Below are 57671 nucleotides of genomic sequence, written 5' to 3'. Positions count from 1 at the left end.
GCGGCCGATCCAGCGCGTCGAGCTCGATCCCGAGCATGACCGCCACGCGCGCGCGGCGCTGGAAGCGTACGCGGATTCGAGCGCGGCCGAGATGCCGTGGCTCGCCGAATGGATGCGCGAAGCGCTCGGCGGTCCGCAGCCGGACCTGACACGCTGCGCGGCGACCGTCGAGCGCGTGTTCGACCTCGCGCAAGCGTGGGCAGCCGGTCAGCCGGACTACGCGGGCGCCGCCTGGGAGCACGTGCGGGCGAGTCTGCATGACGCATTGCAACACGTGCCGCGCGCGGTCGCACGTGACGCTCTCGAGACCGATCCGGTCTGACGGGCGTTTTCACCACCGCGCCCGCCGGGCACAAAGCCGGCGGCGCGGCGTGCGATCCGGTCGCCGTTGACATAATTACGCGGCGATACGCACATTTCTCCGGCCGTTTTCATACTACCATCATGAAAACGCCGATCAGGCGTGCCCCGTTTTTGAGATATGGGGCCATCGATCACATAGAATACCGGTACGCGCAGGCGCGCCGGACAACCTTCACCATTCGGCCGATAATGGCGAGTGATGCGAATCGGGGGCTCGTGCAGGCCTGCCCATCGCCGCCCGGCAGGCGTGGGAGCCCGAATGGATTTCGTTTTGCGGGGTGCTATGAGAATTGCTGTACTGGATGACGATCAGGCCCAGACGGATTTTGTCAGTCAGACGCTGACGGCCGCAGGCCATACGTGCTATGCGTTCAAGGAAGGCAAGGCGCTGAAGAAGCGGCTGCAGCGCGAGACGTTCGATTTGCTGGTGCTCGACTGGAACGTGCCGGACATGTCCGGCGAGGAAGTATTGAAGTGGGTGCGGGCGAACCAGGTCGAGCATCGCCTGCCGATCATCTTCATGACGAGCCGCGACGACGAGGCGGGCATCACGCAGATCCTGAACGCGGGCGCCGACGACTACGTCGTGAAGCCCGTGTCCGGTCCGATCCTGCGCGCGCGGATCGGTTCGCTGCTGCGCCGCGCGTATCCCGTCAACGCCGAGTCGTCGATCCGCGAGTTCGACAACTACAAGTTCGACGCGAACCTGAAGCAGGCATACGTCGGCGACAAGCCGGTGAGCCTCACGCAGAAGGAGTTCGAGCTCGCGCTGCTGTTGTTCCAGCACCTCGACCGGCCGCTGTCGCGCGCGCACATTCTCGATCTCGTATGGAAGCAGGCCACCGACATTCCGTCGCGCACGATGGACACGCACATCTCGATGCTGCGCACGAAGCTCGGTCTGCGCCCGGAGAACGGCTATCGCCTCGCGCCGATCTACGGCTACGGCTATCGCCTCGAGCGCGTGATGCAGGGGGATGCCGAGTGAGTGCCAGCGGGATCGTGACGAAGTACGTGCTGACGGCGTGCTGCGCCGCGGCAGCGGCTCTCGCGGCGCAGCACGCCGCCGCGCAGCCGTCGAAGACGAAGAATCCGTCCGGGCAGACCGTCGACTACACGACGCGCAACGGCGACACGCTGTACGACGTCGCGGCCCGCTATCTGCAGGGCTCGGACGACTGGCCGCTCGTCGCGCAACTGAACGACGTGCCGGTGCCGAAGCACCTGCAACCGGGCATCGCGTTGAAGCTGCCCGCAGCGCGGCTGCGCAAGGAGCGGCTGTCGGCGCGCGTGATCGCCGCGCACGGGCCGGTCGAGAGCGCGGGGCGCGGCTCGACGCAGTTCTCGCCCGTCGCCGTCGACACGACGCTGACGGAAGGCGATCGCCTGCGCACGGGCGCGAACGCATTCGTCACGCTCGAGCTCACGGACGGCACCCACCTGAGCCTGCCGCCCGACAGCCAGATCGACCTCGCGACGCTGCGCCGCACGGTGCTGACGGGCACGCTCGAGCGCGTGATCGATCTGCGCCGCGGCTCGGTCGACAGCGAAGTCACCCATCTGAAGAAGAAGGACGACCGCTTCCAGATCCGCTCGCCGTCGGTCGTCGCCGGCGTGCGCGGCACCCGCTTTCGCGTGAATTACGACAAGGACGGCCGCGCGTCGACGACGGTCGAAGTGCTCGACGGCACGGTCGGCGTCGCGCCGAGCGCGAAGCGCGCGACCGACACGCTCGTCCACGCGAACTTCGGCAACGTGACGAGCGCGAGCGGCGTCGTCGGCAGCCCGATCGAGCTGCTCGGCGCGCCGCAGCTCGTCAATCCGGCGAAGGTCCAGGACGACCCGCGGGTGGCGTTCGATCTCGTGCCGCTCGACGGCGCGCAGAACTACCATGTGCAGATCGCGCGCGACGCGGGCCTGTACGATCTCTTCAAGGAAGTGCGCGCGAACACGCCGCACGCCGCTTTCGCGGACGTGCCGGACGGCACCTATTTCGTCCGGATCTCGGCGATCGATTCGCACGGCCTCGAAGGCCAGCCGCGCATCTACGCGTTCGAGCGGCGGCGCTTCGGCGTCGATGCGTCGGCGGCGCCCGCCGACGGCGGCTACGCGTTCCGCTGGTCGACGACGGAAGGCGGCCCGGCCGCCGGCCCGACGCGCTTTCGCTTCGTGCTGTCGGGATCGAAGGACCTGAGCAACCCGATCGTCGACCAGGTCGACGCGCAGGGCGGGCGCATCGTCGTATCGAACCTGAAGCCGGGCGACTACTACTGGACCGTGATCGCGGAGCGCTACGAAGGCGGCCGTTTCTACGAGAAGGCCAGCGCGGTCAACGCGTTCACGATCGCGCGTTGATGGGCGGCGGATGAGATTCGACCGCACGCAACGGCGGCGGCTGCTCGGCCGCCGCTTTCTCGTCGAGTGGATCGCGATCGGCTGCCTCGGGGTCGCGGTGATCCTCGGGGGCGTCGCGGGCCGGATGACGGCGAGCGTCGACCGGATCATCTACGACCGCTTGCTGACGCTGCGCAAGGTGCCGATCGAGTCGAACATCGCGATCGTCGAGATCGACAATCGCAGCCTCGACACGCTCGGCCGCTGGCCGTGGCAGCGCAGCGTGCATGCGGAGTTCCTCGGCGCGCTCGCGAAGATGCATCCCGCGGCCGTCGTCTACGACGTGCTGTTTACCGAGCCTTCCGCCGACGACAAGGCGCTCGCGAAGTCGCTCGACCTCGCGCCGACGTTCCTGCCGGTGCTGCTGAGTTCCGAGGAGAGCGACGGCACGCGCACCGTCAATCTGCCCGTGCCGGTGCTCGCGGAGCACGTCGCGGGCGCGGGCCACATCAATCTCGAAGTCGACCCGGACGGCATCGTGCGCAGCGTCGCGCTGTTCGAGAGCGACGGCCGGCACCGCTGGCCGCAGCTGATGGTGCCCGTGTTCCACGCGCTCGAGAGCGGCCAGCTGAAGCTCGCGCAGCCCGTGTCCGTCGCGCGGCGCGCGCACGACATCGCGCAGGACGACAGCGGCGAGGCGCGCTATTTCATTCCGTTCAGCCGCGCGTCGCAGAACTATCCGGCGATCTCGTTCGTCGACGTGCTCGCGGGCCGCGTGAATCCCGAGCAGTTGCGCGGCAAGATCGTGATCGTCGGCGCGACCGCGTCGGGGCTCTACGACCGCTTCGCGACGCCGATCTCGGGCGAGTTCGGTCCGCTGCCCGGCGTCTACATCCATGCGAACGTGCTCGACACGCTGATGACGGGGCGCGCGATCTCGCCCGTTTCCGGCTGGCTCGTGTTCAGCGCGTCGCTGCTGCCGCTCGTCGTGCTGCTGGCCGGCTTCCTGATGCTGTCGCCGTGGCGCTCGCTGCTGCTCACGCTGAGCCTTGCCGCGCTCGCGGTCGCGTCGAGCGCGGCGCTCCTCTACGAGGCGCGGCTGTGGCTGTCGCCCGCGCCGGCGATCTTCGGGCTGATCGCGGCCTACCCGATCTGGAACTGGCGGCGCCTCGAGATGACGATGTCGTACCTGCGCTACGAACTGCAGCGGCTCGCCGACGAGCCGCACCTGCTGCCCGAGGCGCCGCGCGAGGGCAGCGAATTCGGCGGCGACGTGCTCGAGCGGCAGATGGCGCTGATGGCGCAGGCCGCGCAGCGCGTGCAGGACATGAAGCGCTTCGTCTGGGACAGCCTCGACAGCATGCCGGAGCCCGTCGTCGTCACCGATCTCGCGGGCACGGTGCTGATCGCGAACCACGCGGCGAAGCGCTACTGCGCGCGCCTGAACGCGCCGGCGCCGGAAGGGCGGCCGCTGCGCGCCGCGTTCGGCGAGCTGTCGTTCACGAAGACGGTCGACGGCAACGCCGAGCAGGACGTCGAGCTTCGCGCGCACTGGCCCGCCGCGCTCGATCCGACGCGCGACTACGCGAACGACGTGATGGAGCGCGGCATCGAAGTTCGCGACCTGAGCGGCCTCGATCATCTGTTACGCTACGCGCCGTGCACGAACGCGCAGGGCAGCGTGACGGGCTGGATCGCGAGCCTCGTCGACGTGACCGCGCTGCACGCGGCCGAGCGGCAGCGCGAGGAGGCGCTGCATCTGCTGTCGCACGACATGCGCTCGCCGCAGTCGTCGATCCTCGCGCTCGTCGAGATCGAGCGGCAGCGGGCCGAATCCGAGCACACGCGCGGGCTGCTCGGGCGGATCGAGCGCTACGCGCAGCGCGCGCTGATGCTCGCCGACGAGTTCGTGCAGCTCGCGCGCGCGGAGTCGCAGACGTATCAGCTCGAGGCGGTGAGCTTCGCCGATCTGCTGATCGACGCGAGCGACGAAGTGTGGCCGCAGGCGCAGGCGAAGCGGATTCGCATCGACACGTCGCTTGGCGACGAGCCGTGCTGGATCGGCGCCGACCGCTCGCTGATGACCCGCGCGCTCGTGAATCTGTTGAACAATGCGGTTAAATACAGCCCGACGGACACGGTGATCACGTGTACGCTATCGGTCGAGCCGGGCACGAAGCGCATGCATTGCACGATCCGCGATCAGGGCTACGGCATTTCGCCGGAGGATCAGCGGCATCTGTTCGAGCGCTTCAAGCGGTTTCACACGAACGAGCGGCCGGAAGTCGCCGGGTCCGGGCTCGGGATGGCGTTCGTCAAGACCGTGGTCGTGCGCCATGGCGGCTGCGTCGGCGTGGACAGCACGCTGGGCGTGGGCACGGCGATCACGGTGTCGCTGCCGACGCTCGACGAGCCGTCAGCGTGACGCCGGCAGGATTCGATCGTCCGGCGCGGGTGGGGCCCGCGCACGAGCGAATGGCTAGGACGGGGGCGAACAGCGATATGGGAGAAGCTATGAAAATCTTGTGGGCGGGGGCGGCGCTGGCGGTGGCGTTGTTGTCCGGATGCGCGTCGGTGACGACGGGCGTCAGCGCATCGGGCGCACCCGATGCGCTCGCGGGCGCGCGGACCTACGATTTCGCGCGCACGGCCGCGCAGGCCGACAACGCCGACTACGGGCAAGTGGAGGCGCTCGTGCGCCGCGAGCTCGCGCAGCGCGGCTTCGACGAAGCGGCCGACGCGCAGGCGCGCTACCGCGTGTCGATCGCCTATGCGACGCAGCCGGCGTCCGTCGCGCTGACGATGCCGGGCTGCGGCGGCGCGCAGCAGCCGGCGTGCGTCGCGGTCGACGGGCCCGCGCCGTTCGGGCTGCCGTTCGCGGGCACGGTCTACCGGCACGTGCTGACGCTGCGCTTCGTCGAGCGCAGTAGCGGCCGCGACGCGTATCGCGTGTCGGCGGCCGTGCAGGACCGTCGCCCCGATGCGCTGCAGGCGGCGCCCGTGCTCGTGCGCAGCGCGCTTGCGCGCGTGCCGTTTGCGGACGGAAATGGGTGGCTCGTGGAAACGAAGAAGGCCGACGCGAGCGCGCTTCCCGGCGTCGTATCGGTGAAGCCCGCCCGCTCGAACTGAGCGGCAGCGGGGCGCGCGGCGCGTGAAGCGCGGCGACGGCGCACGTGGCCGCCCGCCGTGCCTGACCGGGGTTACGGCTGCCGGGTTTCGCTGCGCGAGCGCAGATAGGCTTCGAACTCGGTCTTCACCTCGGGGTGACGGAGCGCGAACTCGACCGTCGCCTTCAGATAGCCGAGCTTGCTGCCGCAATCGAAGCGGGTGCCGCGATACTTGTACGCGAGCACCTGTTCGTCCGCGAGAAGCGCCTGGATCGCGTCCGTCAGCTGCAGCTCGCCGCCCGCGCCGGGCTTGAGCGCGCGCAGATGATCGAAGATCCGCGGCTTCAGCACGTAGCGGCCGACGACGCCGAGATTGGACGGCGCGACTTCGGGCGCGGGCTTCTCGACGATCGCCGACATCTTGATGATCGAGTCTTCCCATTCCTTGCCGTCGACGATCCCGTAGGACTTTGTGTCCTCGGGCGGGATCTCCTCGACGCCGATCACCGAGCTGTGATAGTGGTCGAACACGTCGACCATCTGCTTCATCACGGGCGGCTCGCCGTCGAGCAAGTCGTCGGCGAGGATCACCGCGAACGGGTTGTCCGCGACGAGCTTCTCCGCGCACAGCACCGCGTGGCCGAGGCCGAGCGCTTCGGGCTGGCGCACGTAGAAGCAATCGACGTGGCTCGGCTTGATGTTGCGCACGAGGTCGAGCAGCTTTTCCTTGCCGCGCGCCTCGAGCTCCGCTTCGATCTCATACGACTTGTCGAAATGGTCCTCGATTGCGCGCTTGCTGCGGCCCGTCACGAAGATCATCTCGGTGATGCCCGCTGCAATCGCTTCTTCCACCGCGTACTGGATCAACGGTTTGTCGACGACGGGCAGCATTTCCTTCGGGCTCGCCTTGGTAGCGGGCAGGAACCGCGTGCCCAGGCCCGCGACCGGGAAGACCGCCTTGGTGACTTTCAACATGATTGAACCCTTGCTCCTCGTATCGATTCGGTCGAATCGAATGGTGATTGCAGCATTATAGTGAACGCAAGATTCCTTACGGATTGTTACGCCGGCAGCCGGGCGAGCTGCGCGCCGAGTTTCGTCAACGTATTCTGAAACTCCGCGAGCCGCTTTTGCTCCTGTTCGACCACTGCGGGCGGCGCTTTCGCGACGAACGCCTCGTTGCCGAGCTTCGCGTTGCACTTCACGACTTCGCCTTCCAGGCGCGCGATCTCCTTCGACAGGCGCTCGCGTTCCGCCGCGATGTCGATCTCGACCTTCAGCACCAGCTTGTTGTCGCCGACGATCGCGATCGGCGCGCCGTGCGCGTCCGCGTCGAGCGCCGCTTCGCTTGCGAGCACGCGCACTTCGGACAGGCGCGCGAGCGCCTGCACGTACGGTGCGAACGCCTGCAACTGCGCGGCGTCGCCGGCCGCGAGGAGCGGCACTTTGGTGGCCGGAGACAAGTTCATCTCGCCACGCAGATTACGACATGCATCGACCACCGCCTTCAGTTCGGCCGCCCACTGTTCGGCCGCCTCGTCGAGCTTCTTCGGCTCGGCGATCGGATACGCCTGCACCATCAGCGACGCTTCGCCTGGCGCGGTGCCCGCCGGATGGCGGCCGGCGAGCGGCGCGACCTTCTGCCAAAGCGCCTCGGTGATGAACGGGATGATCGGGTGCGCGAGACGCAGCACCGTCTCGAGCACGCGCAAAAGCGTGCGGCGCGTCGCGCGCTGCTGCTCGGGCGTGCCGTTCTGGATCTGCACCTTCGCGAGCTCGAGATACCAGTCGCAGTACTCGTCCCAGACGAACTTGTAGATCGCGTTCGCGATGTTGTCGAAGCGGTAGTCGGCGAAGCCCTTCGCGATGTCCGCCTCGACGCGCTGCAGCAGCGATACGATCCAGCGGTCGGCCGCGGAGAAGTCGAGATAGCCGCCCGGGCCGCAGTCGCCCGCGCCGCAGGTTTGCGGCTTGTCGAAGCCGCAGTCGTGGCCTTCGCAGTTCATCAGCACGAAGCGCGTCGCGTTCCATAGCTTGTTGCAGAAGTTGCGATAGCCTTCGCAGCGCGCGAGATCGAAGTTCACGTTGCGCCCGAGCGTCGCCATCGACGCCATCGTGAAGCGCAGCGCGTCGGCGCCGAACGCGGGGATGCCTTCCGGGAATTCCTTGCGCGTCTTTTTCTCGATCGTGGCGGCCTGCTTCGGATTCATCAGGCCCGTCGTGCGTTTCGCGACGAGCGCGTCGAGCGCGATGCCGTCGACGATGTCGATCGGGTCGAGCGTGTTGCCCTTGCTCTTCGACATCTTCTGGCCCTCGGCGTCGCGCACGAGGCCGTGCACGTACACCGTGTCGAACGGCACCTTGCCGGTGAAGTGCGTCGTCATCATCACCATCCGGGCGACCCAGAAGAAGATGATGTCGAAGCCCGTCACGAGCACCGACGACGGCAGGAAGTGCTGCAGTTCCGGCGTGTCGTTCGGCCAGCCGAGCGACGAGAACGGCACGAGCGCCGACGAGAACCACGTGTCGAGCACGTCGGCGTCGCGCTCGAGCGCGCCCGTGTAGCCCTTCGCGGCGGCCTGCGCGCGCGCGTCGTCCTCGCTGCGCGCGACGAAGATCTCGCCGTTCTCGCCGTACCACGCGGGAATCTGATGGCCCCACCACAGCTGGCGCGAGATGCACCAGTCCTGGATGTTCTCGAGCCACTGGTAGTAGGTGCTCGTCCAGTTCTCCGGCACGAACTTGATCTGGCCGCCGCGCACGACGTCGAGCGACACCTCGGTGATCGACTTGCCCGGATGGAACGTGCCTTCCGGCGCGGGCTTGGTCATCGCGACGAACCACTGATCGGTGAGCATCGGCTCGATCACGACGCCCGTGCGGTCGCCGCGCGGCACCATCAGCTTGTGCGGCTTCACCGATTCGAGCAGGCCTTGCGCGTCGAGCTCGTCGACGATCGCGCGGCGCGCGTCGAAGCGGTCGAGGCCGCGGTAGGGCGCGGGCGCGTTGTCGTTGATCTTCGCGTCGAGCGTGAGGATCTCGATCGGCTCGAGCTTGTGGCGCAGGCCGACCTGGTAGTCGTTGAAGTCGTGCGCGGGCGTGACTTTCACGACGCCCGTGCCGAATTCGCGGTCGACGTAGTCGTCGGCGATGATCGGAATCTCGCGCCCGCAAAGCGGCAGCTTCACGTGCTGGCCGATCAGGTGCCGGTAGCGCTCGTCTTCCGGATGGACCATCACCGCGACGTCGCCGAGCATCGTCTCGGGGCGCGTCGTCGCGACGGTCAGGTGGCCCGAGCCGTGCGCGAGCGGGTACCGGATGTGCCACAGATGGCCGTTTTCCTCTTCGCTCGCGACTTCGAGATCGGACACGGCGGTGAGCAGCACGGGGTCCCAGTTGACGAGGCGCTTGCCGCGATAGATGAGACCTTGTTCGTAGAGGCGCACGAACACTTCGCGCACGACGTCGGACATCTTGTCGTTCATCGTGAAGTATTCGCGCGACCAGTCGGGCGACGCGCCGATCCGGCGAACCTGCCGCGTGATCGTCGAGCCGGATTGCTCCTTCCATTCCCATACGCGCTCGACGAACTTCTCGCGGCCGAGATCGTGGCGCGACACGCCTTGTGCGTCGAGCTGGCGCTCGACGACGATCTGCGTCGCGATGCCGGCATGGTCGGTGCCGGGCACCCACAGCGTGTTGTGGCCGAGCATCCGGTGGTAGCGCACGAGCCCGTCCATGATCGTCTGATTGAACGCGTGGCCCATGTGCAGCGTGCCCGTCACGTTGGGCGGCGGCAACTGGATCGAGAAATCAGGCCGGCTCGGGTCGAGCGCAGGGGTGGCATAGCCGCGCTTTTCCCATTCCGGCCCCCATTGGGATTCGATGGTGTGGGGCTCGAAACTCTTCGCAAGCGTGGTGTCGCTCATGGTAGGAAATTCGCCGAAAGATGGGGTGATTGATGCGGAAACCATCAATTATAAATGGATGCGCATCCGCCGGGCGGCGCGGGCCGCGCGCGATTTATAATGTCGGGCCCGCGTCCACCCGCTCGACCGCTTTTTCTCCATGCCCGATCTGCTCGCGAACCTGAACCCCGAACAACTCGCCGCCGTTACGCTGCCCAACGAGCCGGCGCTGATCCTCGCCGGGGCGGGCAGCGGCAAGACCCGCGTGCTCATCACGCGGATCGCGTGGCTGATCCAGCAGGGCTATGCGTCGCCGCCCACCGTGCTCGCCGTCACGTTCACGAACAAGGCCGCGCGCGAGATGATGGCGCGCCTGTCCGCGATGATGCCGATCGACACGCGCGGCATGTGGATCGGCACGTTCCACGGCCTTTGCAACCGGATGCTGCGCACGCACTGGCGCGACGCCGGTCTGCCGCAGACTTTCCAGATCCTTGATACCGCCGACCAGTTGTCCGCGATCAAGCGGCTGATGAAGGCGGCGAACGTCGACGACGAGAAGTATCCGCCGAAGAACGTCCAGTACTTCATCAACAACGCGAAGGAGCAGGGGCTGCGCCCGGACAAGGTCGACGCGACCGACCACTTCAACCGCAAGTTCGTCGAGCTGTATCAGGCGTACGAGCAGCAGTGCCAGCGCGAGGGCGTCGTCGATTTCCCCGAGCTGCTCTTGCGCTGCTACGAGCTGCTCGCGCACAACCCGCCGTTGCGCGCGCATTATCAGGCGCGCTTCAAGCACATCCTCGTCGACGAGTTCCAGGACACGAACAAGCTGCAGTACGCGTGGCTCAAGCTCCTCGCGGGCGGCCACAACGCGATCTTCGCGGTCGGCGACGACGACCAGTCGATCTACGCGTTCCGCGGCGCGAACGTCGGCAACATGCGCGACTTCGAGAACGAGTTCCGCGTGCGCAACCTGATCAAGCTCGAGCAGAACTACCGGTCGCACGGCAACATCCTCGACGCGGCGAACCATCTGATCGCGAACAACGCGCACCGGCTCGGCAAGAACCTGCGCACCGACGCGGGCCACGGCGAGCCGGTGCGCGTCTACGAAGCGGCCACCGACGCGCAGGAAGCGGCGTGGATCGTCGAGGAGATCCGCTCGCTCGTGAACTCGGGGCTCGCGCGCAGCGAGGTCGCGGTGCTGTACCGGAGCAACGCGCAGTCGCGCTCGATCGAGCACACGCTGATGACGGCGGGCATCCCGTATCGCGTGTACGGCGGCCTGCGCTTCTTCGAGCGCCAGGAAGTGAAGCACGCGCTCGCGTATCTGCGGCTCATCGACAATCCGAACGACGACACCGCGTTCGCGCGCGTCGTCAATTTCCCGACGCGCGGGATCGGCGCGCGCTCGATCGAGCAGCTCGCCGACGCCGCGCGCCTGTACGACTGCGCGATGGCGGCCGCGATCCCGTACGTGGCGGGCAAGGCGGGCTCGAGCCTTTCCGCGTTCGCGAACCTGATCGCGAAGATGCGCGCCGAAACGGCGCAGATGAGCCTGCCCGAGACGGTCGAGTACGTCGTTCGCGCGAGCGGCCTCGCCGATTTCTATCAAGGCGAGCGCGAAGGGCAGGATCGCCTCGAGAACTTGCAGGAACTGGTGAACGCGGCCACCGCGTTCGTCTCCGAGGAAGGCTACGGGCTCGACACGCCCGCCCGCTCGATTCCGCTGCACGCCCGCGCGAGCGCGGCGCCCGAGCTCGCCGCGGGCGACGCCGATCCGTCCGACGCGGTGCTCGCGCCCGCGAATCTCGCCGATCCCGCGCAGAACCCCGATGCGATGACGCCGCTCGCGGGCTTTCTGTCGCACGCGTCGCTCGAGGCGGGCGACAATCAGGCGCAGGCGGGCCAGGACGCGGTGCAACTGATGACGGTTCACGCGGCGAAGGGGCTCGAGTTCACCGCGGTGTTCATCACCGGGCTCGAAGAGGGGCTTTTCCCGCACGAAAACAGCGCGATCGAATCCGACGGCCTCGAGGAAGAGCGCCGGCTGATGTACGTCGCGATCACGCGCGCGAAGGAGCGCCTCTACCTGTCGTTCGCGCAGAGCCGGATGCTGCACGGCCAGACCCGCTACAACATCCGCTCGCGCTTCTTCGACGAGCTGCCGCAGCACGTGCTCAAGTGGCTTACGCCGAAGGTCGAGGCGGGCGCCCGCTGGGGCGGCCGATCGGACAACGCCGGCTGGGGGCGCGACTGGTTCGGGCGGCCGGGCGGGGGCGCGCGAGAGAGCGTCGTCGACGCGGCGGTGTCCGCGCCGCTGCCCGCGTTCGCGAACCAGCAGCGCGAGGCCGAGAACGGCTTGCGGATCGGTCAGCAGGTGTTCCACACGAAATTCGGCGAAGGCACCGTGACGGCGCTCGAAGGCAGCGGCACCGACGCGAAGGCGCAAGTCAAATTCAAGCGGCACGGCGAGAAGTGGCTCGCGCTCGCGGTCGCGAAACTGCAGGCGGTCGAATGAATCAGCAGACGTTTTCGAGCCGGCCGCTCGGCATTCTCGCCGCGCTGCCCGAGGAGCTGGGCGACCTCGTCGCCGCGATGCGCGACGAGGGGCCTGTCGACACGGTCACGCTCGGCCAGCGCGATTACCACGCCGGCGTCGCGTACGGCGTGCGATGCGTCGTCACGCTCGCGCGGATCGGCAAGGTCGCGGCCGCCGCGACGGCGAGCGCGCTCATTCATCGCTTCGACGTGCGCGCGGTCGTGTTCACGGGCGTCGCGGGCGGCGTCGCGAGCGACGTGAGCGTCGGCGACGTCGTCGTCGCGGATGCGCTGTTGCAGCACGATCTCGACGCGTCGCCGCTCTTTCCGCGCTTCGAGGTGCCGCTGCTCGGGCGCACGCGCTTTTCCGCGGACGCCGCGCTCGCGTCGCAGTTGAAGGCCGCGTGCGCGCGCTTCGTCGAGGACGAGGGCGGAGCGCTGAACGCGCGCTTCCGGCTGCGCGGCGCGCGCGTGCGCGAGGGGCTCATCGTCAGCGGCGACCGCTTCGTGTCGAGCGAGCGCGAAGTGACCGCGTTGCGCGACGCGCTGCCGGACGCCCTGGCCGTGGAGATGGAAGGCGCGGCCCTCGCGCAGGTATGCCACGAGTACGGCGTGCCGTGCGCGATCGTCCGGACGATTTCCGACACCGCCGACGATCACGCGAGCGCGTCGTTCACGACGTTCCTGACCGATATCGCCGGCACGTATTCGTCGGGCATTCTGAAGCGGTTTCTCGCCGCGCACGCGAAGGCGGCCTGATTCGAAGGCGAAGGCGGCGCGCCGCTACTTGGCGCTGCTCGCCGCTGCTCGCCGCGCGGCGGCGGCTCGGTCTACCCGCGCGAGCAGCGGGGGTAGGGCGATGTCGGGCCGCTCGCGGCGGCGCTTTTTCGTCGCGTCTGGGGCGCCGCGCGGCGGTCGTTTCGACTCGACCCGACCCGACCCGACCCGACTCGATCCGACTCGATCGGCGTCGGCCGCCGCTGCCGCAACGCAGGTTTCGCAACGCTCGGTTGAATTGGCGCGTGAATCGCACATCATCCGCCGAGCCGAGCCGAGCCGAGCCGAGCCGAGCCGAGCCGAGCCGAGCCGAGCCGAGCCGAGCCGAGCCCAGAGGTGTGCGCGAATCGACGTGGATTCGACGCCGATTCGCCGCCGACCGACTCAGACGACTCAGACGACTCAGACGACTCAGACGACTCAGACGACTCAGACGACCGCGCGCCGCCAACTTGGCGGCCGTCGCTCCGCGCGCACCTTCGCAACCGCCCGCCGATCGCCTCCGTCGCGGGCGATTTCCCTAGTCGGGCCGATCCGTCAGGCCGCCTGCTTCCCGAGCTTCCCCTTGCTTTCGAGATTCGGCAGGAACACCGTCAGCACGCCGATGAGCGGCAGGAACGAGCAAACCTTGTAGACGAACGCGATGTTCGTCGCGTCGGCGAGCTGGCCGAGCACCGCCGCGCCGACGCCGCCGAGGCCGAACGACAGGCCGAAGAAGAGGCCCGCGACCGTGCCGACCTTGCCCGGAATCAGCTCCTGCCCGTAGACGATGATCGCCGCGAACGCCGATGCGAGCACGACGCCGATCACGATGGTGAGCACCGTCGTCCAGAAGAGATTCGCGTACGGCAGCAGCAGCGTGAACGGCGCGACGCCGAGGATCGACGTCCAGATCACGTACTTGCGCCCGATCCGGTCGCCGATCGGCCCGCCGACGATCGTGCCCGCCGCGACGGCCGCGAGGAACACGAACAGATGGATCTGCGCGGCCTGCACCGACAGATGGAACTTGTCGATCAGATAGAACGTGAAATAGCTGTTGATGCTCGCGAGATAGAAGTACTTCGAGAACACGAGCAGCACGAGCACGCCGAGCGCGAGCATGACCTGCCGGCGCGACAGCGTCGGATGCGCGATGCGCGCGGCCTTCTTCTTCGCGGCCGGATGGCGCTGATACCAGCGGCCGATCTGCACGAGCACCAGAATCGCGACGAGCGCCGCGACGGAGAACCATGCGATGCTGCGCTGGCCGTGCGGGATCACGATCAGCGCGGCGAGGAGCGGCCCGAGCGACGAGCCGGCGTTGCCGCCGACCTGGAACAGCGACTGCGCGAGCCCGTGCTGGCCGCCCGACGCCATGCGCGCGACACGCGACGATTCGGGGTGAAACACCGACGAGCCGCAGCCGACAAGCGCCGCCGCGACGAGCAGGAGCGGGAACGTCGGCGCGAACGACATCAGCAGCAGGCCCGTGAGCGTGAAGCCCATGCCGACGGGCAGCGAGTACGGCTGCGGACGCCTGTCGGTATAGAGGCCGATCACCGGCTGCAGGAGCGACGCGGTGATCTGGTAAGTGAGCGTGATGAGGCCGATCTGCGCGAACGACAGCGCGAATTCCGACTTCAGCATCGGATAGATCGCGAGGATCAGCGACTGGATCATGTCGTTGAGCAGATGCGAGAAGCTGATCGCGCCGAGCACCGGATAGATGGTGCGCGAGGCGGTGGTCGGTGCGGGCGGCGCGGCGGGGCGGGCAACGGACGGGCGGTTGTCGAGGCTGGTTTCCATAGGAATGCGAGTGTCTCGGAAGGGGCGCTGCGTGCTTGAAAGGGCACGACACTGTTTTTCTTTGATGCGTCAACGAAGTCTAAAGTGGCGAGTCGGCAATGTCCGGCCAACTTTTGTCGCGAATCGGACAACTCTGACGCCGACTGTTGCGTGATTTTGCGCGTCTGCGCGTGTTTAGCGTTTGCGCCGCCGCCCGCCGTGCGTCGTGCGTGAAACGGCGGGTTTCACCCCACTCAAGAAAAAAAAGCGCCTGCCGTAGATTCCGGCGAGACGTACCGCGCGAGCGCCGACGGTCATGCCGAAACCGCCTTTTCGGCTGCAGCATCAGAACGGGGACCCATCAATGAAAGGAGTATCGCTGCACGGCAAGCAATTCCTGCCCGACGACCCGGCCGGGAGCCCGAGGCGCGCGCCCGGGCCCGGCAGGCCGCGTCGCGCGCGCCGCGCGTGGTCGGTGAAGGCGACGCTGCGCGCGGCGTTCGCCGTGCTGCTCGCGGGCACGCTCGCCGTCGGCCTGTTCTCGCTCGCGCAGATCAGCCGGCTCAACAGCTCGATCAAGTCGGTGTACGAGCAGGGGCACGTCGCGAGTCGCGCGGCCGAGGAAGTGCGCGCGTCGGTGCTGCGCGCGAGCCGTGCGCAGAAGATGCTGATCACCGCGACGACCGCGAAGGAGCGCGACGAGCTCGGCGCGGACATCGACAAGGGGCTCGCCGCGATCGGCAACGATCTCGCGACGCTGCAGCGGCACGCGGACGGCGCGGCCGACGCCGCCGCGCGGCTCAAGGCGTTCGGCACGGCCGTCGCCGCGTGGAGCGGGCATCTGCGCGACTTCGTGAAGCTCGTGCGCGAGCAGCCGCTCGACCTGTCGCAGATGAGCTGGCAGGTCGGCTCGCAGGACGTATCGCTGCTCGTCGAGACGGGCAAGCTCGAGAAGCTCGTCGACGCGCTCGTCGACGCGCGCGGCGACGCGTCGAAGGCGACCCTCGACGCGTCGGGCGCGATCTATCGCGAGTCGTTCGCGATGCTCGCCGCGATGACGGCCGCGCTCGTCGTGCTCGCGTTCGCGATCGCCGCGTGGGTCGTGCGCAGGCTCGGCGCGCAGCTGGGCGGCGAGCCCGCGTATGCGAAGGAGATCGCGGTCAGCATCTCGCGCGGCGATTTGTCGAACGCGATCCGGCTCGACACGCGCGATCGCGACAGCATGCTGCACGCGCTGCGCGACATGCAGGAGGGCTTGGCCGGCACCGTGCGCGAGATTTCGGCGAGCGCCGAGGCGATCGCGTCGGCGGCGGGCGAGATCGCGATGGGCAATCTCGATCTGTCTCAGCGCACCGAGCAGCAGGCGGTCGCGCTCGAACGCACCGCGACGAGCGTGGGGCAACTGACGTCGACCGTCCACCAGAACGCGGAGAACGCGCGGCAGGCGAGCGCGCTTGCGGCGAACGCTTCGTCGGTCGCCGAGGAGGGCGGCACGGTCGTCGGCCGAGTGGTCGTGACGATGAACGAAATCGACGAGAGCGCGAAGAGCATCCGCGACATCATCGGCGTGATCGAGAGCATCGCGTTCCAGACCAACATTCTCGCGCTGAACGCGGCCGTCGAGGCGGCGCGCGCGGGCGAGGAAGGGCGCGGATTCTCGGTCGTCGCGAGCGAAGTGCGCTCGCTTGCGCAGCGCTCGGCGACTGCCGCGAAAGAGATCAAGGCGCTGATCGGCGCGTCGGTCGAGCGGGTCGCGAACGGCGCGGTGCTCGCGCAGGACGCCGGGCGCACGATGGACGAAGTCGTGCGCGCGGTGAAGCGCGTGACCGACATCATGGGCGAGATCTCGGCCGCTTCGAACGAGCAGAGTTCCGGCATCGACGCGATCGAGCGCGCGGTCACGCAGATGGATGCGGGCACGCAGCAGAACGCGGCGCTCGTCGAGGAGGCGGCCGCGGCCGCGCGCTCGCTCGACGAGCAGGCGCAGATGCTCAAGGCGATGGTCGGGCGCTTCCATTTGCCCGCGCACGCGGTGGGTTGAGCGGCGCGCGTTTCGGCGGGCGCGCCGTTTCGCGCGCGCTTGCGCGTGGCTTGCTCCGGCTTACGGTTTACGGCTGGCTACTTGCCGGCTCACGGCTCACGGCTCACGGCTCACGGCTCACGGCTCACGACTTACGGCTCACGACTTACGACTTACGACTTACGCTTGCCGCCGTCGTCCGGCTCGACGATCACCGTGCACGTCGTGCCCGCCGACAGCACGAGATCCTTCGGCACCTCGTCGATATGGATGCGCACCGGCACGCGCTGCGCGAGCCGCACCCAGTTGAACGTCGGGTTCACGTCGGCGACGAGATCGCGGCTTTGCGGATTGTCGCGGTCGTAGATGCCGCGCGAGATGCTCTCGACGTGGCCCTTCAGCACGCCGCCGCTCATCAGCCGCATCTGCGCCTTCGCGCCGATCTTCACGCGCGGCAGCTTCGTTTCCTCGAAGTAGCCGTACACCCAGAACGAATGGCTGTCGACGATCGCGAGCTTCGCCTGGCCGGCGCTCGCGTAGTCGCCCCTGAACACGCTCAGGTTCGTGACGTAGCCGTCGACGGGCGCGACGACGCGCGTGCGCTCGAGATTGAGCTTCGCGGCGTCGAGCGCGGCGAGCGCCTGCTGGTATTGCGCCTCGGCGCTCGAGGCGGTCTGCGCCGAGTTCTCGCGGCTTTCCTTCGACACGACGAGCGCGTCGAGGTCCGCGCGGCGCGCGGCGTCGGCGCGGCGCATCTGCAGCTCGGCGCGGCGGGCGGCGACGGCCGCCTGCGCCTGCTCCACCGCGATCTGATAGTGCGACGGATCGATCTGCATGATCAGGTCGCCCTTCTTCACGAGCTGGTTGTCGCGCACCGGCAGCTCGACGACCGCGCCCGACACGTCCGGCGCGACGTTGACGATCTCCGCGCGCACGCGGCCGTCGCGGGTCCAGGGCTCGTCCATGTAATGGACCCACAGGGTGCGCCCGATCAGGATCGCGACGATCAGGATGGCGGCTGTCGCGACGAAGCCGAAGAGTTTTCGCAAGAGCATGGTTCGACTCATATCAACGGTAGACGGCGAGGCTGAGCCCGCCGCAAATGCAGACGAGCAGGCTCGCCCGGAACAGCGACGGGTGCCAGACGACGCGATAGAGGCCCGTGTACGCGAGCAGGCGGTCGATCAGCCAGGTCGCGAACGCGCCGATGACGAACATCAGCACGACGGTCGGCACGTAGGCGTCGAGGATCGCGAGGTCGCGCGGCATCATGGTGAAACTCCTTGTCGGTCGGGCGGCACGCGCGCGCCGTTGAGCGCGGCGAGCGGCGATTCGGGATCGAGCAGCGCGGTGCGCACGAAATGCAGGTGCGACAGGATTCGCTGCATCTGGTGGCGTTCCTCGCGCGGCGGCGCGAACGTGACGAGCGCCTGCTGGGTCGCCGCGATCGCGTCGACGGCGGCGGCGAGCGCCGCGTCGAAGCGCGCGGGCGCCGGCTTGCCGAACAGCGCGGCGAGCGCGTCGCGCGCCGCCTCGATCGCGCGCCGCCACGGCATCGTCGCCGCGTAACGCGGATCGCGCGGCAGCGTCGCGATCTCGTGGCGCAGGTCGATCACCGCGTTGCCGGTCTCGAGCACCGCGAACATCCAGCGCAACGCGTCGCGCTGCGCGTCGGGCTGATCGGCCGACAATCCGTGCGCCTGGAACATCAGGTCGCGCGCGCCGCTCTCGAAGCGCGTGCGCAACCCCGGCAGACGCGCGTGGCATGCGGCGACCGCCTGATGGCGCAGATCGGCGAACAGGCGCTTCTTGAGCCACGGCGCGCTCGGCGGGAACAGCACCGCGAACGCGATCGCCGACACGATCATCGACAGCAGCAGCGCGAGCGCGTCGTTCATGAAGCCGGCGGGATCGTAGTGCGTGACGTTCTCGGGGCCGGCGAGCGTGCAGAAGAAAATCAGGTAGCCCGCGCCGCAGCCCGCGTACTTCGGCTTGAGCGACATGAACACGCCGGGCGCGAGAAACGGCGCGAGCGCCGCGCACAGCAGCACGAAGCCGTCGATGTGCGGATAGACGCCGAACATCAGCACGAAACCCGTGACGACCGCGAACGCGGTGCCGAGCGCCATCTGCGCGGCCATCTTGGTCGGCTGCGGCGACGACGACGCGAGCGCGCACACGGCCGCCGCGTTCAGCACGAGCATCACGCCGCTCGGCCACGCGCTGTAGATCCAGAACACGCTCAGCAGCAGCATCACGCTCGCCGTGCGGATGCCCGCGATCAGCGCGGCCGTCGCGTTGGTGCGCGGCTCGTAGCGCTCGATCCAGCGCTCGCGCTCGTGCGTGCTCGCGGCGAGCGACGCGTAGGTGGCCGCGTACGCGTGCAGATCGGTGATGAAGCGGTACAGCAGCTCGGACGCGGTGTCGAAGTCGAGGAGCGGGAAGCCGGGCTGCGTCTCGTGCTCGGCGCGCGTCGCGCGGATGCGGCGCGGCAGCGCGTCGCGATACGCGAGCAACTGCTCGGCGGCGTACGCGGCGTCGGCTGAGGTGCGCACGTACTCGCCGTCCTTCGACAAGAGCGGCGCGATCTCGCGGAAGTACGGCTCGAGCGCGTCGACCGCCTGCGCGCTCGTCGCGTGCAGCCGGTTCATCAGCTGATGCAGCGCGTGGAAGCGGCTCGACGCGGTCATGAACTCGCTGTTCAGGCGCGACAGCCGGCCGCTGCGCATCCGCGTGTCCGGATTCTCGAACACGGCCATGCTGCGCGCGGCCTCGAAGCCGACCACGTCCGCGACGAAGCGCGTGTGGACGCTCTCGATCTTCGAGCGGTCGAGCGTGCCGGCGAGCGCGGACGCGACGTAGTCGACGAACGCGCCGAAGCGCCGGCGCACCGTCGTGCGCATCTGCTCGCCCGTGTACTGCGGGAAGATCAGCGCGCTCACGATGCCCGCGGACAGGATGCCGACCGATATCTCGGACACCCGCGTCATCGCGGTCATGAACGCGCCGCCGGGGTTCTGCGACGCGGGCAGGCCGATCAGCGCGGCCGTGTAGCCGGCGAGCAGGAAGCCGTAGCTGCGGAAATTGCGGTTGCGCGCGGCGCCCGCCGTGCACACGGCAACCCACAGCGCGACCGCGAGCAGGAACAGCACCGGCTGCTGCGGGAACAGGCCGACGAGCGCGAGCGTCGCGCTCAGGCCGACGAAGGTGCCGATGAGCCGGTAGAAGCTCTTCGCGAACACCGCGCCGCTTTGCGGTTGCATCACGATGAAGACGGTCGTCATCGCGGTCTTCGGCGCGGGCAGGTCGAGCACCATCGATACGCCGAGCGCGAGAAACGCGGCGGCGAGCGCCTTCGCGAGATAGAGCCACGCGGCGCCGTCGGTGCGCGCCCAGTCGCTCATCGACGCGACGAGCGCGGCGCCGGCAGATCGCGGCGGCGGGGCGGAAGCGGGAGGGGCGGCTGACATGATCGGCTCCTTGCGTGGGTTAGCGCGCGGCGGGGGCGGCGGTCGCCGACGCGCTCGTCGCGGCGGACGTCGGCGCCGACGCGCCGGCGACGGCGGCGGTGAGGCCGCTCGCCGTTGCGGCGGCGGCTGTGGCCGATGCGCGAGAGGCGGCGGCAGCGCGGCCGCCGGCCGACGAAGCCGAAGCCGAAGACGAAGCCGAAGACGAAGACGAAGACGAAGACGAAGCGCCGGAGCCCGCCGGGGCGTCGGCCGAAGCGGCGGGCGGGTTCGGCGCGCTCGCCCGCCGCGCATCGCCCGCCGGCGCGTCATGCGGCGCGTCGCCCGCGGTTTCGAGCCCGCCGCCGAGCGCGATCATCAGCGACGCGTGCGCGGCGAGCCGCGCGGCTTCGACGCGCGCCTGGTTCTCCTGCGCGGTCAGCAACTGGCTCTGCGCGAGCAGCACGTTCACGTAGTCGGTGAGCCCGCGGCTGAAGCCGGTATGCGACAGATCGTACGAGCGGCGCGTGAGCGCAACCGCGCGCGCGGCGTCCTTCTGTTGCGAGTCGAGCGAATGCAGCCGCACGACGTTGTCCGCGATGTCCTTCAGCGCGCCGACGATCGTCTGGTTGTAGCGCTCGACGGCCTCGTCGTAGCCGGCCGATGCGACGCCCAGTTGCGCGCGCAGCCGGCCGCCTTCGAAGATCGGCAGCGTGAGCGCGGGGCCCGCCGACCAGCCGCCGTTCATCGCGCGCAGGAACGTCGCGAACGGCGCGCTGACCGCGAAGCCGCCGAGCGACGCGATCAGGTCGACGTTCGGATAGAACGCGGCCTTCGCGACGTCGATGCCGCGCGCCTGCGCGTCGACCGTCCAGCGTGCGGCGACGACGTCCGGCCGCCGGCCGATCAGCTCGGCGGGCAGCGCGGACGGCAGGCTCGCGTCGGCGTCGAGCGCGAGCTTCGGCCGCGCGAGCGGCGCGCCCGCGCCCGGCCCCTTGCCCGCGAGCGCGGCGAGCTGATGGCGGCCGAGCTGGATCGCTTCCTCGTACGAATCGATCTGCCGCGCATAATCGGGCAGCGGCGCCTCGGCCTGGCTCACTTCGAGCTGCGTGCCGATGCCCGCGCGAAGGCGCTTGCGCGCGAGTTCGGCGAGCTCGTTCTGGCGGTCGTAGGTCGCGTGCGCGATGTCGAGGAGCGCGTAATCCTTCGCGAAGTCGACGTACGCGCGCACGACGTTCGCTTCGAGCTCGAGCTGCGCCGCGCGCGCGTCGGCCGCGCTGGCGCGCGCCGTGTCGAGCGCGCGCCGGGCGTTGTTCTTGTCCTTGCCCCACAGGTCGAGGTGGTACGACAGGCTCAGCGCGCCCGTGTTGTTCCAGGTGTCGGCGTTGGCGAGCGGGCCGGGGCCGTAGTAGACGTTGTCCGGCCAGTGCTGGCGCATCAGCGAGAGGCTGCCGTTCAACTGCGGGAGCTCCTCGGCGTGCGCGATGCGCGCGAGCGACTGCGCTTCGCGCACGCGCGCCTGCGCGGCCGCGAGCGACGGATTGCCGGCGAGCGACGCGGCGATCCACGCGTCGAGCTGCGGATCGCGATACGCGCGCCACCAGTCTGACGCGGGCCAGCCGGCGTCGCGGTCGGCTGCCGCGATCGCCGCGCCCGCATCGAGCGAGGCCGGGTCGATCTGCTTTGCTTGCGGTGCAACATCGCCCATGCTTGCACATCCGGCCATTATTAATGAGATTGCAAGAACCGCGAGTGCAAGCGTCCCTCTTGTTGCCGGAGACTGCACGATTTTCTCCCTTTCGGATAAAGATGAGTCGGATGCGATTATATTTTTTTGCGGATTGCCAAATAAACCGACAATGGTGCAACGCATTCTTACGGACATTGAGATAATATTGTTGAATATTTATGCAACAATCCTCCCGGATTCAATAGGGAATTAGCATGGATACGCTCCAAAACATGCGTGTGTTCGTCCGCGTGGTCGATGCGGGCAGCTTTACGGCGGCGGCGCAGCAGCTCAATTCGACGACCGCGTACGCGTCGCGAGCGGTGTCCGATCTCGAGGCGCACCTGCGCACGCGTCTGCTGAACCGCACGACGCGCCGCATCGCGCTCACCGAGGCAGGCGAGCGCTATCTGCAGCGCTGCGAGCAGATCCTCGCGTACGTCGAGCAGGCGGAGGCGGAGGCGAGCGACGCGCACGCGCGCCCGTCCGGCAAGCTGAAGGTGCACTGCATGACGAGCCTCGGCCAGCATTACACGGTGCCCGCGGTGTCGCGCTACCGGCAGCGCTACCCGGAAGTCCAGGTCGACCTGACGCTCGCGCAGCGGCTGCCGGACCTGCTCGACGAAGGGTTCGACGTGTCGCTCGTCGTCGGGCGCGAGCTGCCCGATTCGGGGCTCGTGTCGCAGCGGCTCGGCGAGACGTTCAGCGTCGTCTGCGCGTCGCGCGGCTACATCGAGCAGCACGGCGCGCCGCAGCGCCCGCACGATCTCGCGAATCACATATGCCTCGGGATGGTCGCGCCGGGCCTGTACTGGGACGAATGGAAGCTGGTGGGCCCGCACGGCGAGGAGAGCGTGACGCTCGCGCCGCCGCCGTTTCGCGTGAACGTCGCCGAGGCGCTCGCGGCCGGCATCCGCGAGGGCATGGGCATCGGCGTGCTGCCGCTCTATTCGGCGATCGCCGGCCTGCGCAACGGCGACTTCGTGCGCGTGATGCCCGAATACCGGTCGCACGCGATGAACATCTACGCGCTCTATGCGTCGCGCCAGTATCTCGACGCGAAGATCCGCACGTGGGTCGATTTTCTGCGCGACGAGCTGCCGTCGATCCTCGAGGCCGACGAAGCGGCGCTCGAGCGCTTCACCGTGCAGACCTGAGGCCGCGCGGCGGAATTGACGCATTTTGACGCTGTCGCAACACTTTCTTACGTTCACGCCGCGCCGGGTTTGCTACTGTCTTCTCATGTATTCGCTTAACGCAATCGACGGATCGGGGAGAAATCGATGAATACGCCTCTGCTGATGGGTTTCGGCGCGCTCGCGCTCTTCGGCGCGATCGGGATCGCGGCGTCGCGCGAGTTGCTGCGCGCGATCGACGCGCAAAAGCGCTGCGCGCCGGTTCCGGTGCGCGTGCGTTCGCATCGCCCGCATCGGGACGGCCGCCGCACCGTCCTCTGAATGCCGCGGGCGCGGCGGTTCCTTCGCGCTTCTGCTTCTTCGTCTCGCGCTCGCGTCACGCGAGCGTGATGATCTTGCCCCATTCGAACGACGGATTTTCGCGCTCGCCGGTGCGCCGGCGAATGTAGCCGTGCGGATTGCAGACGACGCGCGTGCCTTCGGCCGTCGTGTAGTCGAACGACGTGTGCGTGTGCCCGTGAATCCATAGCGAGACGGGCGGCCGCACGAGCGCGCTCAAATCGCTGATGAAGCCGGCCGACGCGAGATCGTCGGCGTAGCGCGCGGCGAGGCTCGCGCGGTGCGGCGCGTGGTGCGTGACGACGATCGTTCGGCCCGCCCACGGCTTCGCGAGCTCGCGCTCGAGCCACGCACGGGCGGTGCGATGCAGCGCGAGGGCGTCGCGCGGCGCGAAATCGCGCGGGCTCGGCGCCGCCGCCGAGTCGGGCGCCTGCCCCGCGGGCGCACGCGAGGCGGCGGCGTGTCCCGCCTGCGCCGTTGCATCGGCGATATCGGCGGCTCCGTCGGCGGCTGCATCGGCCGCTTCGCCCGCGCCCGCGCCGGCGTCGCCCGGCCAATCCACCTGAATCAAGCCCTTGAAATCGAGCATCACGCGCTCGCACTCGGCGATCGACTGCGCGAGCGCAGCCTCGTCGCCGCCGAACAGCTCGAAATCGGTCCAGAGCGTCGTGCCGAGCACGCGAAAGCGTCCGGCCGGATCGACATACGCGGCGTTGTTCAGGTAGTGGACGTGGTCGAGCGTCGCGGCGGCGTCGCGCATCGCCGCTTCGAGCGCGCCGAACTCGCCGTCGTAATACTCGTGATTGCCGGGCACGTAGACGACGGGCACGTCGGGATCGAACGTCTGCGCCGCCCAGCGCAAGCCTTCCGCATGATTGTGAATGTCGCCCGCGAGCACGACGAGATCCGCGCGCGCGTACGGGATCGCGTCAGGCTCGTTGCATTCGAGATGCAGATCGGACAGCACGCGAATCTTCACGGACGGCTCCTTCGTGTCGCGGGTTGCGGCGTCAGTGCAGCACCTTGCCGGGGTTCATCAGGCCGAGCGGATCGAGCGCCGCCTTCAGCGCGCGCATGAGGCCGATCTCGACGGCGGACTTGTAGCGCTGCGCGTCGTCGATCTTCAATTGCCCGATGCCGTGCTCGGCGCTGATCGTGCCGCGGTGCTTGTGGACGTTGTCGTAGACGATCCGGTTGATGGGCGCCTGGTGCGCCGCGAGGAACGCCTTCGGATCGCCGCCTTCGGGCATCTGCACGTTGTAGTGCAGGTTGCCGTCGCCGAGGTGGCCGAACGTCACCATCCGCGCGCCGGGCGCGGCGGCCTGGATCGCCGCGTCGGTCTCGTCGATGAAGCGCGCGATCGAGGAGATCGGCACCGCGATGTCGTGCTTGATGTTGAGCCCTTCGTCCGCCTGCGCGAGCGGGATGTGTTCGCGCAGATCCCAGAGCGCGCGCGACTGCGCGAGATTCTCGGCGACGACCGCGTCGACGACGAGCCCCGCCTCGAACGCCTGTTCCATCATCGTCTCGAAGAGCGCGCGCGCGTGGGCCTCGCTTTCGTTGTCGGACAATTCGAGCAGCACGGTCTGCGGATGCGCCGCGTCGAACGGGTAGCGCAACTGCGGATAGTGCTTGCCGACGAGCTTCATGCAAAAATCCGACATCAGCTCGAAGCCCGTCAGCAGCGGGCCGGCCGCGCGCTGCGCGAGCGACAGGAAATCGAGCGCCGCGTGCGGCGATTCGAGCGCGGCGAGCGCCGTCACCTTCGCGGCGGGGCGCGGGTGCAGCTTCATCACCGCGGCCGTGATGATGCCGAGCGTGCCCTCGGCGCCGATGAAGAGATCGCGCAGATCGTAGCCGGTGTTGTCCTTGCGCAGCCCGCGCAGGCCGTCCCAGATCTCGCCTTGCGGCGTGACGACCTCGAGGCCGAGGCACAGCTCGCGTGCGTTGCCGTAACGCAGCACCGCGGTGCCGCCCGCGTTCGTCGCGAGATTGCCGCCGATCGTGCAGCTGCCTTCGGCGGCGAGGCTGAGCGCGAAAAGCCGGTCCGCTTCCTGCGCGCGCGCCTGCACATCGGCGAGGATCACGCCCGCTTCGACGGTGATCGTGTTGTTGTGCGCATCGAGCGCGCGCACGCGGTTCAGGCGCGCGAGGCTCAGCACCGCCTGCGCGCCGCTCGCGTCGGGCGTCGCGCCGCCCGCGAGGCCCGTGTTGCCGCCTTGTGGCACGAGCGCGACGCGATATTCGAGCGCGAGCTTCACGAGCGCCGCGACCTCTTCGGTGTTCGCGGGCCTGAGCACCGCGCAGGCGGCGCCCTGATAGCGGCGGCGCCAGTCGGTCACAAACGGGGCCGTGTCGTGGGGATCGGTCAGCACGTGGGCGGCGCCGATCGCTTGGCGGCACGCGTCGACGAAAGCGGGGGAGGAGGTCATGGCGTTCGTTCGGAGGTCAGGCAATCGAAAAAATCAGGAGCGGGGGCGGCCGGACGCGGGCGGACGGTCTTGCGCGCGCTTCGCCGTTTGCTTTGCCGCTTGCTTCGCCGCTTGCTTCGCGGCGCGCTTGAACGGCGCGACGTAGGCGAGCGCGGCGCCGAAGACGCCGAGCGCGAGCGCGGCCTCGAGCCAGCCGAGTCGCGCGGACAGCCCGCCGTCCGTCATGCCGCGCACGATGCCTTCTGCAAGATAAATCAAAATCAGCATCGACGCCCACTGCAGCGTGTAGACGCTGCGCCGCCACACGCCGGGCAGTGCCAGCGCGAGCGGCACGGCCTTCAGGATCAGCGCGGAGCCGCCCGGCCGCAGCGGCGCGAGCCAGGCTTCCCACGCAACGCAAAGCGCGATTAGCGCGACGAGGCCAAGCGCGGCCGCGCGTGCGGCGAGCGGCTTCGGGCAGGCGGGCGCGCTCATTCGGACGCGGCCGCGAGGCGCGACGCGGTGCGCGCGAGCCGCGCGCCGAGCGCGTGCGCGAGCGCCTTCTCGTCGGCGGAAATGCGCTCGTGCGCCGCGTCGGCGACGCGCGCGAAGTGCGACGCGCCGTAAGGCGTGCCGCCCGTCTGCGTGACGGACAACGCGGTTTCGGTGTAAGGAATTCCGACGATCAGCATGCCGTGGTGCAGCAGCGGCAGCATCATCGACAGCAGCGTCGATTCCTGGCCGCCGTGCAGGCTGCCCGTCGACGTGAACACGCACGCCGGCTTGCCCGCGAGCGCGCCCGACAGCCATTGCGGCGTCGTGCCGTCGAGAAAATACTTGAGCGGCGCGGCCATGTTGCCGAAGCGGGTGGGCGAGCCGAGCGCGACGCCCGCGCATTCGTCGAGGTCGCGCGGCTCCGCGTACGGCGGGCCGTCGTCGGGGATGTCGGGCTGCGTCGCCTCGCAGACGGTCGACACGGCCGGCACCGTGCGGATGCGCGCCTGCATGCCGGGCACGCTGTCGATGCCCGCCGCGATCGCGAGCGCGAGTTCGCGCGTCGCGCCGTGGCGGCTGTAATAGAGCACGAGGATGTCTTTCATAGGCCTCTTGAGTGAGCGGCTATTATAGGGGCTGAAGCCGCCGCGAAGCGTCGCGGCTCGACCTGTCGCGCGGCGCGCGACATGCGCAGCAAAAGGAGAAAGCCGTTGCCGAAGTTGAGCGTCGATCTCGACACCATCAAGCGCCTCGCGCGCTTCGCCGCGAAGCGCAGCGCGGAGGACCGCATCCCGCAGGTCGCGGGCAGCCTCACGTTCACGACGATGCTCGCGCTCGTGCCGCTCGTGACGGTCGCCTTCGCGCTGTTCACCGCGTTCCCGATGTTCGCGTCGTTCCAGAATTCGCTGCAGGGCTTCCTTGCCGATCACCTGATGCCCGCGCAGTTCAACAGCCAGATATTCAAGTACCTGAACCAGTTCGCGTCGAAGGCGAAGGGGCTGACGACGGCGGGCCTCATCGTGCTCGTCTTCACCGCGGTGATGACGATGATGACGGTCGAATCCGCGTTCAACCTGATCTGGCGCGTGCGCAAGCCGCGGCCGTTCGCGCAGCGCGTGCTCGCGTACTGGGCGCTCATCACGCTCGGGCCGCTCCTGTTCGGCGTGAGCCTGTCGATGTCGTCGTATCTGTTCACGAAATCGCTCGCGTTCGCCGGGTCGACGAGCACGCCGCCGATCTTCGAATGGCTGCTGACGGCCGCGTCGCTGCCGCTCACGGTGCTCGCGTTCACGCTGCTCTACGTGTATCTGCCGAACTGCACGGTCGCCTGGCGCGACGCGGCGGTGGGCGGCGTGTGCGCGGCGATCGCGTTCGAGCTCGCGAAGCGCGGCTTCGGGTATTACGTGCGGCGCATTCCCACCTATACGGCGGTGTACGGCGCGTTCGCGACCGTGCCGATGTTCCTGCTGTGGATGTACCTGAGCTGGTTCGTCACGCTCGCGGGCGCGATGATCGCATCGGCGCTGCCGGCGATCCGGGTCGGGCAGTTCCACAGGATTCACTATCCGGGCAGCGATCTGCTCGACTCGCTCGAGCTGCTCGCGCGGCTCGCCGAGGCGCAGGAGGCGGGCAAGCCGGGCTACACGGCCGCGCGGCTCGCGCTGATGGCGCGCTGCGACATGGAGACCGCGCAGCGGCTCCTGTCGACGCTCGAGGAGCGCGAATGGGTCGCGCGGCTGCAAAGCGGCGGCGACGCCGCGCCGCGCTACGTGATGCTCGCGAACCCGGAGCGCCTGACGATCGCGAATCTGTTCGACGTGCTCGTGATCGACCGGACGGAGCTCGTCTACCAGGCGCAGCGCGGCAAGACCGAGGTGGACTGCGGGGCGCTGCTCGACGCGTTCGCGAGCGAGAAGCTCGAGCTGTCGCTCGCGGAGCTGATCGCGCGCCGCAAGGCGGGCGCGCCGCGCGGCGTGCAGGACGCGGGGCGGCCGACGTCGGCGCTGCCGCCGCGCACTGCCTGACGCGAGAACGAAGCCGACGAAGCAAGCCGACGAGCCGACGAGCCGACGAGCCCGTGTCATCACGGTGTCACGTTGACGAGAAGGCGCCGCCGGGAAGCCCGAGCGGGCGGCGTATGGATGCGATGCGCGGGCCCGCGCAGGCGTTGGTCGCGCGTCGCGCGATTGCGGTTCCGGCCCGGTTCGCCGGCAATCCGTCCGAGCGGGTCAGATCGAAATCTTGCCGGTGCAGATGTCCTTGAACATCACCCAGTCGCCCATGAAGCTGTAGATCGGGTGCCGGAACGTCGCGGGGCGGTTCTTTTCGAAGAAGAAGTGCCCGATCCACGCGAATCCGTAGCCGCAGACGACGGCGGCGGGCAGCCACCACCAGAGGCCCGTGGCGAGCGCCATCGCGACGCAGCCGATCACGCCGAGCGAGCCGATGAAGTGCAGCCGCCGCGACACCAGGTTGCGGTGCTCGTCGAGATAGAACGGATAAAACTCGGCGAAACTGGAGAAATGCTCGGTGTGCGCGGAATGTGCCATGACAGTCTCCTCGAGCGCCGGCGGCGGCCGCGCGGCGCGTCATCGCTTCCATTGTGCGGCGGGGCGCCGCCCGCCGCAACGGGGGCGGGCGCCCGCCGCCGCGCGCTTTCCTTTTGCGGGGCTTTCCGTTAGGATCGAAAGCCGATTATGCACGAGTTGCAACAGGGGACAACGATGCGCGTCAGCGATATTCTGAAAGTCAAGGGCAATACGCTGTTTACCGTGACGCCCGACATGCCGCTGCGTAATGCGGTCGACACGATGGCGGAACACGACATCGGCTCGCTCGTCGTGATGGAGTACGGCGATCTCGTCGGGATTCTGACGTTCCGCGAGATCATCCTGCGCCTGAAGGCGAACGGCGGCAGCATCGGCGAGGTGCTCGTGCGCACCGTGATGGACGAGCCGCTCACGTGCACGCCGGAAACCGACATCGACGAAGTGCGCCGGATGATGCTCGAGCGGCACGCGCGCTACATGCCGGTGCTCGACAAGAAGGTGCTGATGGGCGTGATCTCGTTCTACGACGTCGCGAAGACGGTCGTCGAGGCGCAGAGCTTCGAGAACCGGATGCTGAAGGCGTATATCCGCGACTGGCCGGAACCCGACAGCGAAGAGCGCAAGCCGCTCGCGAGCTAAAGGCCGCGCGCGGCCGCGCGTGCAGGCCGCCGGGCGGCCGTCCCGGCGATCTTCGTCATTTCTTCTTTCGCCTGCGTGTGCGATCGTGCCGACGCGACGCGCGGGCGCCCTCACGCATGAGCGATCCTTCCCTCACTTCGACCGCGCGGCGCGAGAAGCGCCACGCCCATCCGTCGCAGTTCGACCTGTTGCGCGAGCGCCGCTTCGCGCCGTTCTTCGCGACGCAGTTCATGGGCGCGCTGAACGACAACGTTTTCAAGATCGGCTTCACGTCGCTCGTCACCTACCAGGCGGCGAAATTCAGCGGCGTCGATCCGAAGACGGCCGCGTTCCTGATCTCGGCGATCTTCATTCTGCCGTTCGTGCTGTTCTCGGCGACGGCGGGGCAGCTCGCCGACAAGTACGACAAGGCGCGCCTCACGCGCTTCGTGAAGAGCTTCGAGATCGTGCTGATGACCATCGGCGCGGCGGGTTTCGTCACGCACGGCGCGCCGCTGCTGTATCTGTGCACGTTCATGATGGGCATGCACTCGACGCTCTTCGGGCCCGTCAAGTATTCGTACCTGCCGCAGCATCTGAACGATCACGAGCTCGTCGGCGGCAACGGGCTCGTCGAGATGGGCACGTTCGTCGCGATCCTGATCGGCACGATCATCGGCGGCGCGGCGGCGGGCATTTCGGGACGCGGCGAGCTGCTGCTCGCCGTCTGCTGCGTCGGCATCGCGCTCGTCGGGCGCGTCGCGGCGGCGGGCGTGCCGGCGACGCCCGCGCCGCAGCCGAATCTCGCGATCAACTGGAACCCGTTCTCGGAGACATGGCGCAACCTGAAGCTCGCGCGCGAGAACCGGACGGTGTTCCTGAGCCTGCTCGGCATTTCGTGGCTGTGGTTTGTCGGCGCGACGTTCCTCACGTCGTTTTTCGGCTTCGCGAAGGACGTGCTGTCGGCGAATCCGGACGTCGTCACCGTGCTGCTCGCGACGTTCTCGTTCGGCATCGGCCTCGGCTCGCTGCTGTGCGAGCGGCTGTCGCGGCGGCGCGTCGAGATCGGGCTCGTGCCGCTCGGCTCGCTCGGCATCAGCGCGTTCGCGATCGAGCTGTACTTCGCGAGCCACGCGCTTCCGGCGCAGACGCATCTGCTTGCCGTGGGCGAGTTTCTCGGCCACGCGGCGCACTGGCGGATACTCGCCGACCTGTTCCTGCTCGCGATGTTCGGCGGCTTCTACAGCGTGCCGCTCTACGCGCTGATCCAGAGCCGCAGCGCGCCGACGCACCGCGCGCGGATCATCGCCGCGAACAACATCCTGAACGCGCTCTTCATGATCGTGTCGGCGCTGATGGCGATGCTGCTCACGAAGGCGGGCGTCAGCATTCCGGGGATCTTCCTCGTGACCGCGCTGCTGAACGTCGTCGTCGCGTCGTACATCTATTCGCTCGTGCCGGAGTTCCTGCTGCGCTTCGTCGCGTGGGCGCTCGTGCACACGTTCTACCGGATTCGCCTCGTGCACGCGGAGCGGATTCCCGACGAAGGCGCGGCGCTCCTCGTCTGCAATCACGTGAGCTACGTCGACGCGCTCGTGCTCGCGGCGGCGAGCCCGCGGCCGATTCGCTTCGTGATGGACCACCGGATCTTCAACGCGCGTTTCGCGAACTGGGCGTTCCGCCATGCGAAGGCGATCCCGATCGCGCCGCGCCACGAAGACCCCGAGATGCTCGCGCGCGCGTACGACGCGTGCGAGGCCGCGCTGCGCGAAGGGGAGCTCGTCTGCGTGTTCCCGGAAGGCAAGCTGACGAAGACGGGCGACGTCAACGGGTTCCACCACGGCGTCACCGAAATCCTGAAGCGCGCGAGCGTGCCCGTCGTGCCGATGGCGCTGCGCGGGCTGTGGGGCAGCGTGTTCTCGCGGCACGAGGTTGCGCGCTGGCCGCGGCCGGTGAAGCGCGGGGTGACGAGCCGTCTCACGCTCGCGGTCGGCGAGCCGATCCCGGCCGTGGCGGCGACGCCGGAGGCGCTGCAGGCCGCCGTGACGGAGCTGCGCGGCGCGCGGAAGTAGGCGGCGCGAGCGGGGCGGGTGGGGCGAGTCGGGCGAGCTGGACGGCCGCCAGCGGGTGAGGCCGTCTGCGTCGGGCGGCGCTCGACGCGGGGCGGCGCGCGCCGATCGTGACTTCAAGCGCGGGTCGCGCAGCCCGCTCGCCCATCGGCGGTCCGTCGGCGTGGCTCGCGCTCGCCGATTGTCCCGCACGCCGCTTTCCCGCCGTTCGCGTCGAAGCGGATCGCGACGGCACCGGCCGCCGCCCCCGGCATGCGCCGCCCACCGCACGGCGTCGCGCCATATCGCACGACATCGCCCGATCACGCGCCATATCGCCGCACCGCTCAAAACGGGCTGGCATAATATCGGCTTCCTCGACTGACTCTTTCTTGGACGGTCCTATGTCCGGCAACACCCTCGGCACGCTTTTCACTGTCACGACCTTCGGCGAGTCGCACGGCCCCGCGATCGGCTGCGTGATCGATGGCTGCCCGCCGGGCATGGCGCTCACGGAAGCCGACGTCCAGCTCGAGCTCGACCGCCGCAAGCCCGGCACGTCGCGCCACGTCACGCAGCGCCAGGAGCCCGACCAGGTCGAGATCCTGTCCGGCGTGTTCGAGGGCGTGACGACGGGCGCGCCGATCGCGCTCCTGATCCGCAACACCGACCAGCGCAGCAAGGACTACGGCAACATCGCCGACACGTTCCGCCCGGGCCATGCCGACTACACGTACTGGCAGAAGTACGGCGTGCGAGACTATCGCGGCGGCGGCCGGTCGTCGGCGCGGCTGACGGCGCCCGTCGTCGGCGCGGGCGCGATCGCGAAGAAGTGGCTGCGCGAGCGCTTCGGCGTCGAGGTGCGCGGCTACATGAGCGCGCTCGGCGAGATCGAGATTCCGTTCGTCGACTGGTCGCACGTGCGCGAGAATCCGTTCTTCGCGCCGAACGCCGACATCGTCCCGCAGCTCGAAGGCTACATGGATGCGCTGCGCAAGGACGGCGATTCGATCGGCGCGCGGATCGACGTCGTCGCGTCGGGCGTGCCGGCCGGCTGGGGCGAGCCGCTCTTCGACCGCCTCGACGCGGACATCGCGCACGCGATGATGGGGATCAACGCGGTGAAGGGCGTCGAGATCGGCGCGGGCTTCGCGAGCGTCGCGCAGCGCGGCTCCGTGCACGGCGACGAGCTGACGCCGGACGGCTTCGTCGGCAATCACTCGGGCGGCGTGCTCGGCGGCATCTCGACGGGGCAGGACATCACGGTGTCGATCGCGATCAAGCCGACGTCGAGCATCCGCACGCCGCGCCGCTCGATCACGAAGGCGGGCGAGCCCGCCGTCGTCGAGACGTTCGGCCGCCACGATCCGTGCGTCGGAATTCGCGCGACGCCGATCGCCGAATCGATGCTCGCGCTCGTGCTGATCGATCACGCGCTGCGCCATCGCGCGCAGTGCGGCGACGTGTCGACCGCGACGCCGAGGATCGCTGCGAGCGCGCCGGAAGCGAAGTGATCATCGCCCGATAGCGGTGCGTTTCGTGCCGCTATCGGGCGCGTGCCGGTGCGCCGCGGGCAGCGACCACGAAACGATAGAACGACAACGGGCGCCGAGGCGCCCGTTTCGCTTTGCCGCATTCGCCGCGCGATGCGACCGACTCGCCCGCGCGACGCGCGGGCGCGCGCTCACATGTTCGGATAGTTCGGCCCGCCGCCGCCTTCCGGCGTGACCCACACGATGTTCTGCGTCGGGTCCTTGATGTCGCAGGTCTTGCAGTGCACGCAGTTCTGCGCATTGATCACGAGGCGGTCGCTGCCGTCGTCGTTCTTCACGAACTCGTAGACGGCGGCCGGGCAGAAGCGCGCTTCCGGCCCCGCATACGTGCGCAGATTGACGCTCACCGGCACGCTCGCGTCCTTCAGCGTCAGGTGCGCCGGCTGGTTCTCCTCGTGATTCGTGTTCGAGATGAACACCGACGACAGGCGATCGAACGTCAGCTTGCCGTCCGGCTTCGGATAGTCGATCGGCTGGCACTGCGACGCGGGCTTCAGCATCTCGTGGTCGCCGTGCTGGTGATGCAGCGTCCACGGCACGTTGCCGTTCATCAGCTTCTGCTCGACGCCGACCATCAGCGTGCCCAGATACAGGCCCTTGCTCATCCACTGCTTGAAGTTGCGCGCGCGGTAGAGCTCCGTGTACAGCCACGACGTCTTGAACGCGTCCGGGTACGCGGTCAGCTCGTCGGCCTGGCGGCCCGCCTGCACCGCGTCGAACGCGGCTTCGGCGGCGAGCATGCCGGTCTTGATCGCCGCGTGGCTGCCCTTGATTCGCGACGCGTTCAAAAAGCCCGCGTCGTCGCCGACGAGCGCGCCGCCCGGGAACACCGTCTTCGGCAGCGACGTCAGGCCGCCCGCCGTGATCGCGCGCGCGCCGTACGACACGCGCTTGCCGCCTTCGAGGAACGGCCGGATCGACGGATGCGTCTTGTAGCGCTGGAACTCCTCGAACGGCGACAGATACGGGTTCGAGTACGCGAGCCCGATGACGAAGCCGACGACGACCTGGTTGTTGTCCATGTGATACAGGAACGAGCCGCCGTACGTGTCCGACGACAACGGCCAGCCGGCCGTGTGGATCACGAGGCCCGGCTTGTGCTTGACGGGATCGATCTCCCACAGCTCCTTGATGCCGATGCCGTACGCCTGCGGATCGCTGTTCGCGTTCAGCTTGAACTTGTCCATCAGCTGGCGGCCGAGGTGGCCGCGCGCGCCTTCGCAGAAGAGCGTGTACTTCGCGTGCAGCTCCATGCCGAGCTGGAAATTCTCGGTCGGCTCGCCATCCTTGCCGACGCCCATGTTGCCGGTGGCGACGCCCTTGACCGAGCCGTCGGCGTTGTAGAGGATCTCGGCGGCCGGAAAGCCCGGGAAGATCTCGACGCCGAGCCCCTCGGCCATTGTCCCGAGCCAGCGCGTGACGTTGCCGAGGCTGATCACGTAATTGCCGTGGTTCTTGAAGTTGTCCGGAAGCGCCCAGTTCGGCACCTGGAACGCGCTCTTCTCGGTCAGGAACAGGAAGCGGTCTTCGGTGACGTCGACGGTGAGCGGCGCGCCTTTTTCCTTCCAGTCGGGGAACAGTTCAGTGATCGCGCGCGGGTCCATCACGGCGCCCGACAGGATGTGCGCGCCGATCTCGGAGCCCTTTTCGAGCACGCAGACGCCGATCTCCGTGCCTTTCTCGGCGGCGAGCTGCTTGAGCCGGATGGCCGCCGACAGGCCTGCGGGGCCGCCGCCGACGATCACGACGTCGTATTCCATCGATTCGCGCGGGCCGTATTGCTCGATGAGGCTTGCGGGGGTCATGAACGCTCCTCTAACCATTAGAATGCTTTTATTCGGGACCGTATTGTCGGCGAAATAAAACGCTTGCCGCAACAGCGGAATCCTAGATTAGCACGATCGTTCTATTTTATGGGTTGGGTCGTGCACGAGAACGTCGCATACTGGTGCGGCATGATGTCATCGGAACGAAGAGGAGTCGGCATGGGCCGTTCGATCAATCTGGAAGGCAAGGTTGCGTTCATCACGGGCGCGTCGAGCGGCCTCGGGCAGCGCTTCGCGCAGGTGCTGTCGCAGGCGGGCGCGAAGGTCGTGCTCGCGAGCCGGCGCGTCGAGCGCCTGAAGGAGCTGCGCGCGGAGATCGAGGCGGCGGGCGGCGCCGCGCACGTGGTGTCGCTCGACGTCACCGATTATCAAAGCATCAAGGCGGCCGTCGCGCACGCTGAAACGGAAGCGGGCACGATCGACATTCTGGTCAACAATTCGGGCGTGTCGACGATGCAAAAGCTCGTCGACGTGACGCCGGCCGATTTCGAGTATGTATTCGATACGAACACGCGCGGCGCGTTCTTCGTCGCGCAGGAAGTCGCGAAGCGGATGATGATGCGCGCGGGCAGCGGCAGCGCGAAGCCGGCGTGCCGGATCATCAACATCGCGTCGGTCGCGGGGCTGCGGCCGTTCTCGCAGATCGGCCTGTATGCGATGAGCAAGGCGGCCGTCGTCCACATGACGCGTGCGATGGCGCTCGAATGGGGCCGCCACGGGATCAACGTGAACGCGATCTGCCCGGGCTACATCGACACCGAGATCAATCACTATCTGTGGGAAACCGAGCAGGGGCAGAAGCTGCAGGCGATGCTGCCGCGCCGCCGGGTCGGCAAGCCGCAGGATCTCGACGGGCTGTTGCTCCTCCTCGCCGCCGACGAGTCGCAGTTCATCAACGGCTCGATCGTGTCGGCCGACGATGGCCTCGGCCTCGCGTGAGCGGCCGCGCCGAACGGTTTCACCTTGCAGAAAAGAAGAGTGCGATGAGCGATTACACCCCTGTTTTCGAAATGTCGATGCCGATCCGCTGGGGCGACATGGACGCGTTCGGTCACGTGAACAACACGGTCTACTTCCGCTACATGGAGGAGGCGCGCGTCACGTGGTTCGGCAAGCTCGGCATCGCGGGCGGCAACGGCGAGGGGCAGGGGCCCGTCGTCGTCAATGCGTCGATGGAGTTTCTCAGGCAACTGCATTATCCGGGCGACGTGATCGCGCGCCTGTCGGCGGCCAAGCCCGGCCGCAGCAGCTTCGACACCGCGTTCGAACTGACCCGCTCGGACGGCCCCGAGCACGTGTACGCGCGCGGCGCTGCGCGTTGCGTGTGGGTCGACTACGCGCTCGGCAAGTCGGTGCCGCTGCCGGATATGCTGCGCAACACGATCGAAAGCGCGCTGCAGACGAAGATCGCGTAAGCGCGGCGGCGCGCCGGCGTGCGCCGTGGCCTCGTCGCGCCGCATGCCGGCGCGCCGTTTCTCTTGCTGTCTCGAGCGCTGCAAATCGCGCGTGCCCCGGCGGTCACGCGTTCGGGGGCGCGGCGGCCAAGCTGATTTCAAGGCGAAGCAGCGGGACGTTCCCGCGCCCACGAAGCGCGGCGGCTGCGGCACGCGGTGCCGCGCGCGGCTTTCCGTCGGATCGCCCGCTTTCCCGATGCGTCACCAGCCCGGGCCGACCGGCGCGTAGCCCGGGGTCTGATTGGCCGCCGCCGCGGCGGCGGCGCCGAAGTTGGGCCAGGCCGGATAGTACTGCCCAGACACGGCCTGATACGTGCCCGCGATCTTGGGCGCGCCGGCCGTTCCGCTCGATCCCGTCGAACCGGTGATCGTCACCAGGCCGAAATACGGCTCGTAGATGTTCGCGCTGTATGGCGACGCCAGCGTCATGTCCGAGTAGCAATACGCGTAAACCGGGCCAAACCGGCCGTAAGGCTGGTTGGCGATCCATGCCATTAGCGCCCGGTACTCGCGCGCCTGGTTCGCTTGCGTCAGGTACGAGGGCGCCAGCGTCTGAAAATCGGCGTTCGTGTACTGCTGTGCGCTACCGCCCAGCTGGCCCGTGAAATTGGCGGCGCCATCCGACGCAGTCGTTGCGACCCCGAATTCCGTGATCACGATGGGCTTGGCCCCGTCGCCGTTCGCGTTCATCAGGTCGCGCAGGCTCGTCCCCGTGTAACTGGCGAACGTCTTGCCGGTAGGGGACGGCCAGCCGTAGGAGGGCGACGAGAACGTGTGCCACATGATGTTGAACGGATTCGAGTAATCCGGATAGACGGAGTTGACGGTCGTGCTCGGGCACTGATCGGGGGGCGATTGCCAATCGTCGCTGTGGCAGTGCGGATGGTGCGCGAGCCCGTCGAAATATCCCTTCGCGCCGTTCGCGTACATCACGGCAAGCCAGTCGCGGGGCTCCCATTGCGTCGGCGCGGGGTAGCGGGAATCCGCCGAATTCACGAGGCCCGCCACGCCGCTCGACGGAAGCGCGCCCGTGCCGTTGTTCGGCGACGTGAGGCATCCCGAGCTGCCGCCCGCATAGACGGACGCCGACGGATTGGCTTGCTTGATCGCCGAATACGCGCTCTTCAGGAGCTGGGTATAGAGGACCGGATCGTGCGGGATGAAGTTGGGCCCGCAATTCGGCTCGTTCCAGATTTCCCACGCGTCGATTTTCCCGCCGTAGCTGTCGCTGCTGTAGTGTTTGGCGGCCGCGCGCGCGAAGTTGGTGTACGACGTGGGATTAGGCGCGCACAGCGCATAGGCGCCGTTACTCGACAGGCGGTAGTTGCTCGGACATTGCGAGCCCACCGCCCAGCGCGGCGTCAACGTGATCACGCCGAGAATTCGCACTCCGTAATTTCTGGCGGCCCGAACGACGATGTCCGTCGCGCCCCAGGTCAGGCCGCTGCTGACGCCGGGATTGGGATCGCTGGTAAAGATCCATGTCGACGCCGGCTGGATTTCCGACCAATTGAGGTGAATGCGCAGCCAGCGCACGTTCATCGCGGCGACGCCCGCCATATAGTTATTGATTGCCTGTGCCGGATTATTGGGATTCTGATTGATAATGTCGAGAATTTCTCCGCCGAGATCGATTCCCGTTACCGGCGTATTGGTTTGAGAAAATGCCGCCTGGCATCCGATTACGTTAATCATGAAAATGAAAAATAAATCTCTTGCTCTCGAGATAATCATTAATTCACCTGGCCTTTTGGATTGGCGTAGTTGATTCGGGATTGGGTTTGTTCGATCGATGCGAGAGTCCGGCGCAGCGTGCTACCAGGTGACGCGAGCCCGTTCCGGGGCCGCCGGGCCGCGTTGCGTTCCGCTGCCCGCGATGCCCGGCGCGGCACGCCGACGGCATGAAATCGTCGCGCTCCTGTGTCGGTCGAAATTGTTTCCGCACAGGATCGATCGATCATCCGATTCGGTCAGGGCGGTGCGAAAACGCCCTGCCAAAAGGTCGACTTTCTTGCTATCTCAAAATATTTATTGCGTGAAGGATAGGGATGTATTGTTTTTCATCCGATGTTGAAGATTGCGTAACCCACTTGGATCGTGTTGCTCAAGGTTAAATAAATTTCTGAAAAAAGTGTAGGGCGGAAATTCGATCTAATCGGTATCGGGAAATGGAATTGTTGAGTTTTGGATGGTAATGACTCGGTTCTGTTCGGGGGCTGACGCTCGGCTTATTGCCGTTCCCGATTGCCTCGGCGCGCAACGGCAGGATGCGTTCGCGTGCATGTGCTCGGCCGTCTGCCCCGGCGGGGCGCGCGGGCCGTCACTGCCCGAGCAGGCGCTGCACCAGCTCGGGCGTGTTCCCCGTTCCGTATTTGCGCATCAGCCGCGCGCGGTAGATGTCGACCGTGCGAGAGCTGATGTCGAGCACGCGGCCGATCTGCTTGCTTGTCTTGCCGGTCACGAGCTGCGCGGCGATCTCGCGCTCGCGCGGCGTCAGCTCGACCGCGACGCGGCGCGTCGCGCTCAGGTCCTCGAACGTCCATACGCCCGCCGCGAGCGGCGCCGTGCGATCGAGCGCGCGGCCCGTCACGTGGCACCAGAACAATTCGCCCGTCGCGCGCTTCATGATGCGATCGTCCGCGTAGCTGCCGTGCGCGATCATCACGGGCGAGATGCGCTCGCCGATCCGCTCGAATTCGTCGGACGACGGGTAGAGCACCTCGAACGACCGGCCGATCAGATCGATGCGCGCGCAGCGGAAGATCGCGGCGAGCTCGTCGTTGCAATCTTCGATGACGCGGTCGTGCGACAGCACGAGGCCGATCGGCGCGAGATGGAAGGCGGTCTTGTAATCGATGGAGGGCATGGACGCTGACGGGCTGTGATCGGGCGCCGCGCAAGCGGCGGCGAACGCTTATGTATTTTTGCGTATTGTGCCGCATCCGGCGCGCATCGTACCCTTTCACACATGTCGCGGCCCATGCCGCGAACGGACGGCAGAAGAAAGCAGAAGAAGGAGCGGCGTCGCGGCAGCATTGGCCGCGCGTGCTTAGAATGGTGCGACGGGCCCGTCGCGCGCGCGAGCCGCGCGGGCTGTCGAGCTGGTTTCCATAGAGGAAGGGACATACAGATGAACAAAGTCTACCCAAGCGCGGCTGCCGCGCTCGAGGGCGTGGTCCATGACGGCCAGACCTTCGCGGTCGGCGGCTTCGGCCTGTGCGGCATTCCGGAAGCGCTCATCGCCGCGCTGCGCGATTCGGGCGTGAAGGACATCACCTGCATCAGCAACAACGCGGGCGTCGACGGCTTCGGCCTCGGCCTTCTGCTCGAAACCCGGCAAATCAAGAAGATGATCTCGTCGTACGTCGGCGAGAACAAGGAGTTCGAGCGCCAGTACCTGTCCGGCGAGCTCGAGCTCGAGTTCACGCCGCAAGGCACGCTCGCCGAGAAGCTGCGCGCGGGCGGCGCGGGCATTCCGGCGTTCTTCACGCAAACGGGCTACGGCACCGTGATCGCCGAAGGCAAGGAGACGCGCGAGTTCGACGGCAAGCATTACGTGCTCGAGCCGTCGCTCACGGCCGACGTCGCGCTCGTGAAGGCGTGGAAGGCCGACAAGTCCGGCAACCTGATCTACCGTCGCACCGCGCGCAATTTCAATCCGATGTGCGCGATGGCGGGCCGGATCACGGTTGCCGAGGTGGAGGAGATCGTCGAGAACGGCGAGCTCGATCCCGACGCGATCCACACGCCCGGCATTTTCGTGCAGCGGCTCGTGCTCAACGCGACGCCGGAAAAACGCATCGAACAACGCGTCGTGCGCGCGAAAGGAGACTGAGATGGCTTGGAATCGTGATCAGATGGCCGCGCGCGCGGCGAAGGAATTGCAGGACGGCTTCTACGTGAACCTCGGCATCGGGCTGCCGACGCTCGTCGCGAACCACGTGCCGGCGGGCGTCGAGGTGTGGCTGCAATCGGAGAACGGCCTGCTCGGGATCGGCCCGTCGCCGACCGAGGACGAAGTCGACGCGGATCTCATCAACGCCGGCAAGCAGACTGTGACGACGCTGCCCGGCTCGTCGATCTTCTCGTCCGCCGATTCGTTCGCGATGATTCGCGGCGGCCACATCAATCTCGCGATCCTCGGCGCGATGCAGGTCAGCAAGAACGGCGACCTCGCGAACTGGATGATCCCGGGCAAGATGATCAAGGGGATGGGCGGCGCGATGGATCTCGTCGCGGGCGTGAAGCGCGTCGTCGTGCTGATGGAGCACGTCGCGAAGGGCGACCAGCACAAGATCCTCGAAGCATGCACGCTGCCGCTGACGGGCGTGGGCGTCGTCGACCTGATCATCACGGATCTCGGCGTGATCGAAGTGACGCCGGACGGGCTCAGGGTGCTCGAACTCGCCGACGGCGTGAGCGTCGACGAGATCAAGGCGAAGACGGGCGCGCCGCTCGACGTGAGCGCAGTCGGCTGACGGCGCGGCATCGGCGCGGGCGCGCGCTTGCGTGAGTTGGGCCGTCGCGCGGCGGCGCTTTCGCAGCACAACAGTGCGAACGATGCGATGAAAATGCCCCCGCTTCGGGAAGACGTGGGGCGTCATGAGATGGTCGGCCCGATCCCTGCTCAGCGTAGTTCGCCAAGTGGGGATAGGGCTGACTGTAGGTTTTTGCTCCGACCGGCGCCGGCGCGCGTTCGATCGCGTATCGGGCGATGCGTGCCCAGATGCGGCGCAGGGCGTCTTGCGGAGATCGCTGCGCGGCGTCGCGGCGCCGCGCGGCAGCAGGCGCGTCGGGGGAGTGAACTCGCGACGCAGTCGGCCGTCCGCGTTGCTAGTTGCTAGTTGCTAGTTGCTAGTTGCTAGTTGCTAGTTGCTAGTTGCTAGTTGCCGCGGCACGCGCCGCCCGCCTTGCCGACGGACAAATCGACGGTGTCGCCGATCGCGTAGACGTTCTCCGCTCCGCGCACGCGCAGCGTCTCGTGGTCGGTCGGCAGCGATCCCTCGCCGTCGGCGGTCTCCGATACGCCGCTTTCGCGCACGGCGTCGGCCGCGCGTACCGGCGGCGTCTTCAGGATGTCGAACGGCTGCTCGGCACCTTCCTCCGAATATGCGATCCCGCGCGCCGGACCGATGCGCGCGAGCGTGACGCCGCGCTGATGGCGGATGCCGCGCCTCGAAGATCGCGGGCCGCGCGTCGCAGGTCGGCTTTTGCAGGAGCAGGCAATCGCGCAGCAATTGCGACACGGTCGGATACGTGTGGACGATTCCGACCTTGCGCACATCGCGGCGGCGCAGCCAGTCGTCGAACATCAGCGTGGTCTTGATCGGCACGATTCGGCACTGGTGCGGGACGTTGCGCGCCTTCGGAAACGTGACGGTGACGAACACGACGCCGCGCTTGATCGACGCGATCCGCTTGGCGAGCTGCCGCTCGGGCTCATGCTGGTAGAAATGGTCGCTCGCTTCGGCGAGACCTTCGATGCACTCGGGCGACGGCACGCAACCCGTCGCGATCACGAGGTGGTCATGGCCGTAGCGTTTGTCGCTCGTCGTGCGCACGTGCTGCGCGGCGAAGTCGAAATGCGTCGCGCGACCGACGGCGAACGCGATCTCGGGCCGCGGCAGCGAGCGCTCGGCGCGTGTCAGCGCGTTGCGGAAGAACGCGCCGAACGCGACGTACATGAAGGCCGGCTTGTCGTAGTGGCCAGGCGAATCGGACGGCAGCGTGATCCGCGCGTCGTCGCGGGCGACTTCGTCGAGCGGTTTCGGCGCGAATGGTTGGCGAGCGTCGTGCCGCCGAGCCCGTCGCCGACGATCAAAATCTGCGTGGGCATCGTGCATTTCCTTTCGCCGGTCGAGCAGGAGGCACGAGACAGGGCGTCGGCGCGGCAGCCGGCTCCAACGATTGACAATGCGCGAATCGGAGATTCGTTTTTGTTGAGTTGAGCCGAGCGTAGGAAATCCAATCGGCGATGTTGATTCCGCGGCGGCGCTTTCGAGGATGAATGGCAGGCGGGCGCGAGCGACGGGCTCGCGAATCGCGCGTCGGGAGCAGACGCGAGCGGGCGCGGCATATTGCCTCGGCCATTGGCGGGCGCGCACGGCGCATTCATTCGTCGAACAGCGGCGCGGCGGCGCGCGATGGGAAAAGCGCATCCGGTTTTCCGGAAATGCGATTGACGAAATGGATCGATGGATCGTCTCGGTTTCAGTGCGGCGCGCGGATCGCCGCACGTCGCGCGACTGTCCGTTCGGCCGATCGGCCGTCTGCAACGAAGCGGTTTACAATCGGTTCATCTGTTCGGCGCCCGTCGCCACTGGGGCGCCGAGCATTCGACCATGCCGACCGTTCGCCAGGAGCGCCGATGTCATCGAACCTTGCCACTTCCGTCTCCCCGCGTGAACGCCGCGTGCAATGCGCGAGCCCGGTGGGCCTGCATCACGTCGCATACACCGAATGGGGCGATCCCGAGAATCCGCGTGTGCTCGTCTGCGTACACGGCCTTACGCGCTCGGGGCGCGACTTCGATCGGCTCGCGGCGGCGCTGTCCGACGTCTATCGCGTCGTCTGCCCCGACGTGGTTGGCCGAGGCCGCTCAGACTGGCTCGCGGAGCCGAAGCTCTACGGCCTGCCGCAGTACGTCGCCGACATGGTGACGCTGATTGCGCGCCTCGACGTCGAGCGCGTCGACTGGTTCGGCACGTCGATGGGCGGGCTGATCGGCGTCGCGCTCGGCGGCCTGCCGGGCACGCCGCTCGGCAAGATGATCGTCAACGACGTCGGCCCGCACATCGAGCCTGCTGCGCTCGGGCGGATCGGCGAGTATGTCGGTCTCGACAAGCGCTTCGCGACCGAAGAGGAGGGAGTCGATTATCTGAAATCGCTATCGCTGCCGTTCGGCCCGCTCACGCCCGACGAGTGGCGCGCGCTGAACCGGCCGCTCCTCGTGCAGAGCGCGGACGGCTCGTGGCGCGCGCGCTACGATCCGCGCATCGGCGAGCCGTTCAAGGCCGCGACGCCCGACGCGAACGCTCAGGGCGAGGCCTGGCTCTGGCATGCGTTCGAGCAGTTCGCGGGGCCGCTTCTTGTCGTGCGCGGCGCGCAGTCGGACCTGCTTTCGCGCGACACGGTCGAAGCGATGAAGGCGCGCGGCCGCGCGGTGTCGAGCGTCGAGATCGCCGAAGCGGGCCATGCGCCCGCGTTCGTGAGCGCCGGGCAGATCGCGATCGCTCGCCAATTTTTCGTCGGCGATGCGCCGCACGCGTCATAATATGCGGTTCGGCGCGGCCTGCCCGAGGGCTCGCGGCGCCGTCCACCGATCAACCATTCACCGGGAATTCTCATGGCAGTTACTCGTCACCACGTCGGCCCCCGTCTTTCCGAAATCGCGATCCACGGCGGCACCGTCTACCTCGCGGGCCAGATCGCCGAGGACACGGCGCAGGACATCAAGGGCCAGACGCGCGAAGTGCTCGGCCACATCGATCGCCTGCTCGGCGAGGCGAACAGCGACAAGTCGCATCTGCTGTCGGTGCAGATCTTCATCTCCGACATGGCGAACTTCCCGGGCATGAACGAAGTGTGGGACGCGTGGGTCGCACCGGGCGCGACGCCGCCGCGCGCGACCGTCGAGGCGAAGCTCGCGAATCCGGCATGCCTCGTCGAAGTGGTGGTCGTCGCCGCGCAGCGCGGCTGAGCAGGAGCGCGACACGTTTTTCCAGGCAACATGCAATACCCGACGATGACAGCTGATTCCGCATCCGGCGCCACCGCCGCGGCGCCGTCGCTCGACGACGTGCTCGCGTTCGTGCGCGAGCACGCGGGCGACGCGCGCTTGCCGTCGGGCGAGTTGCTCGTCGATCATGCGGCGGGCACGTCGACGATCATGCAGCGCCTGAACGTCGATCCGCCCGCGACGCAGGCGGCGGCGCTTTTCGCGCTCGCGCCGTATCTGAGCGATCCCGAGAAGCAGATCGCCGAGCGCTTCGGCGACGAGGTGGCGCGCCTCGTCACCGACGTGCGCAAGCTGCTGCGCCTCGGCACCGTGAGTCTGCGCGCCGCGCAGAGCGCGCCCGTCGACACGGGCCGCGACGCGCAGGCGGAGCGGCGCGCGCAGATCGAGGCGCTGCGCAAGATGCTGCTCGCGTTCGCGCAGGACATCCGCGTCGTACTGATCAGGCTCGCGTCGCGACTGCAGTCGCTGCGCTACTATGCGGCCGCGAAAATCGAGCCGCCGCCCGACGTCGGGCGCGAGACGCTCGAGATCTACGCGCCGCTCGCGAACCGGCTCGGCATCTGGCAACTGAAGTGGGAGCTCGAGGATCTCGCGTTCCGCTTCGAGGACCCCGGCACCTACAAGCGCATCGCGAAGCTGCTCGACGAGAAGCGCGTCGAGCGTGAGGCGTACGTTGCCGAGGCGATCGAGCGGCTGCAGCACGAGCTCGCGGCCGCGCATATCCAGGCCGAAGTGAGCGGCCGTCCGAAGCACATCTACAGTATCTGGCGCAAGATGCGCGGCAAGGAGCTCGACTTCTCCGAGCTCTACGACGTGCGTGCGTTTCGCGTGATCGTGCCGGACATCAAGGATTGCTACACCGTGCTCGGCATCGTCCATCACCTGTGGCAGCCGGTGCCGAAGGAGTTCGACGACTACATCTCCCGGCCGAAGCCGAACGGGTACAAGTCGCTGCACACGGTCGTGATCGGCGACGACGGCCGCGCGTTCGAAGTGCAGATCCGCACGCACGAGATGCACCGCTTCGCCGAATATGGCGTCGCCGCGCACTGGCGTTACAAGGAGGCGGGCGCGCGCGGCTACGGCGGCCAGTTCTCGGCGAGCGAGAAGTACGACGAGAAGATCGCCTGGCTGCGCCAACTGCTCGCGTGGAAGGACGAAGTCGCGGATAGCGGCGGCGGGGACGCGATCGGTCATGAGGCATGGGCGCAACTGCGCGAGACGACGCTCGACGACGACCACATCTATGTGCTGACGCCGCAGGCGCGCGTGATCGCGCTGCCGCAGGGCGCGACGCCCGTCGATTTCGCGTATCACCTGCACAGCGAGCTCGGCCACCGCTGCCGCGGCGCGCGCGTCGACGGCGTGATGGTGCCGCTCAATACGCCGCTTGCAAACGGACAGACGGTCGAAATCGTCGCGGTGAAGGAGGGCGGCCCGTCGCGCGACTGGCTCAATTCGCAACTCGGCTATCTGCACAGCTCGCGTGCGCGCCAGAAAGTGCGCGCGTGGTTCAACGCGGTCGACCAGCAGGAAAACATCGCGCACGGCCGCGCGCTCGTCGAGAAGACGCTGCAGCGCGAGGGCAGGACCTCGGTGAATCTCGAGCATCTCGCGGCGAAGCTCGGCTTCAAGTCGCCCGACGAACTGTTTTCGGTCGTTGGCAAGGAAGAATTCAGCCTGCGCAACGTCGAGCAGGCGCTGTCCGACGCGCCGGCGCCCGAGCCCGAGCCGGAAGCGCCCGCGAACTTCGAGAAGCGCGCGAGCGGCGCGAACGTCGCGCACGGCGCGTCGACGGGCGTGCTCGTCGTCGGCGTCGACGCGCTGCTCACGCAGCTCGCGCGCTGCTGCCGTCCAGCGCCGCCCGATCCGATCAGCGGCTTCGTCACGCGCGGCAAGGGGATGTCGATCCACCGCAGCGATTGCGCGATGTTCCGCCGGATGGCCGAGCGCGCGCCTGAGCGCGTGCTGCAGACGACCTGGTCGGCCGACGTGCTGGGCGGGCGCGGCGCGTCTGTCTATCCGGTGGACCTGATGATCGAGGCGACCGATCGGCAAGGGCTGCTTCGCGACATCTCCGAAGTGTTCGCGCGGGAGAAGATGAACGTGATCGGCGTGAAGACGCAAAGCCGCCGCAACGCGGCGTTCATGCAGTTCACGGTCGAGGTGTCGAGCGCGTCGCAGGTGCAGCGGGCATGCACGCTGCTCGGCGAGGTTCAGGGCGTCGTGCGGGCGGCTCGCAAGGCGTGAGCGCCGGCCGTGCGCCGCCGCGCGGCAACGGGTTGCGAACTTTTTCGAACAGAAAGCACAAAAACGCTTGCCAGGGCGGAAAGGGCTCCATATAATTTCAGCTTCTTCAGGCTCGTAGCTCAGTTGGTTAGAGCACCACCTTGACATGGTGGGGGTCGTTGGTTCGAATCCAATCGAGCCTACCAACGACATCGGTCGAAGCTCGATTTGTCGGGCTTCGGCGGCAGTAGAGAATTTCTACGCAAAAGGCGAATACGGTTATGACACCGCGAACGTTGACCGAAACCCATTCGGAGCGACGCTAGTCGAGGAACGTTTTCGCCTTGTGGTTTTGATGTATCGAAATGCGGCCCCTCGAAAGCGGGGCCGCATTTTTTTTGTCGCGCGTTTTCGTTGGCGCTTTCGCGCGTTGATAGATAGTCTGCCGCTCACTGACGGCATCACGGAGATTGCTATATGGTTTCGATACGCTTGCCCGACGGCTCGGTTCGCCAATACGAGCATCCGGTGACGGTCGCCGAAGTGGCGGCGTCGATCGGCCCTGGCCTTGCGAAGGCCGCGCTTGGCGGCAAGCTCGACGGCGAGCTCGTCGACACGTCCGCGCTGATCGACCGCGATGCATCGCTCGCGATCGTCACCGACAAGGACGTCGACGGCCTCGACATCATTCGCCACTCGGCCGCTCACTTGCTTGCCTACGCGGTGAAGGAACTGTATCCGGACGCGCAAGTGACGATCGGGCCCGTGATCGACAATGGCTTCTATTACGACTTCTCGTACCATCGCCCCTTCACGCCCGAGGATCTCGAAAAGATCGAAAGGCGCATGCAGGAGCTCGCGAAGAAGGATGAGGCCGTCACGCGCCGCGTCGTGTCGCGCGACGAAGCGGCGTCGTACTTCCGGAGCATCGGCGAGAAATACAAGGCCGAGATCATCGAATCGATTCCGGCGAGCGACGAGATCAAGCTGTATTCGCACGGCGCCTTCACCGATCTGTGTCGCGGCCCGCACGTGCCGTCGACGGGCAAGCTGAAGGTCTTCAAGCTGATGAAGGTCGCGGGCGCATATTGGCGCGGCGATTCGAAGAACGAGCAGTTGCAGCGGATCTACGGCACGGCCTGGACGAAGAAGGAAGACCAGGATGCGTACCTGCACATGCTCGAAGAGGCGGAAAAGCGCGACCACCGCAAGCTCGGCAAGCAGCTCGACCTGTTCCACATCCAGGAGGAGGCGCCCGGCATGGTGTTCTGGCACCCGAAGGGCTGGACGCTGTGGCAGCAGGTCGAGCAGTACATGCGCCGCCGTCTCGACGCGGCCGGCTACCTCGAGATCAAGACGCCGATGATCATGGACCGCTCGCTGTGGGAGGCGTCCGGCCACTGGCAGAACTATCGCGAGAACATGTTCACGACGGAGTCGGAGAAGCGCGACTACGCGGTCAAGCCGATGAACTGCCCGGGCCACGTGCAGGTGTTCAAGCACGGCTTGCGCTCGTATCGCGATCTGCCGCTGCGTTACGCGGAATTCGGCTCGTGCCACCGCAACGAGGCGTCGGGCGCGCTGCACGGGCTGATGCGCGTGCGCGGCTTCGTGCAGGACGATGCGCACATTTTCTGCACGGAAGACCAGATCAACGCCGAGGCGATCGCGTTCAACAAGCTCGCGATGAGCGTCTACGAGGATTTCGGTTTCGAGCGCATCGACATCAAGCTGTCGCTGCGCCCGGAGCAGCGGATGGGCTCGGACGAGACGTGGGAGCACGCGGAGGAGGGGCTGCGCAATGCGCTGAAGGCGTGCGGTCTGGCGTGGGAGGAACTGCCGGGCGAGGGTGCGTTCTATGGTCCGAAGATCGAGTACCACATCAAGGACGCGCTCGGTCGCTCGTGGCAGTGCGGCACGCTGCAGCTCGACATGATGCTGCCCGAGCGGCTCGGCGCCGAGTACGTCGCCGAGGACAACAGCCGCCGCCGGCCGGTGATGCTTCACCGTGCGATCGTCGGCTCGATGGAGCGTTTTCTCGGGATTCTGATCGAGCACCACGCTGGTGCAATGCCGGTTTGGCTCGCGCCCGTCCACGCGGTTGTGCTGAATATCGCCGAAAGTCAGGCGGAATATGCTCAGACTGTTGCTCAATCGTTGCAAAAACAAGGGCTTAGAGTGTCAGCCGATTTGCGCAACGAGAAAATTAGCTATAAAATACGCGAGCACACGCTCGAAAAAGTTCCCTATCTGCTCGTTGTAGGCGATAAAGAGCGTGAAGCACAAACGGTAGCCGTGCGTGCCCGTGGCGGCGTCGATCTGGGTGTGATGCCCGTCGAAGCCTTCGTTGAGCGTCTGCATGAGGACATTCGGACGTTCAAGTAACCGCCCTGGCAGCGCGGCTCGTTTTTTTAATTTTTAGAGGAAACGTAACATCGCTACTGATAAGTCGTCGCATCGCATCAACGGTGAAATCACTGCACCGGAAGTGCGTCTGGTCGGGGTCGATGGCGAGCCCATCGGCATCGTGAAACTCGCCGAGGCTTTCCGTAAATCGGAAGAACTGGATGTTGACCTGGTGGAGATCGCGCCGCAAGCGGCTCCGCCGGTTTGCCGTCTGATGGATTACGGCAAGTTCAAGTACCAGGAAGCCAAGAAGCAGCACGAGGCGAAGCTCAAGCAAAAGGTCATCCAGGTCAAGGAAGTGAAATTCCGCCCAGGGACCGATGACGGCGATTACAACGTCAAGCTTCGCAATCTGGTGCGCTTCCTCGAGGAAGGCGACAAGACGAAGATCACGTTGCGTTTCCGCGGCCGTGAAATGGCTCACCAGGAAATCGGCATGCGGATGCTCGAGCGTCTGCGCACCGACCTCGACGAAGTCGGTCAGGTCGAGCAGATGCCGAAAATGGAAGGGCGCCAGATGATCATGGTGCTCTCGCCGAAAAAGAAGAAGTAACGGGCGTGCCGCGCGCGTGCGCGGCGGCTCGGTGAAGTGGTTCGGCGCGTCGTCCGGTCGGGGCGGCGTGCCTGAAACGACGGCGGTCGCGCGAGCGCACGCGCCGTACACAAGTGGACTGGGTTCCGAAGGGCGGGTTGAGGGCGCAAGCCAACCGCACACCCACCTCCATCAAATAAACTGGAGTTGTTCGTCATGCCTAAGATGAAGACCAAGAAGAGCGCTGCAAAGCGCTTCGTGGTGCGTCCGGGCGGCACCGTCAAGCGCGGTCAAGCCTTCAAGCGTCACATCCTGACCAAGAAAACCACGAAGAACAAGCGTCACCTGCGCGGCGCCACGGCAGTTCATGATTCCGATCTGAACTCCGTCCGCGCGATGCTCCCGTTCGCGTAACCCCTCAACCGATACTCACAGGAGAGAAACATGCCTCGAGTCAAACGTGGGGTAACCGCACGGGCCCGTCACAAGAAGATCATCAACCTGGCCAAGGGTTATCGCGGCCGCCGCAACAACGTCTACCGCATCGCCAAGCAGGCGGTGATGCGCGCTGGCCAGTATGCGTACCGCGACCGTCGCAACAAGAAGCGTGTGTTCCGCGCACTGTGGATCACGCGTATCAATGCGGCCGTGCGTCAGCACGACATGACCTACAGCGTGTTCATCAACGGCCTGAAGAAGGCGTCGATCGAACTCGACCGCAAGGTGCTGGCCGACATGGCGGTGTTCGACAAGGCAGCTTTTGCCGCGATCGTGAAGCAGGTGAAAGCCGCCGTTGCAGCCTAATTGCGAAATTAGCACTGCGTGGTGAGCTGCAGCGATGTTCCGGTAGTCGCGGCCGCTGCAGCGAAAACGGGGCTCTTCCGAGCCCCTTTTTTGTTGGGTCGGGCGTTTCGCTCGACGAGTACAACTGACGTTGGAAGTGATGGGATCAATGGATCTGGACCAGATTGTCGCCGACGCGCAGCAGTCGTTCGAAGGGGCTGCGGATATCACCACGCTCGAGAACGAGAAGGCGCGGTTTCTCGGTAAGTCGGGCGCGCTGACCGAGCTGCTGAAGGGCCTCGGCAAGCTCGATCCCGAGGCGCGCAAGACGGAAGGCGCGCGCATCAATGTCGCGAAGCAGCAGGTCGAAGCCGCGCTGAACGCGCGCCGCCAGGCGCTCGCCGACGCGCTCCTGAACCAGCGTCTCGCCGCCGAGGCGATCGACGTCACGCTGCCGGGGCGCGGCACGGGCGCGGGCAGCCTCCATCCGGTGATGCGCACGTGGGAGCGCGTCGAACAGATTTTCCGCTCGATCGGCTTCGACGTGGCCGACGGCCCCGAGATCGAAACCGATTGGTACAACTTCACCGCATTGAACAGCCCGGAGAACCATCCGGCGCGCTCGATGCAGGACACGTTCTACGTCGACGGCAAGGATGCCGACGGCCGTCCGCTCCTGCTGCGCACGCACACGAGCCCGATGCAGGTCCGCTACGCGCGGATGAACCGGCCGCCCATCAAGGTGATCGCGCCCGGCCGCACGTACCGTGTCGACAGCGACGCGACGCACTCGCCGATGTTCAACCAGGTCGAAGGCCTGTGGATCGACGAGAACGTCAGCTTCGCCGACCTGAAGGGCGTCTACACTGATTTCCTGAAGAAATTTTTCGAGCGCGACGACATCCTCGTGCGCTTCCGTCCGTCGTACTTCCCGTTCACCGAGCCGTCGGCCGAGATCGACATGATGTTCGAGCACGGCAAGAACGCGGGCAAATGGCTCGAGATCTCCGGCTCCGGCCAGGTGCATCCGACGGTGATTCGCAACATGGGCCTCGACCCCGAGCGCTACATCGGCTTCGCGTTCGGCAGCGGCCTCGAGCGGCTGACGATGCTGCGCTACGGCGTGCAGGACCTGCGTCTGTTCTTCGAGAACGACCTGCGCTTCCTGCGGCAGTTCGCGTAACGGCGCGACCGTCCCGCTCCGCGCCCGGCCGGCCCACCGAGGCGGCGCGCCGGGCCTCGATCTAACCTGTTTCGAACGTGGATATCCATGCAATTCCCTGAATCCTGGCTGAGAACCTTTGTCGATCCGCAACTGACGACGGACGAACTGTCGCACGCGCTGACGATGGCGGGGCTCGAGGTCGAGTCGCTGCGCCCGGCGGCGGCGCCGACCGAGAAGATCGTCGTCGGCCGCGTGCTCGAGGTGGTCAAGCATCCGGATGCGGACAAGCTCAACGTCTGCCAGGTCGACGCCGGCACGGGCGCGACGCTGCAGATCGTCTGCGGCGCGCCGAACGTCGAGCCGGGCATCAAGGTGCCCGTCGCGCTCGTCGGCGCGAAGCTGCCGCCCGCCGAGGAAGGCGGCGTGCCGTTCGCGATCAAGCTGTCGAAGCTGCGCGGCGTCGAGAGCCAGGGGATGCTCTGCTCGGCGCGCGAGCTGAAGCTTTCCGAGGACCACAGCGGTCTCATGATCCTGCCGGAGGACACGCCCGTCGGCCAGGACATCCGGGAAGCGCTGAACCTCGACGACACCGTCTTCGAAATCAAGCTGACGCCGAACAAGGCGGACTGCCTGTCCGTGTTCGGTATCGCGCGCGAGACGGCCGCGATCACGGGCGCGCCGCTCACGGCGCCCGACATCCGGCCGGTTCTCGCCGAGCTGACGGAGACGCTGCCCGTCGAGATTGCCGCGCCCGACCTGTGCGGCCGCTTCTCCGGCCGCGTGATCCGCGGCGTGAACGCGCGCGCGAAGACGCCGCGATGGATGGTCGAGCGCCTCGAGCGCGCCGGCCAGCGCAGCGTGTCCGCGCTCGTCGACATCTCGAACTACGTGATGTTCGAGCTGGGCCGCCCGTCGCACGTGTTCGATCTCGACAAGATCCACGGCGGCATCCGCGTGCGCTGGGGCAAGCGCGGCGAATCGCTCAAGCTGCTGAACGGCAACACGGTCGAGCTCGACGAGACGGTCGGCGTGATCGCCGACGACGCCCAAGTCGAGAGCCTCGCGGGCATCATGGGCGGCGACAGCACGGCCGTCACGCTCGACACGACGAACATCTATCTCGAAGCGGCGTTCTGGTGGCCGGACAGCATCCGCGGCCGCGCGCGCAAGTACAACTTCTCGACCGACGCGGCGCATCGCTTCGAGCGCGGCGTCGATTACTCGACGACCGTCGAGCATGTCGAGCGGATCACGCAGCTGATCCTCGACATCTGCGGCGGCCAGGCGGGCCCCGTCGACGATCAGATCGCGAACCTGCCGCAGCGCGCGCCCGTCACGATGCGCGTGTCGCGCGCGAACCGGATCATCGGCGTCGAGATCGGCGGCGACGAAGTCGCGCAAATCTTCACGCGCCTTGGCCTCGCATTCGAGCGCGACGGCGACGTGTTCAGCGTGACGCCGCCGCCGCACCGCTTCGACATCGAGATCGAAGAGGATCTGATCGAGGAAGTCGCGCGGATTCACGGCTTCGAGAAGATTCCCGCGCGCCCGCCCGTCGCGACGAGCGAGATGCGCGCGACCGACGAGACGCGCCGCTCGATTCACGCGATCCGTCACGCGCTCGCCGCGCGCGACTACGCGGAAACGGTCAACTTCAGCTTCGTCGATGCCGAGTGGGAGCGCGACTTCGCCGGCAACGACGAGCCGGTGCGTCTGCTGAACCCGATCGCGAGCCAGCTCTCCGTGATGCGCACGACGCTGTTCGGCAGCCTCGTCGGCGTGCTGCGCCACAACCTGAACCGCCGCGCCGATCGCGTGCGCGTGTTCGAGACGGGGCGCGTGTTCGTCGCCGATCCTGCGGTGAAGGCGGGCGAGCTCGCGGTCGAAGGCTACGCGCAGCCGAAGCGCGTCGGCGCGCTCGCGTACGGGCCCGTTGCGGACGAGCAGTGGGGCGTGGCGACGCGCCAGGTCGATTATTTCGACGTGAAGGGCGATCTCGAGGCGCTGTTGGCCCCCGTCGCGGCGCGCTTCGTGAAGGCCGAGCATGCGGCGCTGCATCCGGGGCGCAGCGCGCAGATCGAAGTCGACGGCCGCGCGGTCGGCTGGATCGGCGAGCTGCACCCGCGCCTGATGCAGAAGTACGAGCTGCCGCACGCGCCCGTGATGTTCGAGATCGACGCGGACGCGCTTGTCGCGCGCGCGCTGCCCGCGCCGTCCGAGGTGTCGAAGTTCCCGCCGGTGCGTCGCGACATCGCGGTCGTGGTAGACCAGAAGGTCGAAGTGCAGGCGCTTTTCGACGAGATGAAGAAGGCGCTTGCCGAAGACGCGTGCAAGTTCGTCCAGAAGGTTGCGCTCTTTGATGAATTTCGTGCAAAATCAAATACTTCCAGTGGGTTGTCAGCCCACGAGAAAAGCCTTGCGTTCCGCGTCACGCTGCAGGATGCGGCCGGAACCTTGCAGGACGAGACGGTCGATCTGGCGATTCAGACCCTCGTGGATCGCATGGCTCGAGTCTATGGCGCGCGTTTGCGCGGATAGGGCGCGAAAGTGGCGGAAGCCGCCGCTTTCGTCAGTGTTTTTGTCCAAGTTTGACGCGCTAGTTTTGCAGATATGAACGACATGAACTCGAGTGAATTTGAAGCCCTTCTGACGGCGCAGCGCAGCGCCATGTCCCGCGACGTCCCGGCGTCGCCGCCCGCCGGCGATACGCCGACGCTGACGAAGGCCGAGCTGGCCGAGCTGCTGTTCGACAGCGTCGGCCTCAACAAACGCGAGGCGAAGGACATGGTCGAGGCGTTCTTCGAGGTGATCCGCGATGCCCTCGAGAATGGCGAGAGCGTGAAGCTGTCCGGCTTCGGCAATTTCCAGCTGCGCGACAAGCCGCAGCGGCCGGGGCGCAATCCGAAGACGGGCGAGGCGATTCCGATCGCCGCGCGCCGTGTCGTGACGTTCCACGCGAGCCAGAAGCTGAAGGCGCTCGTCGAAAACGGCGCCGAATCGGATCTCGTGCGCTGAGCCGGCGCTTCGCCACCTGCGCGGAGCGCCCGCGCCCTTACCGACGGTTAACTGACGATGACGTCGACGGTTGAGAAAGTCGTGCTGCCTCCGATTCCCGCGAAGCGCTACTTCACGATCGGGGAAGTGAGCGAATTGTGCGGCGTGAAGCCCCACGTGCTGCGGTATTGGGAGCAGGAGTTCACGCAGCTGCGCCCGGTGAAGCGGCGGGGGAACCGCCGCTACTACCAGCACCACGAGGTGCTGCTGATCCGGCGGATTCGCGAGCTGCTGTACGAGCAGGGCTTCACGATCAACGGCGCGCGCAACCGGCTCGACACGGTCGGCAGCGAGCGGAGAGCGCCGCCCGAGCCGGGCGAGTTGGAGCAGCATGCGGCCGAGCCGGCAACGGGCGACACGATCGACGTCGCGCAGTTGCGCCGGGCGCTTCTCGACGTGATCGACAGCCTCAAGCGCGGCTGAGCGCGGCGTCGAGGGAGCGCAGGATGTGCCGAGGCCGCGCGCCTCGAGCGGCAAGTGGCCGGCAATCGTAGACGAGCCCGTGCGAACCTTGGATCGCACGGGCTTTTTTTCGCGCTGTTTCCCCGCGGAGGCCGCGCCGCGCGCGGCGCGAATCACCGCGCGAGCGGGTCCTTCTTGCCGACGTCGACGTACAGCGTGCCGTCGTGCACCATCCGCACCGCACCGCGCGAGACCACGTCGCGGTAGTCGTAGAGATCGAAGCGCACCCGCTGTTTCGTCGTGTCCTCGACGAGAATGCGCATGTTTAGCACGAGGACGTTGAACATCTTCGTATCGCCGCTTTCGAGCCACAGGTAGCTGTTCGGAAGGTTCGCGGGCGGGCGCAGACCGGGCGCGTTCGGCGCCGGGCGGAACGTGAGGCGCAGGCCGTCCGGCTCGACCGTCGCCTGCGACATGTGGCCGACCAGCATGGGCGACGGGAACACCGTGTACTGGTCGAGCACGAGCGCATTGCCGCGCAGCTCGGCGCCGCGACGCTTGAGCGGCGCGAGCGACGACAGCTCGATGCCGAGCGCGCGCAGCAGCTTCGCCTGCGGCACGCCGAGCACCGACACCTGCGTCGGCGTGAACGCGAGATGGCGATCGTCGAGGAGCGACAGCGTGCCCTTCATGTCGGCCGGCAGCCACACGCCGGGCGGCACCTGGTTCCACAGCTTGAGGCCGCCCTGCACGCGCAGCATGTCGCCGTCGGCGCTCAGCTTCAGATCGTTCAGCGAGCGCGGCGAATAGTCGAGCAGATGGCGGTTGAAGAGGTCGGACATCGCGTCCCACGGCGCGAGCACCGAGCCGCTCACGATGCGGATGTCGTACTGATTCGGATCGTCGAGGTCGACGGGCTCGCCCGCGCGTTTCGCGACGAGCTGGACGACGAGATCGTCGACGCGAAAGCCGATGTTGCCGGCGATGTAGAAATCGGCGTTGTGCAGGTGGATCGTGGTCGTGCCGTTCGAGATATGGCGCGGGCCGAAGGCCGTCACGTCGCCGCCCGGCCGCGCGGCCACCTTGCGGAAGTTGGACTGCGGCGCGCCGCCGTGCGGTGCGATCGCGAATGCCTCCCATTGGCGGCGCGCTTCGTTCAGGTTCGACTGCTGCGCGTCGATCAGGCTGTCGTTCATCCGCGCGGACGCGCTGCCGATGCCCGGTGCGGCGGGGCGCGCGACCTGCCGGTACGACGGCATCAGGATCGACAGCGCGCCGCTCGGCTCGAAGTTGAAATAGCCGGCGACGAGCTGCTCGCGGTAGTGATACATGTCGAACACGAACGCGTCGTCCGGCGATGACTCGCGCGGCGGATAGATCACGATGTCCGCGTTCATCGGCATCGTGCGCATGAATTTCACGTCGCCGCCGCGCAGATACATCGCGTGCTTCGGCGCGTTCTCCGGCATCGTGAAGCCCGCCTTCGTGCCGTCGTCGAGCACGAGGTCGAGGCCGGCGGGCGTGAGTTTCAGCGCGACGATGTTGATCTTCAGATGGGGCGGCGGCAGCAGCTTGTCCACGTTCAGCACGAGATCGTTGCCGTTCAGCTTCACGATCGGCGTGTCGATCTTCAGCAGATCCGACACTTGCACTTTCGCGGCCCGCATCACGGGGCCCGCGTCGATGCCCGAGACGTGCACGTCGGTCGGGCGAAAGACGAGCGTCGAGCCGTCGCGAATCTCCAGCTTGCCCCTCAGCGAGAACGGCACCCAGCCGTCTCGCTGCATTTCGCCGCGGATGTCGAGGAAGCCTTCGCCCGCCGTCACGCGCACGTTTCGCAGCGGCGCATTGCGGTAGCCGAAGATGTAGCCGCCGAAGAGCGCGTTGAGCTTCGTATCGTCGAGCGTCACGGTGCCGTGGTGCACGGCGATGTCGAAGCTCGTCGGATCGTCGAAGACGGCGGGTGCGCCGGGATGAGTCGGCACGAGCGTCGCCGACAACTCGTGGACAAGGAAGCCGAGATCGCCGACGATGCGGAAATCGACTTCGCGCAGGAACGCGAGCGTGCCGCTCTGGCCGGAATCGCGCAGCGTGAGCGGGCGTAGCTGGTCGACCTTGATCGACGCGAGCGTCGGCACGGTCCGTGCGATCTGCTGCTCGCGCGCGACGCGATCGGCCTTCGCGCGCTCGATCGCCGTCGACGTGGCGCTGCCGCGATCGGTCTTGGGCGTCGATTCCGCGCATCCCGCGCTCAGAACGGCGAGCGTGACCGCCGTTCCCGCGCACGAGCGCAGGAACCAGCGTGAAGCCGAAATGGCCGTGCACATGGCGCGCCATGCGCCGCGCGTACGGTGAAACGGCGGCGTGCGCTGGGCGCGCTGGACCTGTGTCCGCATCGTTGATGTCTCCCTATCTTTGTCGTGACTGGCGCGCGAGCGCGCGCGTCGGCTGGCGCCGATGTTTGGCGGCAGTGTGGCATAGCCGCGCTAGAGGAGCGGCACCAAACATCGGCCCGGCGTGCTGCGCTGCAAGATGGCGCGTTGCGGCGCGGATGTCGCGATGGCAATGATACGAATCAAACGCTCGTATGACGCGCGGGCCGTGATCCGTGACGCGAAATCATGTGAAGTGCTTCCGCCGAAGGGATGTCGACCGTGGTGTCCGGGCGAGCCCAGGTGGGCGTTGCGTGCGTCGCTGGTGGCGGCGTGGAGCCGCGTCGCGGCCGGAGAAATGCGTCGCGCGCCGGTATTCGGCTCGCGCGCGGCATATTCGGATCGCAATCGACGCGGGAGCGTTCGGATCGATGCCGGCGCGGGCATGCGGATGTGCGATGCGTCGAGAGGGTGCCCCTATGTTGTTCGTCAAGCGTTAGGGGCCGACTTGGGTTGGTAAATGGTTCCGTCGCGCAGCATGGCGAACAGGACGTCGCAGCGTCGCC

The 57671-nt window shown here is 67.3% G+C and carries 44 protein-coding genes, 1 tRNA gene and 2 pseudogenes (1 of these 47 running past the window's edge); 30 read left to right on the top strand and 17 right to left on the bottom strand.

Going from position 1 to position 57671, the window contains the following annotated elements; genetic code table 11:
- From X946_RS20500 to X946_RS20480, 5 genes are all read left to right on the top strand, one after another.
- Positions 1-322 carry the 3' portion of a hypothetical protein gene (locus X946_RS20500; RefSeq protein ID WP_038751300.1) on the top strand. Its footprint begins 65 nt before the window's first position, so 322 of the gene's 387 nt are visible here — the last part of the coding sequence; the start codon falls outside the window, past its left edge; it ends in the stop codon at positions 320-322.
- 324 nt (positions 323-646) lie between these two features.
- Entirely contained in the window at positions 647-1351 is a 705-nt protein-coding gene (locus X946_RS20495) for a response regulator transcription factor (RefSeq protein ID WP_004193573.1), read from the top strand.
- Positions 1348-2718 (top strand): FecR domain-containing protein, encoded by a 1371-nt coding sequence (locus tag X946_RS20490; protein WP_038751298.1) that lies wholly within the window; start codon positions 1348-1350, stop codon positions 2716-2718. The genes X946_RS20495 and X946_RS20490 overlap by 4 nt, the downstream gene beginning before the upstream one ends.
- 10 nt (positions 2719-2728) lie before the next feature.
- Positions 2729-5122 carry a CHASE2 domain-containing protein gene (locus X946_RS20485; RefSeq protein WP_038751297.1) on the top strand — a complete coding sequence of 798 codons (2394 nt, stop codon included), beginning with the start codon at positions 2729-2731 and terminating at the stop codon, positions 5120-5122.
- 89 nt (positions 5123-5211) lie between these two features.
- Positions 5212-5826, top strand: coding sequence for a DUF4136 domain-containing protein (locus X946_RS20480; RefSeq protein WP_038751295.1), 615 nt, complete (start codon positions 5212-5214; stop codon positions 5824-5826).
- A 71-nt stretch (positions 5827-5897) separates the two neighbouring features.
- Here X946_RS20480 and galU read toward each other — a convergent pair whose 3' ends face one another.
- Both galU and X946_RS20470 read right to left on the bottom strand, forming a co-directional pair.
- Positions 5898-6779 (bottom strand): UTP--glucose-1-phosphate uridylyltransferase GalU, encoded by an 882-nt coding sequence (gene galU, locus X946_RS20475; RefSeq protein WP_038751293.1) that lies wholly within the window; start codon positions 6777-6779, stop codon positions 5898-5900.
- Between the two features lie 86 nt (positions 6780-6865).
- Positions 6866-9733 (bottom strand): valine--tRNA ligase, encoded by a 2868-nt coding sequence (locus tag X946_RS20470; protein WP_038751291.1) that lies wholly within the window; start codon positions 9731-9733, stop codon positions 6866-6868.
- Positions 9734-9872: 139 nt separating this feature from the next.
- Between X946_RS20470 and X946_RS20465 the strand changes: the two genes are divergently transcribed.
- A complete protein-coding gene (locus tag X946_RS20465; protein ID WP_038751289.1) occupies positions 9873-12236 on the top strand; it encodes a UvrD-helicase domain-containing protein in 2364 nt (787 codons plus the stop codon).
- Positions 12233-13015: a 5'-methylthioadenosine/adenosylhomocysteine nucleosidase gene (locus X946_RS20460; protein ID WP_038751287.1), complete on the top strand. Its 783-nt coding sequence runs from the start codon at positions 12233-12235 to the stop codon at positions 13013-13015. The genes X946_RS20465 and X946_RS20460 overlap by 4 nt, the downstream gene beginning before the upstream one ends.
- A 555-nt stretch (positions 13016-13570) precedes the next feature.
- Here the strand turns inward: X946_RS20460 and X946_RS20455 are convergent.
- Positions 13571-14821, bottom strand: a complete 1251-nt coding sequence (locus X946_RS20455; RefSeq protein ID WP_038751285.1) for an MFS transporter — start codon at positions 14819-14821, stop codon at positions 13571-13573.
- 343 nt (positions 14822-15164) lie between these two features.
- Here X946_RS20455 and X946_RS20450 point away from each other — a divergent pair, with 343 nt between their 5' ends.
- Positions 15165-16841, top strand: coding sequence for a methyl-accepting chemotaxis protein (locus X946_RS20450; protein WP_038751283.1), 1677 nt, complete (start codon positions 15165-15167; stop codon positions 16839-16841).
- A 152-nt stretch (positions 16842-16993) separates the two neighbouring features.
- On the opposite strand, the gene X946_RS20445 is transcribed toward X946_RS20450, so the two are convergent.
- Genes X946_RS20445 through X946_RS20430 form a run of 4 tightly spaced genes read right to left on the bottom strand, consistent with a single transcriptional unit; the run spans position 16994 to position 21992 of the window.
- Complete coding sequence (locus X946_RS20445; RefSeq protein ID WP_038751281.1) at positions 16994-17875, bottom strand: efflux RND transporter periplasmic adaptor subunit; 882 nt, start codon at positions 17873-17875, stop codon at positions 16994-16996.
- A gap of 13 nt (positions 17876-17888) precedes the next feature.
- Positions 17889-18092 carry a DUF1656 domain-containing protein gene (locus X946_RS20440; protein ID WP_004191885.1) on the bottom strand — a complete coding sequence of 68 codons (204 nt, stop codon included), beginning with the start codon at positions 18090-18092 and terminating at the stop codon, positions 17889-17891.
- Positions 18089-20290: an FUSC family protein gene (locus X946_RS20435; protein WP_038751279.1), complete on the bottom strand. Its 2202-nt coding sequence runs from the start codon at positions 20288-20290 to the stop codon at positions 18089-18091. Before X946_RS20435 ends, X946_RS20440 begins: the two co-directional genes overlap by 4 nt.
- A gap of 19 nt (positions 20291-20309) precedes the next feature.
- The gene (locus tag X946_RS20430) at positions 20310-21992 is read right to left on the bottom strand and encodes an efflux transporter outer membrane subunit (RefSeq protein WP_052145132.1); all 1683 of its coding nucleotides are present in this window, start codon (positions 21990-21992) and stop codon (positions 20310-20312) included.
- Positions 21993-22210: 218 nt separating this feature from the next.
- On the opposite strand from X946_RS20430, the gene X946_RS20425 reads away from it, so the two are divergent.
- Together X946_RS20425 and X946_RS35755 are read left to right on the top strand one after the other, a co-directional pair.
- Positions 22211-23152 (top strand): LysR family transcriptional regulator, encoded by a 942-nt coding sequence (locus tag X946_RS20425; RefSeq protein WP_038751275.1) that lies wholly within the window; start codon positions 22211-22213, stop codon positions 23150-23152.
- A gap of 126 nt (positions 23153-23278) precedes the next feature.
- Positions 23279-23452 (top strand): hypothetical protein, encoded by a 174-nt coding sequence (locus X946_RS35755; protein WP_038751273.1) that lies wholly within the window; start codon positions 23279-23281, stop codon positions 23450-23452.
- Positions 23453-23507: 55 nt separating this feature from the next.
- On the opposite strand, the gene X946_RS20415 is transcribed toward X946_RS35755, so the two are convergent.
- Genes X946_RS20415 through wrbA form a run of 4 tightly spaced genes read right to left on the bottom strand, consistent with a single transcriptional unit; the run spans position 23508 to position 26981 of the window.
- Positions 23508-24449: a metallophosphoesterase gene (locus X946_RS20415; RefSeq protein ID WP_038751271.1), complete on the bottom strand. Its 942-nt coding sequence runs from the start codon at positions 24447-24449 to the stop codon at positions 23508-23510.
- Positions 24450-24480: 31 nt separating this feature from the next.
- Positions 24481-25902: an FAD-binding oxidoreductase gene (locus X946_RS20410; protein ID WP_038751269.1), complete on the bottom strand. Its 1422-nt coding sequence runs from the start codon at positions 25900-25902 to the stop codon at positions 24481-24483.
- Positions 25903-25935: 33 nt separating this feature from the next.
- Positions 25936-26376, bottom strand: coding sequence for a DUF2069 domain-containing protein (locus X946_RS20405; protein WP_038751267.1), 441 nt, complete (start codon positions 26374-26376; stop codon positions 25936-25938).
- A complete protein-coding gene (wrbA, locus tag X946_RS20400) occupies positions 26373-26981 on the bottom strand; it encodes an NAD(P)H:quinone oxidoreductase (protein ID WP_038751265.1) in 609 nt (202 codons plus the stop codon). The genes X946_RS20405 and wrbA overlap by 4 nt, the downstream gene beginning before the upstream one ends.
- Before the next feature lie 105 nt (positions 26982-27086).
- On the opposite strand from wrbA, the gene X946_RS20395 reads away from it, so the two are divergent.
- Positions 27087-28400: a YihY family inner membrane protein gene (locus tag X946_RS20395; RefSeq protein WP_038751263.1), complete on the top strand. Its 1314-nt coding sequence runs from the start codon at positions 27087-27089 to the stop codon at positions 28398-28400.
- Between the two features lie 204 nt (positions 28401-28604).
- Here the strand turns inward: X946_RS20395 and X946_RS20390 are convergent, their stop codons facing one another.
- Positions 28605-28925, bottom strand: coding sequence for an Mpo1-like protein (locus X946_RS20390; RefSeq protein ID WP_038751261.1), 321 nt, complete (start codon positions 28923-28925; stop codon positions 28605-28607).
- Between the two features lie 174 nt (positions 28926-29099).
- On the opposite strand from X946_RS20390, the gene X946_RS20385 reads away from it, so the two are divergent.
- The 3 genes from X946_RS20385 (at position 29100) to aroC (ending at position 33105) form a co-directional block, all read left to right on the top strand.
- Positions 29100-29564 (top strand): CBS domain-containing protein, encoded by a 465-nt coding sequence (locus tag X946_RS20385; RefSeq protein ID WP_038751422.1) that lies wholly within the window; start codon positions 29100-29102, stop codon positions 29562-29564.
- Between the two features lie 116 nt (positions 29565-29680).
- Positions 29681-31615, top strand: coding sequence for an MFS transporter (locus X946_RS20380; protein WP_038751259.1), 1935 nt, complete (start codon positions 29681-29683; stop codon positions 31613-31615).
- Positions 31616-31995: 380 nt separating this feature from the next.
- Positions 31996-33105: a chorismate synthase gene (gene aroC, locus X946_RS20375; protein WP_038751257.1), complete on the top strand. Its 1110-nt coding sequence runs from the start codon at positions 31996-31998 to the stop codon at positions 33103-33105.
- A 170-nt stretch (positions 33106-33275) separates the two neighbouring features.
- Here the strand turns inward: aroC and X946_RS20370 are convergent, their stop codons facing one another.
- Positions 33276-34949 carry an electron transfer flavoprotein-ubiquinone oxidoreductase gene (locus X946_RS20370; protein WP_038751255.1) on the bottom strand — a complete coding sequence of 558 codons (1674 nt, stop codon included), beginning with the start codon at positions 34947-34949 and terminating at the stop codon, positions 33276-33278.
- Between the two features lie 180 nt (positions 34950-35129).
- On the opposite strand from X946_RS20370, the gene X946_RS20365 reads away from it, so the two are divergent.
- Entirely contained in the window at positions 35130-35909 is a 780-nt protein-coding gene (locus X946_RS20365) for an SDR family oxidoreductase (RefSeq protein WP_038751253.1), read from the top strand.
- A gap of 44 nt (positions 35910-35953) precedes the next feature.
- Positions 35954-36385: an acyl-CoA thioesterase gene (locus X946_RS20360; protein WP_038751251.1), complete on the top strand. Its 432-nt coding sequence runs from the start codon at positions 35954-35956 to the stop codon at positions 36383-36385.
- Positions 36386-36625: 240 nt separating this feature from the next.
- On the opposite strand, the gene X946_RS20355 is transcribed toward X946_RS20360, so the two are convergent.
- Positions 36626-38158 (bottom strand): cellulase family glycosylhydrolase, encoded by a 1533-nt coding sequence (locus X946_RS20355; RefSeq protein WP_038751249.1) that lies wholly within the window; start codon positions 38156-38158, stop codon positions 36626-36628.
- 586 nt (positions 38159-38744) lie between these two features.
- Positions 38745-39290, bottom strand: coding sequence for a LuxR C-terminal-related transcriptional regulator (locus tag X946_RS20350; RefSeq protein WP_038751247.1), 546 nt, complete (start codon positions 39288-39290; stop codon positions 38745-38747).
- 264 nt (positions 39291-39554) lie between these two features.
- Here X946_RS20350 and X946_RS20345 point away from each other — a divergent pair, with 264 nt between their 5' ends.
- Together X946_RS20345 and X946_RS20340 are read left to right on the top strand one after the other, a co-directional pair.
- The gene (locus tag X946_RS20345) at positions 39555-40259 is read left to right on the top strand and encodes a CoA transferase subunit A (protein WP_038751245.1); all 705 of its coding nucleotides are present in this window, start codon (positions 39555-39557) and stop codon (positions 40257-40259) included.
- Between the two features lies 1 nt (position 40260).
- Positions 40261-40902, top strand: a complete 642-nt coding sequence (locus X946_RS20340) for a CoA transferase subunit B (protein WP_038751243.1) — start codon at positions 40261-40263, stop codon at positions 40900-40902.
- A 416-nt stretch (positions 40903-41318) separates the two neighbouring features.
- On the opposite strand, the pseudogene X946_RS20335 reads toward X946_RS20340, so the two are convergent.
- Positions 41319-42260 (bottom strand): annotated as a pseudogene (locus X946_RS20335) (NAD(P)/FAD-dependent oxidoreductase); the annotation flags it as partial.
- Between the two features lie 167 nt (positions 42261-42427).
- Here X946_RS20335 and X946_RS20330 point away from each other — a divergent pair.
- The 12 genes and pseudogenes from X946_RS20330 to X946_RS20275 all read left to right on the top strand — a co-directional run bounded on the left by X946_RS20330 (position 42428) and on the right by X946_RS20275 (position 54754).
- Positions 42428-43697, top strand: a pseudogene (locus X946_RS20330) (alpha/beta fold hydrolase).
- 72 nt (positions 43698-43769) lie between these two features.
- Entirely contained in the window at positions 43770-44123 is a 354-nt protein-coding gene (locus tag X946_RS20325; protein WP_038751240.1) for a RidA family protein, read from the top strand.
- Between the two features lie 45 nt (positions 44124-44168).
- Entirely contained in the window at positions 44169-46412 is a 2244-nt protein-coding gene (locus tag X946_RS20320) for a RelA/SpoT family protein (protein WP_038751420.1), read from the top strand.
- Between the two features lie 108 nt (positions 46413-46520).
- Positions 46521-46597 (top strand) — tRNA-Val (locus tag X946_RS20315).
- A 271-nt stretch (positions 46598-46868) separates the two neighbouring features.
- Positions 46869-48776, top strand: a complete 1908-nt coding sequence (thrS, locus tag X946_RS20310; RefSeq protein ID WP_038751238.1) for a threonine--tRNA ligase — start codon at positions 46869-46871, stop codon at positions 48774-48776.
- 49 nt (positions 48777-48825) lie between these two features.
- On the top strand, positions 48826-49350 hold the full coding sequence (infC, locus tag X946_RS20305; protein WP_081464034.1) for a translation initiation factor IF-3: 525 nt from the start codon (positions 48826-48828) through the stop codon (positions 49348-49350).
- A 195-nt stretch (positions 49351-49545) separates the two neighbouring features.
- A complete protein-coding gene (gene rpmI / locus X946_RS20300) occupies positions 49546-49743 on the top strand; it encodes a 50S ribosomal protein L35 (protein ID WP_004191477.1) in 198 nt (65 codons plus the stop codon).
- A gap of 30 nt (positions 49744-49773) precedes the next feature.
- Positions 49774-50133, top strand: coding sequence for a 50S ribosomal protein L20 (gene rplT / locus X946_RS20295; RefSeq protein ID WP_004192938.1), 360 nt, complete (start codon positions 49774-49776; stop codon positions 50131-50133).
- 148 nt (positions 50134-50281) lie between these two features.
- Entirely contained in the window at positions 50282-51295 is a 1014-nt protein-coding gene (gene pheS, locus X946_RS20290) for a phenylalanine--tRNA ligase subunit alpha (RefSeq protein ID WP_038751235.1), read from the top strand.
- A gap of 87 nt (positions 51296-51382) precedes the next feature.
- A complete protein-coding gene (gene pheT, locus X946_RS20285) occupies positions 51383-53815 on the top strand; it encodes a phenylalanine--tRNA ligase subunit beta (RefSeq protein WP_038751233.1) in 2433 nt (810 codons plus the stop codon).
- A gap of 72 nt (positions 53816-53887) precedes the next feature.
- Complete coding sequence (locus X946_RS20280) at positions 53888-54292, top strand: integration host factor subunit alpha (RefSeq protein WP_038751231.1); 405 nt, start codon at positions 53888-53890, stop codon at positions 54290-54292.
- Positions 54293-54349: 57 nt separating this feature from the next.
- A complete protein-coding gene (locus X946_RS20275; protein ID WP_038751229.1) occupies positions 54350-54754 on the top strand; it encodes a MerR family transcriptional regulator in 405 nt (134 codons plus the stop codon).
- 152 nt (positions 54755-54906) lie between these two features.
- On the opposite strand, the gene X946_RS20270 is transcribed toward X946_RS20275, so the two are convergent.
- The gene (locus X946_RS20270; protein WP_038751227.1) at positions 54907-57060 is read right to left on the bottom strand and encodes a hypothetical protein; all 2154 of its coding nucleotides are present in this window, start codon (positions 57058-57060) and stop codon (positions 54907-54909) included.
- Positions 57061-57671: the final 611 nt, after the last annotated feature.

Origin of the sequence: Burkholderia sp. ABCPW 111, from assembly GCF_000773065.1 — a bacterium.
In the GTDB taxonomy this organism is placed as follows: Bacteria; Pseudomonadota; Gammaproteobacteria; order Burkholderiales; family Burkholderiaceae; genus Burkholderia; species Burkholderia savannae.
Note: the sequence above shows the minus strand (reverse complement) of the source record. Positions and strands in the feature narration are given on the sequence as shown.

Bases quoted from the DNA above. Each gene is read 5' to 3' on its own strand.
- X946_RS20495 (WP_004193573.1), top strand. From the start codon at position 647: ATGAGAATTGCTGTACTGGATGACGATCAGGCCCAGACGGATTTTGTC.
- X946_RS20485 (WP_038751297.1), top strand. From the start codon at position 2,729: ATGAGATTCGACCGCACGCAACGGCGGCGGCTGCTCGGCCGCCGCTTT.
- X946_RS20480 (WP_038751295.1), top strand. From the start codon at position 5,212: ATGAAAATCTTGTGGGCGGGGGCGGCGCTGGCGGTGGCGTTGTTGTCC.
- galU (WP_038751293.1), bottom strand. From the start codon at position 6,779: ATGTTGAAAGTCACCAAGGCGGTCTTCCCGGTCGCGGGCCTGGGCACG.
- X946_RS20470 (WP_038751291.1), bottom strand. From the start codon at position 9,733: ATGAGCGACACCACGCTTGCGAAGAGTTTCGAGCCCCACACCATCGAA.
- X946_RS20465 (WP_038751289.1), top strand. From the start codon at position 9,873: ATGCCCGATCTGCTCGCGAACCTGAACCCCGAACAACTCGCCGCCGTT.
- X946_RS20460 (WP_038751287.1), top strand. From the start codon at position 12,233: ATGAATCAGCAGACGTTTTCGAGCCGGCCGCTCGGCATTCTCGCCGCG.
- X946_RS20455 (WP_038751285.1), bottom strand. From the start codon at position 14,821: ATGGAAACCAGCCTCGACAACCGCCCGTCCGTTGCCCGCCCCGCCGCG.
- X946_RS20450 (WP_038751283.1), top strand. From the start codon at position 15,165: ATGAAAGGAGTATCGCTGCACGGCAAGCAATTCCTGCCCGACGACCCG.
- X946_RS20445 (WP_038751281.1), bottom strand. From the start codon at position 17,875: ATGCTCTTGCGAAAACTCTTCGGCTTCGTCGCGACAGCCGCCATCCTG.
- X946_RS20440 (WP_004191885.1), bottom strand. From the start codon at position 18,092: ATGATGCCGCGCGACCTCGCGATCCTCGACGCCTACGTGCCGACCGTC.
- X946_RS20435 (WP_038751279.1), bottom strand. From the start codon at position 20,290: ATGTCAGCCGCCCCTCCCGCTTCCGCCCCGCCGCCGCGATCTGCCGGC.
- X946_RS20430 (WP_052145132.1), bottom strand. From the start codon at position 21,992: ATGGCCGGATGTGCAAGCATGGGCGATGTTGCACCGCAAGCAAAGCAG.
- X946_RS20425 (WP_038751275.1), top strand. From the start codon at position 22,211: ATGGATACGCTCCAAAACATGCGTGTGTTCGTCCGCGTGGTCGATGCG.
- X946_RS35755 (WP_038751273.1), top strand. From the start codon at position 23,279: ATGAATACGCCTCTGCTGATGGGTTTCGGCGCGCTCGCGCTCTTCGGC.
- X946_RS20410 (WP_038751269.1), bottom strand. From the start codon at position 25,902: ATGACCTCCTCCCCCGCTTTCGTCGACGCGTGCCGCCAAGCGATCGGC.
- X946_RS20405 (WP_038751267.1), bottom strand. From the start codon at position 26,376: ATGAGCGCGCCCGCCTGCCCGAAGCCGCTCGCCGCACGCGCGGCCGCG.
- wrbA (WP_038751265.1), bottom strand. From the start codon at position 26,981: ATGAAAGACATCCTCGTGCTCTATTACAGCCGCCACGGCGCGACGCGC.
- X946_RS20390 (WP_038751261.1), bottom strand. From the start codon at position 28,925: ATGGCACATTCCGCGCACACCGAGCATTTCTCCAGTTTCGCCGAGTTT.
- X946_RS20385 (WP_038751422.1), top strand. From the start codon at position 29,100: ATGCGCGTCAGCGATATTCTGAAAGTCAAGGGCAATACGCTGTTTACC.
- X946_RS20380 (WP_038751259.1), top strand. From the start codon at position 29,681: ATGAGCGATCCTTCCCTCACTTCGACCGCGCGGCGCGAGAAGCGCCAC.
- aroC (WP_038751257.1), top strand. From the start codon at position 31,996: ATGTCCGGCAACACCCTCGGCACGCTTTTCACTGTCACGACCTTCGGC.
- X946_RS20370 (WP_038751255.1), bottom strand. From the start codon at position 34,949: ATGACCCCCGCAAGCCTCATCGAGCAATACGGCCCGCGCGAATCGATG.
- X946_RS20365 (WP_038751253.1), top strand. From the start codon at position 35,130: ATGGGCCGTTCGATCAATCTGGAAGGCAAGGTTGCGTTCATCACGGGC.
- X946_RS20360 (WP_038751251.1), top strand. From the start codon at position 35,954: ATGAGCGATTACACCCCTGTTTTCGAAATGTCGATGCCGATCCGCTGG.
- X946_RS20355 (WP_038751249.1), bottom strand. From the start codon at position 38,158: ATGATTATCTCGAGAGCAAGAGATTTATTTTTCATTTTCATGATTAAC.
- X946_RS20350 (WP_038751247.1), bottom strand. From the start codon at position 39,290: ATGCCCTCCATCGATTACAAGACCGCCTTCCATCTCGCGCCGATCGGC.
- X946_RS20345 (WP_038751245.1), top strand. From the start codon at position 39,555: ATGAACAAAGTCTACCCAAGCGCGGCTGCCGCGCTCGAGGGCGTGGTC.
- X946_RS20340 (WP_038751243.1), top strand. From the start codon at position 40,261: ATGGCTTGGAATCGTGATCAGATGGCCGCGCGCGCGGCGAAGGAATTG.
- X946_RS20325 (WP_038751240.1), top strand. From the start codon at position 43,770: ATGGCAGTTACTCGTCACCACGTCGGCCCCCGTCTTTCCGAAATCGCG.
- X946_RS20320 (WP_038751420.1), top strand. From the start codon at position 44,169: ATGACAGCTGATTCCGCATCCGGCGCCACCGCCGCGGCGCCGTCGCTC.
- thrS (WP_038751238.1), top strand. From the start codon at position 46,869: ATGGTTTCGATACGCTTGCCCGACGGCTCGGTTCGCCAATACGAGCAT.
- rpmI (WP_004191477.1), top strand. From the start codon at position 49,546: ATGCCTAAGATGAAGACCAAGAAGAGCGCTGCAAAGCGCTTCGTGGTG.
- rplT (WP_004192938.1), top strand. From the start codon at position 49,774: ATGCCTCGAGTCAAACGTGGGGTAACCGCACGGGCCCGTCACAAGAAG.
- pheS (WP_038751235.1), top strand. From the start codon at position 50,282: ATGGATCTGGACCAGATTGTCGCCGACGCGCAGCAGTCGTTCGAAGGG.
- pheT (WP_038751233.1), top strand. From the start codon at position 51,383: ATGCAATTCCCTGAATCCTGGCTGAGAACCTTTGTCGATCCGCAACTG.
- X946_RS20280 (WP_038751231.1), top strand. From the start codon at position 53,888: ATGAACGACATGAACTCGAGTGAATTTGAAGCCCTTCTGACGGCGCAG.
- X946_RS20275 (WP_038751229.1), top strand. From the start codon at position 54,350: ATGACGTCGACGGTTGAGAAAGTCGTGCTGCCTCCGATTCCCGCGAAG.
- X946_RS20270 (WP_038751227.1), bottom strand. From the start codon at position 57,060: ATGTGCACGGCCATTTCGGCTTCACGCTGGTTCCTGCGCTCGTGCGCG.